This window comes from Ureibacillus endophyticus, from assembly GCF_003628435.1.
In the GTDB taxonomy this organism is placed as follows: domain Bacteria; phylum Bacillota; class Bacilli; order Bacillales_A; family Planococcaceae; genus Ureibacillus; species Ureibacillus endophyticus.
The window spans coordinates 1-57,671 of the sequence record NZ_RBZN01000002.1 but is presented as its reverse complement, the minus strand read 5'-3'; the positions used below and the strand labels follow the sequence as shown (position 1 = coordinate 57,671).

Here is a 57,671-nt window from a genome sequence, read left to right as displayed (position 1 = left end):
ACAATTTCAAGATCCAAATCTTCTGGAATTACTTCTAGAGGTTCTGGTTCCGGCACATCAATTTCGACTATGTCGCCTTCTTTTACTTTATATTTTGCTTTTGGCACTTCTCCATTAACTTTTACAATACCATCAGCTATCCAACTTGCAATTTGAGAACGAGACCACTCTTCGTTAATTACAGATAACGCCTTGTCTATACGTTCCCCTGCATTTTCTGTTTCAATTGTAATTGTTACAACTGTCATTTTTTCACCTTTTTCTTTCCTTCACGATCTTCTTTTAGTATGACTAAAATTAACATAACTACTGAAATTGTTAGTGCAGCATCTGCAATGTTAAAAATCGGAAAATCATAATTAATTATCGGAATTAGCACATCGATAAAATCTACTACTTCTCCACGGAAAATACGATCAATAAAATTCCCTAGAGCTCCCCCTAGTAAAACCATTAAACTACTGGCAAAGAACGGTTTTCCCTTTGCTTCTTTATGGAAGTAGTAAATGATTCCACCAATTACAACAAGTGTAACGATGGTGAAAATCCACATTTGTCCTTGTAACATACCCCAAGCCGCACCACGATTCCGATGAGAAAGGATGGCAAACCAAGGATCCAAAACGGTAATCCGATCACCAATTTCCATATTTTTAACAATCAACCATTTAGTCCATTGATCAATTAACAAAACAATTGCTGCTAAACCATAATACTTATACACAGTATTCCCCCGTTTGTTATAATCTCTCCCATTCTACCATTAGAAAAACACGAATTGCATTAATTAAGGTAAATTAGGTAATCAAGAAGTAATAAAAACATTCAAGTACACCAAAAAAAGGTAATAGGTAAAAATGAAGTGTCTGAATACTTGTTTTTAGACACTTCATTTATAAAACATATAACGCGGATTGTGGAAATTTATTTCAAATATCGCACGAAAAATGCATTACTTTAAATTTTAACTATCATAAGAAGAAGGCTGTTCAGTAAAGTTCTATCTTACTGGACAGCCCCATTCTTTTCATTTATTTAAACATAGTGTTTTTCTATTACTTCTGCACAACGGCTACAAATTGTTGGATGATTTTCATTTTGCCCTACTGATTCTGAGTAAGACCAGCAGCGTTCACATTTTTCACCATCTGCTTTTTCGATTAAAATAGCAGTTTTTTCTAGAACAAGCGCATCGCTAGGGGCACTATCTTTTGAACCAGCAATAACTAATTGAGAAACGATACAGCTTTGTGCAAATTGTTTTGCATCTTCATTTAGTAAATCTAAAACATCTTGATCTGCATAAATTGTTACCTTAGCTTCAAGAGATTTACCAATTGTTTTTGCGTTACGAGCTTCTTCTAACGCTTTTAATACTTCGTCACGAACTTCAATTAAACGTTCCCATTTCGCACGTAATTGTGGGAAGTTTTCACGTTCATCTACTTCAGGGAAGTCTGTTAATTGAACAGAAACTGCTTCTTCGTTTAAGTAAGACCATAGTTCATCTGTAGTATGCGGTAAAATTGGTGTTAACACTTTTAATAATGTTTGCAGAGTATCATACATCACTGTTTGCATAGCACGGCGATTTTTGCTGTCTACTGCTTCAATATAAACAACGTCCTTCGCAACGTCTAAGTATAATGCAGATAATTCAACTGCAACAAAGTTATTAATTGTGTGATATACAGATGCAAACTCATATCGATCGTAAGCATTACGCACTGCTTTTAATACATCTTGCAAGCGCATGTACATATATTGATCCATTTCGTTTAAATCTTCATAAGCTACACGATCCGTTGCTGGGTTAAAGTCAGAAACGTTACCGTGTAAGAAACGAAGCGTATTTCGGATTTTACGATATACTTCTGAAATTTGTTTTAACATATCCATACTAATTCGCACGTCACCTGTATAATCCACAGATGCTACCCATAAGCGTAAAATGTCAGCACCGTATTGGTTCATTACTTTTTCAGGAATGATAACATTTCCTAAAGATTTACTCATTTTACGTCCTTCACCATCAAGTACGAATCCGTGTGTTAATAATCCTTTATAAGGAGCATAACCATTAATCGCCACAGAAGTAATTAATGATGAGTTAAACCATCCACGATGTTGGTCAGAACCTTCAAGGTAAAGGTCTGCTGGATATTTCATACCACGTTCAACCAGTACACCTTGGTGAGATGAACCTGAGTCGAACCAAACGTCCATAATGTCATTTTCTTTTGTGAATTTGCCATTTGGACTACCTGGATGAGTAAATCCTTCAGGTAATAAATCTTTTGCTTCACGTTGGAACCAGATATTTGAACCATGTTCGCGGAATAATTGAGACACATGTGCAATTGTTTCAGGTGTAATAATTTCTTCACCATTCTCAGCATAGAATACTGGAATTGGTACACCCCATGCACGTTGTCTTGAAATACACCAATCACCACGGTCACGAATCATATTGTAAAGACGAGTTTCACCCCATGCTGGAGTAAATGTTGTATTTTCCACCGCTTCTAATAATTGATCGCGGAATGCCTCAACAGAACAGAACCATTGTGGCGTTGCACGATAAATTACTGGCTTTTTCGTACGCCAGTCATGTGGATATGAGTGCGTAAAGAATGATAATTTTTCTAATGCGCCTACTTCTTTTAATTTTTCAGTGATGACTTTATTTGCATCATCATAGAAAATACCTTCAAATCCTGGTGCTTCATGTGTGTAGCAACCTTGGTCATTTACTGGGCTAAGAACTTCAAGACCATATCTTTTACCTACCATGAAGTCATCTTCCCCGTGACCTGGTGCCGTATGAACACATCCTGTACCAGCTTCTGTTGTTACATGATCACCAACCATCACTAAAGAATCACGATCATAAATAGGGTGTTTTGCAACAACATATTCTAACTCTTGACCTTGAACTTCTTGAATTACCTCTGGGTTTTCCCACTCTAGCGTCTCAGAAACAGATTTTAATAAATCTTTAGCAATAATGAATTTTTTATCGCCAACAGCTACGACTACATACGTAATTTCAGGATTTAAAGAAATCCCTAAGTTTGCTGGAATTGTCCATGGTGTTGTCGTCCAAATAATAAACTTTGCATCTTCTGGTACGACACCTTTTGCATCTTTAATTTCAAAACTTACATAAATAGACGGAGATTTAATATCTTTATATTCGATTTCAGCTTCTGCTAATGCAGATTCAGAAGATGGAGACCAATAAACTGGTTTTAAACCTTTGTAAATATAGCCTTTTTCCGCCATTTTCCCAAATACTTCAATTTGGCGTGATTCAAACTCAGGTTTTAACGTAATATATGGATTTTCCCAATCTCCACGTACACCTAAACGTTTGAATTGAGCCATTTGATTTTCAATTTGTTCGTAAGCATACTTTTCACAAAGCTCACGAAATTCAGCAATCGTTAATTCTTTACGCTTAACACCTTTATTAGTTAATGCTTGCTCAATCGGTAAACCATGAGTATCCCAGCCTGGAATATATGGTACATGGTAACCTGTCATTGAACGATGACGGTTAATCATATCTTTAATTACTTTATTTAATGCGTGACCAATATGGATATCTCCATTTGCATATGGAGGGCCATCATGTAAAACAAAATGAGGACGATCTTTTGTACGTTCATTTACAAGTTTATTGATGTCCATTGCATCCCATTTTTCTTGCATTTTTGGTTCATTTGCTGGTAAATTTCCGCGCATTGGGAAATCTGTTTTTGGCATTAATAACGTATCTTTATACTCTACCATTAAAAAATCCTCCTAAATGTATAAGTGTTCAGGTTGAAAAACATAATGTGGTAATTTAAGAGAAATAAAAAAAGTTTCTCATCCCTCAAAGGGACGAGAAACTTTTACTCGTGGTACCACCCTAATTTACAAGTTAAAAAAATTAACTTGCCTCTTAGACACTGTAACGTCGTGAAATACGAAATCGCTTACTTAAACTGATTCATCACTTTTTCAGCGATTTAGCTCCGGAGTGATTTTCCTTTTTGATAGTTTCGTTCGAGCTTGCACCATCCTCGAATCGCTTAGTCCACCTTCAATAAGTACTGTCTCCGTCAATGCTAATTAAATATACAAATTTTTATACTCGTGTATCAGTATATGGAAATAGATAAAATGAGTCAAGTAAAAAAGAAAATGAGGCGGTTTGTTAAACTCTCCCTTTTTCTTATTTCACACGAAACTTCAACATACAAGAATTAATTATAAAAGATTATCTAATTCTTCTTTCGATAGTTCAACATTGCCCTGATCGTTTCGTACATGATTTTGAATGTCCGTTAAACCGATATCATATTCCATTAAGTGCTCCCAATCATCTGTATTTAATAAATCTAATTGGGCTTCTACTAACATTTTGAAGCGGTTACGGAATACTTTTGATTGTTTCTTTAATTCATCTATCTCTATGGCAATTTTACGTGCTTTACCCAATGCATCATTAACAATTCGATCAGCATTTTTTTCGGCTTCTTTTATGATTAATTTTGCTTCTTGTTGTGAATTACGACGAACTTCTTCTGCAGCCTCTTGAGCAACAATAATTGATTTTTGTAGTGTTTCCTCTAAAATGTTGTAGCGATTCATTTGCTCCGTCATTGACTTTACTTTTTCTTCAAGTTCCTTTTTTTCACGCAAAATGATCTCATAATCTTTTATAATCTGATCCAAAAATTCATTTACTTCATCTTCCGCATAACCGCGAAAACCCCGAGTAAACTCCTTATTATGTATATCAAGAGGTGATAATGGCATTGGTCAACACTCCTTCTCTCTTTTAAATATATAAAACTATTATAACTCGCTAACTGTTCCTTGACATCAAGTTTTCGTAAGTTTTCACTGTAATCTGCTATTTTTGCTCTAAACGACCTATTTGAAGTCGAATTTTATCCTTTTTCGTCCTACCTTCTGTCATAAGGATTTTTACTCTTCCTAAACCTCGGACTGATACGATATCCCCTTCTTGAAGTTCAAATGAAGTATCATCAATTATTGTCCAATTAACCTTTACTTTGTCAGCATTAATTAGATTCTGGGATTTTTGTCTTGAAACATTAAAAATTGATGCAAGAACAGTATCTAATCTCATCGACGAAATAGTATATGATTTACTTACCCATTCTTGAACCATTTTAATTAATTTCGACTCTTCATCTACTTTTTCTAGTTGTACTTTTGCCTTACCGATACTCGTTAAATTCATCGCGACATATTCTTCTATTTCTTGTGCTACTGAAATCTGGATGGTATCACCATCAATATGGATATCCCCGAATTTCCCACGATTTAAACCTATTGATAATAATGCACCTAAGATATCAGGATGTTTTAAATTAACAAATTTTGAAGGATAGTTCACAGAAAAAATGGAGATTTGAAAATCCTCTTTTGTTGGTTCAAAGTAATTAGGAGCGATTAACATACGTTGTCTTTCAGCATCAAGAAAACCACCATCTGCTACGATTTTTATTTCATTACTTTGCCCTATAACCGAGTTAACAATGAAGCGCTCGCGGGGATCTAAATAATCTGTTAATTTTGGTGCAAAACGATCTTCTACTTCTCTTTGCCAGCCAATTACTTTTTCAATAAAGGGTTGTTCATCTTTTCGAAAATGTTGGATTAAATGTTCCATTAATTCACTCCACCTTATAAACAATAGTATGTTCAGTTGAAAAAATAATAAAAGAAAATCCCCACAACAAAATTAGTAGGGATTTGAACGAAAACCTATGCAAACATAAAATATACTTTCTCAACTACAATTAATAAGCCCATTTGTATATAACGTAGTAATAAAAGGGCTACAATTGGTGAAATATCAATCATACCAATAGGTGGAATAAATTTTCTAAAAATTCCTAAATAAGGTTCAACAAGTTTTCCTAAATACTCTCCAACTGTTGAATTTCGAATATTTGGAACCCATGACATAAAGATATAGATAATTATCATAAATTGATAAATTGTAAATGCTGCCGCAATGAAATTTATTATGGAATAATAAAGCATTAAATTGTTAACCTCGCTAATCTATTGTATATCGTCGTACAGATAGTTCGAAACCTCACCGGATACCTCAACATTATCTGGAGTACATAGGAAAATATCCGTACCAATTCGTTGAATATCTCCTCCTAAGGCATAAACAGTACCACTTAAAAAATCTATAATACGCACACCTGCTTCACGATCGATTCTTTGTAAATTAACGATAGTAGCACGCTTATTTTTTAAATGGTCAGATATGTCTTGAGCTTCTGCATACACTCTAGGCTCAACGATAACAACCTTTGATTGTTTTATAGAATTTGCAGTTTGTAAACTAACAACATTTAAGTGAGAATTCTGTTCCACTTCAATAAGTTTACGTTCTTTTTTAGGGCGTGATTTTACAATAGGTTGCTCTTTGGTGATACTTACTGGTTTACTTGATGTTGCAATTTCTTGCACTTCTTCATCTTCTTCTTCAAGGTAAAAGAAATTTTTTATTTTGTTTTTCATACTCATCTAGTATCCCCTCTTTTCTATCCAACAAGAGCTGTTCCAATTCTTACAAACGTCGCACCTTCTTCTACCGCAATTTCATAGTCATTTGACATCCCCATTGAAAGTTCTTTACAAGGAGCATAGTCTAACCCTAATTCTATTACTTGTGTCTGTAAGTTTTTCAAATCACGAAATACTTTTCTTATAACGGCTTCATCTTCAGTATTAGGTGCCATTGTCATAAGGCCCACAACATGAATTTTATCGTACTGAGCTAACGATTGTATAAATGGAATTACTTCTTCTGTACTCAACCCATGTTTTGACTCTTCCCCTGAGACATTTGCTTGAACGAAACAGTTTATTGGTTTTTCCGCTCGTTTATTAATTTCTTCAGCTAAACTCATACGATCTAGTGAATGAAGATAATCAATTTCATTAATTACTTGTTTTACTTTTCTAGTTTGTAAAGAACCAATATAATGCCAAATGGCTTTATTATTAATTTCGCCCTTTTTAGTCAATAATCCTTCTGGACGATTTTCACCTAAATGAAGTAGTCCAGCTTCTAGGGCTTCAGTTGTTCTTGCAACTGTAACTTGCTTTGTTACCGCAATTATCTCTACATCCTGAGTCATTTGAGCTTTCTTTTTTGCAGTTTCTATTTTATTTTGAATAATTTCTAAATTATCACTTATCTTTGTCACTTTAAACCCAACTTTACATCAATAGTTTCCTTAATTGTATCAAGCTGTATAGTAATTTTCAATGAATAGCATGACCTATTAAGAAATCTCTTTTACTAATATTACATCTTTGCCTATTACCAGTATATCACTAATCAGGACTTTTCTCACATGTTCATCATTTTGTAAGAATGACATAAACTTTTTTGGTTCAGCAACGAGAAAAGCAGTGATAGAACCTGTATTTTCGTCCACCTCTGCATCGATAATATATCCAACAAATCGGCCATTACCAGCCTCAATAATTTCTTTTTGTTGTACAGCAGAAAATCGCAAATTAATCTCCCTTCTTTTTATAATTAGGTCGATAATCTATTATGTTTTTAAAGTAATTAGTTCGATTCGTTTTCAATAAATTGTTCCTTCTTAAAAATATATTAATTTTTTTATGAAATATTGCTTTTATTTTTTAAAAATAAATAAAAGCGCACCTTTTATAGTGCGCTACAATACTTAACCTAACTTATAATCTTTTTGCATAGTCTCAATGGCATTTTTCTCTAGCCTTGAAATTTGAGCTTGAGAAATACCGAGTGATTTTGCAATTTCAGTTTGTGTTTCACCGTAATAGAATCGTTTGGAAAGAATCATTTGTTGTCTTTCATCAAGTTTTTGCATACTTTCCTTCACACTAACGTATGCAACCCATTGATCTTCTGACACATCATCATCTTTTAATTGGTCCATAATATATACGGCATCTCCACCATCAGAATAGATTGGCTCTTGCAATGAAAGAGGATCTTGGATTGCATCAAGTGCATATAATACATCTTCCTTTTTCATCTCAATAGCTTCTGCCAACTGTTCAATGGTTGGTTCATATAAATTTTCTGAGATAAACTTTTCCTTTGCTTGCATTGCTTTGTAAGCAATGTCTCGTAAGGATCTAGAGACACGTAAAGCATGATGGTCTCGTAAATGCCTTCTAATCTCACCTATAATCATTGGAACAGCATATGTTGAAAATCGAACATTATGCTTTAAATCAAAGTGGTCAATAGCCTTTAATAATCCAATACAACCAACTTGGAATAAATCATCGGCTTGTTCACCTCGGTAAGAAAATCTACCGACAATACTTAATACTAGACGTAAGTTGCAAATGACTAGTTCATCTCTTACCCACTCTTCTCCAGATTGTAGGCGAATGAACAGCTCTCTCATCTCTTCATGTTTTAGAACTGGCAAAGAAGCAGTATCTACACCACAAAGTTCTACTTTAGTACGAACCATCTTCTTTTCCTCCGAACTAGTTTTTTATCTCTGAACTGTTTTTTCAGTTTGTCCGGAAAAAAGAAGAATATGCACGTTTTACTCGTCCAATTTCATCCAGTAACTTATGAAATAGGTTGATTTAAATGCTCACGTAAATCTAAAATAATTTTCTTTTCAAGTCGGGAAATATATGATTGCGAGATACCTAAATGGTCTGCTACTTCTTTTTGTGTCATTTCTTGTTTACCATTTAGACCAAATCGGCATTCCATTATATATCGTTCACGTTCACTTAAGCCGTTAATTGCATTAAACATTGTAGCTCTTTCAATTTTCTTTTCTACATCATTCATAATAATTTGCTCTTCTGTACCTAGAATATCAGAAAGTAAAAGTTCGTTACCATCCGGATCAGAGTTCAACGGCTCGTCTAATGAAACTTCGCCTTTCATACGACTTGTTTTACGTAAATGCATTAAAATCTCATTTTCGATACAACGTGAAGCATAAGTGGCAAGTTTAATATTTTTTTCTGTATTAAATGTTTCAATAGCTTTAATAAGTCCGATTGATCCAATGCTAATTAAATCTTCAATTGGTGTTCCAGTATTATCAAAACGTCTTGCAATATATACAACTAGACGTAAATTTCTTTCAATTAATGTATCCCTAGCTCTCAAATCACCATTCATAAAGGCTTCAATAACTGTCATTTCTTCTTCTCGTGTCAATGGTACTGGCAATGAATCGTGCCCTCCTATATAGTATGTTCCTTTAGTACGAAACTTACTCCAGATTTTTCTAAATAGGTCGATTAATTTATTAAACAATCATTTTCCCCCTTTATGCTCGAATTTCACAACGCTAAAACGTGAAGAATCATCTGTGCATTTTGTGGATATCTCGCATCATGCCTAGTCAAAACAACATATTGTTCAAAAATTTCTTTATCCGTAGTTCCTTTTATCTTTAGTCGATCAAAACGAAAAGCCAACACTGTCGACCTCTCTTTTTGAACCGTAGATAAAGATAATATTCGAATTTTCGGATAAATGAACGAAGGAAACATTGTTAACTGGTAAGGGTTATTTTCATCCCAAGCTAATAGCGCTTCATTAATTTCTTTTGGTATTTCATTTGCTATTGCATTATATGAGAGAAAATGTACCGGCTTCCCACTTAAAGGTTCTATACACTCATTCCCAGTATCAATGAAACCTTTTAAGCAATATTTTTGTTTAAAAATTTCAAGCTCACAATCCACTACAAATGAATGCTGAATTTTTGCTTGCATCATTTTTCTCCATTTGGAGTGTATCGTTGTTAAACTAAGAAAAGCGACTGCAGTTGAAAGAACAAAAAATGTTAGTTTGGATTGATTGAGTAAAAAGGGTAATATGCTTGTTAAAACGCCGCCGAGGAAAAACGTAGTGATAAAAAGAACAGTTCCTTGCTTTAACAACGATTGGATGCGAAAAGAAAACGCGAGCCCAATTAATACAATAAAACTAAGCAAAGCACCTAATAATGACTTATAAAAAATCGATGCTATTAATCCACTACAAAACGCACTTAGAAGCAATCTACTCCTCTTTACATACAATCCCGTTATTTCTTGCGTAAACTTTAATAAAAAATAATTAAACAACGTATTGTATAGTACGAGTAATTCTCCAATCATTTTGGCGTCCTCCTATTAAAAGATTAACACTAGCATCACGAGGAAAATGTCAAACCATTGTAGTTATACTAAAAATAATTTTGACACTATTTTCTGCAAATCTAACTTTTTTGACATATAGTTACAAACTAATAGAAAGAAATAACTTGTATAGAAAACATTTAATCGAAATAAACAGGAATGAATATACTCTTTACTTGTTAACATTTAAAGTTCTAGACATTGAGATTCGATTAAGATTAATATCTACTAAATTTTAACAATAAAAAAAGCCATCCCATCTTTTTCGATGAGATGCCTCTTTTTGTCGAATACTTTTTATCCACGATTACGTCTATTGCGTAAAAATGTAGGAATATCTAATAAATCATCTTGCTGTTGCTGTACTTGACGAGTTGGTTCTGGTTGTTGTTGTACAGGTTCTTGTACTCTTTCACGAATAGATGATTGTGGTTGCTGTGGCGCTGCTTGTTGGCCACCACGAAGACCACCACCTATTGGGCGTGAAGATTGTTGACGTTGTTGTTGTGAAATGATATCGTCTGAGAAACCAGTAGCAATTACTGTTACAATAATTTCATCATTTAAATTCTCATTGATAACAGAACCGAAAATCATATTCACTTCTTCATCTGATGCAGATGCAACGATGTCTGCTGCTTCCTGTACTTCAAATAAACTTAAGTTTGAACCACCTGTAATATTCATAATTACGCCTTTTGCTCCATCAATTGAAGTTTCAAGAAGTGGACTTGAAATCGCTTTTTTGGCAGCTTCAGTAGCTCGATTTTCACCTGTAGCAATACCGATACCCATTAAGGCTGAACCTTTGTCAGACATAATTGTTTTCACGTCTGCAAAGTCTAAGTTTATTAATCCAGGAGTTGCGATTAAGTCGGAAATACCTTGAACCCCTTGGCGTAATACGTTATCTGCTTCACGGAATGCTTCAAGCATAGGTGTACTTTTATCAACGATTTGAAGTAATTTATCATTTGGTATAACAATTAGTGTGTCAACAGACTCTTTCATCGCCGAGATACCACCAATTGCTTGTGTTTGGCGTTTACGTCCTTCAAAAGAGAATGGGCGTGTTACAACACCAACTGTTAACGCGCCTAAGTCACGTGCAATTGAAGCGATGACTGGTGCTGCACCTGTACCAGTTCCACCACCCATACCAGCAGTTACGAACACCATGTCTGCACCACGTAAAACTTCTTCAATTTGCTCACGACTTTCTTCTGCAGCTTTTTTACCTACTTCAGGGTTTGCACCTGCACCAAGTCCACGTGTTAATTTATTACCAATCTGTAATTTATATTCTGCTTTTGATAGATTTAAAGCTTGGGCATCAGTATTAACTGCGATAAAATCTACTCCTTGAACGCCGTGTTCAATCATTCTATTTACCGCATTATTACCGCCACCGCCAACACCAATTACTTTGATATTGGCCATCTGATCTATACTCGTATCGAATTCTAACATAGTTTCTCCTCCTGCTACACTAGTCTTTCAAATAGTTATTCAAAAAACTTATCAAATAGTTTTTTCGCTCTGTTTATTACACTTGGTTTATTAGGATTGTTTTCTTTTTCAGAAGTATTCGTTTGTTTCTTAGGAGGAGTGGAACCTGCTCCAATTGATGCATAAACAGGTGTTTGTTTCGGGCTTCTACCGTAAAATTCATCCTCAGAATGTGCATATCTTATTAAGCCAACTGCAGTTGTAAATGCTGGTTCACGTACACCGATATAATCAGGAGTATAAATTCTTACACGTGTTTGCATAACTTGACGTGCAAGTTGTGCGATACCTTCTAACTGTGCAACCCCACCTGTAAGTACTACTCCACCTGGTAAATCACGTACCCCTAATCTAGCAAGTTCGTCTAATACAAGTTCAAACATTTCTTCCAATCGAACACCAATTATTTCTGAAATGAACTTCTGACTATATTGTTCTGTCACATCTGTTCCAGAAACAGGGACTTCAAAGATTTCATCATCTGAAGCCTCATCATAAAAAGCATGTCCAAATTGTTTTTTTATTGATTCTGCTTGTTCAGTAGGGGTTTTTAATACTATTGATAAATCCTTAGTTATATGTTCTCCACCAACAGGGATAACTCCTGTTCGTGTTAATAATCCATCTTCAAAAACTGCAATAGTTGTGGAACCGCCACCTAAATCAATAAATGCTGTACCTTGATTTTTTTCATCTTCAGTCAAGGCAAAGAAACCTGCAGCTAATGGTTGTAAATAAATTTCTCTTATTTGTAAGCCAGCACGTTCTACACAACGCAACACATTATGAACTAATGTTTTAGACGTTGTAATCATTGTAGCATCCATTTCTAGGCGAATCCCAATCATACCACGAGGATCTTTAATTTCGTCTAAGTTATCAACGATAAATTGGCGTGGGATTAAATTTACTAATTCGCGTTCTGGTGGAATCGACATAACTTGTGCGGATTCAATAACTCTTTCTAAATCTTCATCAGTAATTTCTCTGTTCTCACTATTTACAGCGACAACACCCTTAACTGGTTGAAGAGTAGTTTGATTTGCGGGTATACCAAGTATAACCTCATCTATTTTAATACCTGTCATTCGTTCTGCTTGATCGACAGCTTTTCTAATAGCTTGCACTGTTGCATCGATATCGACAATAGCACCTTTACGTATGCCATTAGACTTTACGTTACCAACGCCGATTACATGTAGTTGATTATTTGTAATATCTCCTATCAGAACTTTAATAGAAGATGAACCAATATCTAGAGAAATATAAATATCTTGATGATTCACCTACCGCACCTCCTTCGATTGCTCCTATTTTTTATTCTATTGTAATTCCTAGCTATTGTCTAAGTAAATTCATGTATACTATATAATTTTATAGCTATTATACTGTATTTTCACCCTTTTTTATATGTCTCTCTTCCCATTTTGTTATCAAAATTCGTCGAATAACTGCAATATTTTGAAATAATCGTACACCAAATGCAAAAATTGCAGCTAAATAAAGGTCAACTCCGAGATGTACACCTAAAAAGGCTAAACCCGCAGCTAATGCAATGTTGAAGAAAAATCCTGAAAGAAAAACTTTATCATCATATACTTGTTGCAAATTCGCTCTAATTCCACCAAAAATTGTATCAAGAGCAGCTAACACAGCAATGGATAGATAATTTTCATATACTACAGGAATTTGAATATCCGTAAGTAAGCCTAACGCTAGTCCTAAAAGTAAACCTAAAAATGGTAACCACATTTTTATTCCCCTTTATTGTTTTCAACCAAAAATGTATTTGATAATTTTCCGTCATACTCTTGAATTGTTAATTTTGTAACTGGTTTGTTAATTATTAAATGTAAGTTATCAAGATAAAAATCATCGCTAAATGTAGAAGCATATAAATAACCATAAAGTTTTTCTGCTTTTTCATAGCTTTCAGTAATGACGCGAATTTCTACATTTGATTTGTTAATGGCAAATCCGTTTATAGTAGTCTTACCATTAATATCCCGAATAGCAGATGTATGAACAAGTCTTTGCCCATCAATTTCAATGTAAATACCGTGGTATCGATAAATTTCATTAACTAATCGAATTAATAAATCAGGCGGAATAGACTCTACTTCTAATCCTAACGCAACTAATTCCATTGCTGGTTCAATTTTTAAAATTACTCCTGGACCCGATACAGCTTCAAGACCTGCTCGAATTTTTAAGTCCTCTACTGTATTCTTTAATATTTGCGCCTGGTTGTCTTTGTCATCATTTTCGTATTCATTAACAATAGATTTTAAAGAAACTATTTCTGATAATAATTCTGAATGCCGTTTTTTTTCTTCCGATAGTTCCTGACGTATTTCCCAAAGGTCTCTTGTATCTCTTTCTGCTGGATTTTGAATCGTATTATATTGAACTGCAATCATTAGCCCTACAATAAATGATACAATTGTTATTCTAATAACTATTCTTTTATTCAATTACAAATCCCTCCTATATCTGTTATTTTATGGGTTTGTCCGTTGAATAAAGGAGGTGTTCTACTCATCATTTATTGAAGGCATTTGAATATAATCATTCTCTTCAATTGTTACAACAATTCGATCGTTCAGTAATTGGTCAAAAACTCCACCAGTAATTTTTAGAGCAGAAATTAACGTTTCTTGATCGCCAACTGCTTCAATAATAAATGGAGCAGGATATTGTTTACCATCTATTGTAATAACGGGTCCATTACATCTGATGTATGAATTCGATTTAAGTCTTTGTCCATTAATTGAAATTGCTTCTGCTCCGGATACTTTTAATTCATTTATGACGTTGAAAACATGACTTTCATGAACGATATATTCATTGGGATTTGTTGAATTTGGATTATATTCTCCATCTTTTAAAGTGACACGTATTCCTTCACCATGCGCAGGAATTTCTCCTAGTAATAAGCGTAAATTTTCAGCCTCTTTAAGCAAATGTTCATATTCTTCTTCATTTTCTGCAAAGTCTTTTTCATATTCTCTTCTCTTCGTTTGTAAAGCAATAAGTTCTTCCGTAAGTTCTTTATTTCTTTCTTGCTGGGAAATTAACTCTTCTCTATAGGATTCTTCTTGCTCAAGGTAATTCGAATTCATTTTCACTTCATCTTTTGCAAGATTATAGGAATAACCAATCATAAATCCTGTGCTTATACATACAATTAGTACGATGAACTGTTTTTTCGTAAATTTGCTATTGTAATTGCGCTTCTTCATCGACTAACACTTCCTGTTCTTGTGCATCCATTTCTTCAAAATTAATATCCAGTTGTGTATATTCATCGTTAAATGTTTTATAGTAAGAACCTACCTCGATATCAATAATGCCTTTACTATAATCTGATGAATTTTCGATTTGAGCAACGATTGATGGGTAAAAGTTTAACTTCTCTGCTAAAGTTGTTATTTCGGCACGTACTTCGTAACCATCATTCATGTATAGTGTGATTGAATACGGATCTGCACTAGATGGAGTAGAATTAATTTGAGATATTAAGGCAAGAACAGTGGAATCTAATTTTGCCAATTCCTTCAATAGCCTTTTCCTTAATTTTTCATCGTCAAATTGTAAAAATAATGGTGCATCGATGGGTTCCAATGTATTCGATTCTTTGAATACATCACCATTTTCTAACATTGGATAGAATTCATTATCAAGAGAAATATAAGCAACCTTTTGCCATTCATTAACTTTTATTTCTACAGTGGTTAACCATTTTCTTTTTACTTCCACATCTTTAACCCAATATTGTTTCGCTATTCTTTCTTCAACATCACCAACATTAAACCCCCACATTGAGTCTCCAATTTGTAGTTGAGATTGTTTTATATAGTCTTTGTCTTCAACAAGATTGGACCCAGTAATTTTAATTTTATTTATTTCACTGTATGGAGATTGGAAATAAAGGAGTAAAAATAAAGTGAGGAAAAACAGAATGATTAATATCATAAATTTAAAGTTTGTTCTTTTTCTTCTCTTTTCTCTTAATGTTGGTATGCGATCTTCAATATCAATTACTTTATCCATATTTTTACTCCCCCTTCCTTTTATACAGAATTGGTTCGATTAGCAAATCCAACAACAATCGCTACCACAAACCATATAATCATCAAAGATGTTCCACCGTAGCTAATAAATGGTAGTGTTACTCCGGTTACAGGTATTAATCCAATTACTACGCCAATATTTAAACAAGCTTGGAACCCGACCATGCCCACTAAAGCAGATATCGCATAAAAATCTGAACTTTTTAATGATTGCAGTGCAAGTCCACAACCAGAATAAATAAATAAACCAAAAAGCACTAATACAACACAACCACCTAAAAAACCAATTTCCTCTAAAATAATGGAAAAAATAAAGTCGTTCTGTGGTTCTGGTAGATACAGGAATTTTTGGCGGCTCTCTTGAAACCCATGGCCAAGTAATCCAGCAGGACCTATCGCAAGTAATGATTGTACTGCTTGGAAACCACTTCCTAACGGATCTTCCCATGGATTGATAAAAGCTTCAATACGTTTTAATCGATAAGGAGCAGAAGCAATTAAAGCAATTAAGCCAATTACTCCCATCACAATAAACCCGACATATAGCTTAATTGGGTATCTAGCAATAAACAATAAGATAAATGCCGAAACAACTAAAATGAATACTGAACCAAAGTCAGGTTGTAACATAATTAATGCACATGGAAGAATGATGATTAAAAAATGTTTTATTTGTACAACTCGTTCGTCATTTTTTACCTTGCCTAATAGAAAACTTAAATACATCAATGTTGTTATTTTAGCTAATTCTGCTGGTTGAATGGTTAATGGACCTAACCCAATCCAACTTTGAGAACCATTACGCACCAAACCAATACCAGGTACAAGTACTAAAACCAATAAAATTAACGAAAATACATATAGAGTAATCCAAGTCTTTTCCATTGTAAATGTAGGCATATTGGCAACTGTAAGAAATACTGCAATGGCTAAAATTAAATAAATTAGTTGCTTCAAATAGAACGGCATTTGTCCTTCATAATGAATTGAACTCCAATATGTACCCGCTGAATAAATAAAGAGAATTCCCATTAGTGACAAAAGAAATGCTGATATAATAAAAAGCCTTTTATAGGTAAACTTCAGTGAAGGCATCCTTTCGTAAGAACTTTTCATATAGCTATATTTGTGCTTAGATACAATTGAACATTGTACTAAGCACAAATCTTAAAGATTCATAACCGCATTAATAAACAAATCTCCGCGAACTTCAAAACTTTTATATTGGTCCCAACTTGCACATGCAGGTGATAATAATATCACTTCTCCACTTTCTGAAAGTGGAACTGCTTTTACAACAGCATCTTCAACATCTTGGGCAAGGATTGTTTGTTCAATACCACAAGACTTTGCAAATTCAATAAAACGTTCCCCTGTTTGCCCATATGCCACAACAGCCTTTACATATTGCATAGAATCTCGGAGCTCTTCAAAGGAATGGCCACGATCAAGTCCTCCAGCAATTAAAATAATTGGCTGTTGGAAAGCATTTAATGCCACCTTTGTCGCCAAACAGTTCGTAGCTTTTGAATCATTATAAAATTTACGTCCATTCCATTCACGAACAAATTGTGTACGGTGTCGAACACCTGTAAATGTTTTTAATACTTCTTCAATCGCCGATTTATCACAACCATATAGGATACAAGCGGCTATTGCTGCTAAAGCATTTTCTAAGTTATGTTTCCCTGGTAAAGCAATGTTCAAACGACTTAAGTATGGTTTTCCCATCCAATAAATTGTTTCTTCATCTGCACTAATACCCTCTTCAGTACGACCATTTGAGTTAAATGGAACTTTCTGAGCCTTTGATCGATCAGCAAATTTCTTTACGACTTCCTGACTTGCATTATAAATGAGCCAATCGTTTTCATCCTGATTTTTTGTAATATTAAATTTCGCTTCTGCATATTCCTCGAAAGTACCATGGTAGTCCAAATGCGCATCATATAAATTTGTTAAAATTGCGATATTTGGTTTAAACTCAATTGTTCCCATTAACTGGAATGAAGAGAGCTCCGTAACAATGACATTTTCTTTTTTCGCTTCTGCAGCGACTCCACATGCAACTGTTCCAATATTACCAGCGATTAAGGGTTGTTTTTGACCGTTATTTAACATTTCAAAAATTAAAGTTGTCGTAGTCGTTTTTCCATTTGTTCCTGTTATTCCAATAATTGGCGCTTCACTTATTAAATAAGCAAGTTCCACTTCAGTAATTACAGGTAATCCTCGATTGATTGCATCCACAATAATCGGATTTGAATAAGGAATCCCTGGATTTTTTACAATTAATTCAAATCCTTCATCTAATAAATCTTCTGGATGTCTACCACAAATAACAGTTATCCCCTTTTTCAGGAGTTCCTGTGCTTGAGGATTTTCATCAAATGGCTTTGAATCATTCACCGTAACGAAAGCTCCTAACTGATGTAGGAGCTCTGATGCAGCAACACCACTTTTTGCTAATCCGAGTACTAAAACTTTTTTATGTTGGAAATTTGAAATTTGAATCATATTAAGGCCTCCGTTAATACTGCAATTAATGCGACAACTAATGCTGTGGACCAAAATACTCCAACTACTTTACGTTCGGACCACCCAGATAACTCAAAATGGTGATGTATCGGACTCATTTTGAATATGCGTTTTTTACGCAATTTATAACTGCCTACTTGTAAAATAACCGAAAGTGTTTCAATCACAAAAACTAACCCAATCAATAAAAGTAATAATTCTTCTTTCACTATTACAGATACAAGTGCCAGGGATCCCCCTAAAGCAAGGGACCCTGTATCACCCATAAATACTTTTGCAGGGTTCGCATTGAAAATTAAGAAACCTAATAATGCACCTGTTACTGCAAAAGTAAATAGTGCAACGTCATGCTGTTCATTAAATAACGCGATGACCCCAAATGCGGTAAATGCAATAGATGCAGTACCAGCAACTAAGCCATCTAATCCATCCGTTAAGTTGACAGCATTAGAAAAACCAACTAACCAGAAAATTAAAAAACCTACATATAAAATCCCAAAATCAATAGAGATATCTGTAAAAGGGATACTTATTGATGTATCAAATGTCCCTAAACGTAATAATAGGAAAGCAGCAATTGAAATAATAATTTGACCAATTAACTTTTGGATAGAAGTTAACCCAAGATTACGTTTAAAAATAACTTTGATTCCATCGTCTAAAAACCCGATTAACCCAAAGCCTGCTAATACAAGTATCATTACAACTGACTGAGTTGTAAACAAGTTATAAATATTCCCAACAATTACCGTCGTAGCAATGATAGATATTAGAAAGATAATACCACCCATCGTTGGTGTTCCAGCTTTTTTCATATGCGACTGCGGGCCTTCTTCGCGGATACTCTGTCCAAACTTCAATCTACGTAGAATTGGAATTGCTATTGGTGCTAAAACCACAGAAGCGATAAAAGATATTGCTAGAATGGTTATTGTTGTTAAAATTGTCATGTTAAATCTCCTTTAAAGTCTTGTTCTTAATAAATCATCATAAGTAATTTACTATTAATTAAGAACTAAATGAACTAGTTATTATCTAAATACAAATGAATTGTACCATCTTGTTCAAGGATGTTTTCAGGCTCAGGTAACTGGGCAGTAACGACATTTCCATCACCATGTATCTCAATTTTAAATGGATATTGTAATTTCATAATGTCCTTTTTTTCATATCCAATTAAATTTGGTACTCGTTCAGTTATCGGATCTCCCCATCGATATTGTTTTTCAAGTTGACCTTCCCGATTTACTTCTAACCCAATTTTAGGAGCAATATCTTCAATAATTTGTCCAACAATTGGAGCTGCAATCGTACTACCAAAAATTAAAGATCCTTTAGGGTTATCAACAGCAACATAAACGACTACTTCCGGATTATCGGCAGGTGCAAATCCAATAAAGGATACAATGTAATCACCATCTTTGTAGCGGCCGTTTTCTACTTTTTGTGCAGTACCTGTCTTACCACCAATTCGTAAACCATCACGGAAAGCAGCACGTCCAGAACCATTCGCTACAACGGATTCCAATGCTTCTCGTACCTTTTTAGAAGTTTCCTCGCTAATTACAGTACGCTTTAGTTCCGGTTTATTCTCCACTAAAACTTTACCAGTTTCCGAATCATAAACTTTTGAAACAACATATGGAGTATATAATTTCCCACCATTTACAGCCGCAGCGACTGCCTGTACTTGCTGTATTGGTGTTACAGAAATCCCTTGACCAAAGGATGTGGTTGCATGTTCAACAGGGCCGTATGCTTCTTTTGAGAATAAAATCCCCGAAGCTTCTCCAGCAATATTTGATCCTGTTGGTTCACCAAATCCAAAGTTTCTAATATATTGTTGAAGCTTTGTTGGTCCTACACGTTGACCTAATTCAATAAATCCTGGGTTACATGAATTCTCTACAACTTGTAAAAACGTTTCAGTACCATGACCTTCTCGTTTCCAACAACGAAGTCTTGCTCCTTCTACAATTGTGTACCCTTTATCATGGAATGTATCCTTTTCTAAATCCACTACCCCTTCTTCAAGAGCTGCACTTAATGTGATGATCTTAAAGGTAGACCCCGGCTCATATGTCATCCATACTGGTAAGTTTCGATTGTAAATTGAAGAATCTACATCTTCAAAATTCGAAGGGTCATATGTAGGGTAAGAAGATAATGCTAATATTTCTCCAGTATTGACATTCATAGCAATTGCTAATGCTTGATCAGCATCATATTTTTCCATGGCCAGAGCTAATTCCCGTTCTACCACCTGTTGAACATCTAAATCAATCGTCAATTCTACCGTTGCACCTTGATCTCCTTCTCGCCATTCATCGTCCACATGTGGAAGTGAATTACCCTTTGCATCCGTGAAAAGACGAATAGCAGCATCTTTAGAAGTTAGTAATTTATCGTATTGGTACTCAATACCAGCTAGTCCCTGTGTATCGTAACCTGTAAAACCAATAAATCTTGATAATAAGTTGCCGTAGGGATAATGTCGAACATAATCTACTCCTGTATATAGGCCATCTATTTTCAATCCTTGAATTTGGACGGCTTGTTCATACGTAATATTTTTTGCTTCAGGTGCCAATTTCACAAGATAATCCCTTGTATTCATTTTTTCGAAAAGTTTTTTTTCATCAATTTTTAACACTGAAGCAATCTGTTTTGCAGCAAGTTCAATATTATCATTTTGTGCAGGCATAAAATAGAGGGTTGGAGCAAGTTTATTTGTTACCAATACATTCCCATTCCTATCTACAATTTCACCACGTTCAGCTGCAAATGGAATTTCACGATCCCAATTTTCTTTCGCTAATTCTGTTAATTTATCGTGCTGAATCACCTGTACATAAAATAGCCTTATGACAACTGCAATCCCAAAAAGAATAAACCCATAAATAATTAATTTCAAGCGACTTTTTGAAATGGTAGAAATCCACTTCATTTTATCTTCACACCTCGTTTTTAACAAAGTATGATTTGAAGTGGACATCTATTCTATTTCCTTATTAATCTTGTGGTATTATCTCGCCTTCTTCTTCAGTCTCTTCTGTTTCTTTTTCTGGAACTGTATACATTTCTTTTGGTGTTTTAAGTTTAACTACAATCGGAGAAGAATCGTAAACAACCGTATTTGCCGATACGCTTTGACTTTCTACATAACCATCCCCAACAATTTCAATTGGTAACCCTGACATCATTTTATATACTAGTACATTTCGTAATGACCAGTTTTCAAATGATGGTAAGGATATCTCACCATCTGTCTTTAAAAATATTAAACTACCTTTAGTAATCGCTAGATTTTTGTCAGGATACTGGTCTGTTATCGTACCACCTTCACCGATAATTATTGGCGTTAATCCTTCATTCTGTAATTCAACTTGAATACTATCTGAATTTTTCCCAATATAGTCACCCATCGCTACTGTTTGAACTTTTGCAGCATCTTCCGGTTTAATATTTAAATATTTCAAGCTATTTTGTACTACAGATGTAAAGATTGCCGCTACTGGTTCAGATCCAACTTCTGTTGGTGCTAATTTTGGGCGCTTTACTGCTACATAAACAATTAGTTGAGGATCATCTATTGGCGCTAGTCCTAAGAAAGAATATAAATAATTATTTTTTCCATAGTAATAACCGCCACCTGGTTTAGCAATTTGTGCAGTACCAGTTTTTCCTCCAACCTCATAGCCCTCTACTTTAAATCTTTGAGCAGTACCGACTTCAGAAGTAATCGTTGAAGCTAATATTTCACGAACTTGCTTAGCGGTTGCTGCTGAAATTGGCTGACCTTTCGTTTTTGGTTCATGTTTCTTTATTGTTTTTTCATTTTCAGAATCTACTATTCTATCAATTACATATGGCTGCATCATCTTGCCATCGTTTGCTACAGCTGTCATAGCTTGTACTAGTTGAATCGGTGTTACCGTAGACCCTTGACCAAAGGAAGTGGTTACACGATTGATTGGGTACGTTGTTAATAATGTTCCCGTTGCTTCTCCAGGTAAATCAATGCCTGTTTTTTCACCGAAACCAAACTTTTTCATATAATTGATAAAAGTTTCATCGCCAATCATTTGTAATAAATGTGCCATCGCTGTATTAGCTGATCGCTGGAAACCTTGTAAATAACTAATTCTCCCCCAACCGACATTATTATGATCTCGAATTGTTCTATCTAAGATTGTGTAGCTCCCTGATTGGAATTCAGCATTCGGATGCCAGTTTCCGGTTTCAATAGCTGTAGCCAATGTAAAGGTCTTCATTGTAGAACCTGGCTCAATCACATCTTCAATTACATCATTTAACCAGTTATTTTCTAAACCTTCACGTGTGTCCGGATCAAAGGTTGGTCGTTGAGACATTGCTAATATTTCTCCGGTTTTTGGATTTGCTACAACAGCTACCATGGACTCGGGAGAATATTGTTTATAAACCTTAGACATTGATTCTTCTAAAAAATTTTGAATTGTTTTATCTAAAGTTAAATAGATATTACTTCCATCTACAGCAGGCTGAATCATTTTTTCGCTATTCGGTAATAGATATCCAAAAATATCACTCTCGTATTTCATTTTTCCATCTGTACCTGTAAGTTCTTTATTATAAATTGATTCTAGCCCCATTTTCCCCACAGTTTTATAAGAACCATCTTCTTGTTCTTCTTTTTGTGCAAAACCAACTAAGTGAGAAGCAAATGCACCGTTTGGATAATAACGTTTTTTATCACTAGCAAATATAATTCCAGGAAGCTTCTCTTTATCAATTTCATTCATCAGTTCATGACTAATACTACGACCCGCCACTCCAAATTCAACCTGGTACGGCTGCCTTCCATCACTTAATTTTCTAGTTAAAATTTTATAGATTTCAGATTCATCCATTGCAATGTATTTAGATAGCACTTTTGCCGTATAATCTGGATCTTGTACGTGTTTTGGATCCTCAGGATTAGTTGTGGCTTTTGGGTTTACAACTGCTATTAATCGATAACTTAGTGTGTCTTCCGCAATAATATTTCCATTACGGTCAAGAATCTTTCCACGTTCTGCCGATAATACCGCTTCTTTCTCATAAAGAGCCGCAGCTTTCACCTCTAATTTTTGACCATCTACTACACCTGTTGCCTGAATGAAAAAAATACGAATAAATAATGCAAAAAAGAGCCCTCCATAAAGTAATAACATTAGAAAGGCTCCCCATTGGAATCGAAATTTCTTTTTACTCATTCTCCCGGCACTACCTTTACATTGTTCTCGTTAAGAGTTAAACCGAGTGCTTTTGCTTTTTCCCAAATTCGCTCATACGTTGATAATTCACTAACTTGAACTTTTAAATCAACATTTTGTTTCTCTATCTCAGCAATTTGTTTTTCAATTTTTTGTATGTCATATGTTGTTTGTTGAATTGTGCTTTGTTTGTGTAAAATTGAAACCGCTAGAAAAGCAACAACTACGACAAAAGCAATATATAAAAGTCTTTCTTTTAGTGTAATTATTTTTTTGGATTTTTGAACTTTTTGTTTCTTAGAGGGCTGCTGCTGTGGTGGTGCGACAGGCTGCTGGATATATGAATGTTGTCTAACACGAACTGCCATTTACCCACGTCCTTTATCAAATATTTTCTCAGCAATTCTAAGTTTTGCTGATCTTGAACGATTATTTAATGTAAGTTCCTCTTCTGAAGGGAGAATCGGTTTTTTCGATACAAGCTTTAAAACCGGTTTAAATTCATCAGGAACTACTGGTAAACCAGGTGGTAAATCTGGAAGAGAGGATGCCTCTTTAAAAATTGTCTTCGTTAAACGATCCTCTAATGAATGGAAAGTAATAACGCTTATGCGTCCTCCAACTTTTAACATTTCGATTGCATCCACTAATGAATCCTCAGCAGCACCAAGTTCATCATTAACGGCAATGCGTATTGCTTGGAAAATTCTTTTTGCTGGGTGCCCCCCTTTACGTCTTGCGGGTGCGGGAATTCCTTCTTTAATTAGTTCAACAAGTTGTCCAGTCGTTTCAATAGGAGCATGTTTTCTTGCTTCTTCAATTTTTCTTGCAACTTGTTTTGAGAATTTTTCTTCACCGTAGCGGAAAAAGATACGAACTAAATCTTCATAGGACCATTCATTTACAACATGATAAGCAGTTAAGTCTGCTGTTTGATCCATACGCATATCTAGAGGTGCATCATGGTGGTAACTAAATCCGCGCTCTGGGGTATCCAGTTGTGGTGAAGAAACACCTAGGTCATAGAGAATGCCATCGATTTTTGGGATATTTAATTGCTGCAATTCTTGCTTTATATATCGGAAGTTTGAATGTACGAACGTTACTTTGTCTAAGTATGGTTGTAGGCGTATTTTTGCATTGTTTATAGCTGTCATATCCTGGTCGAAACAAATTAAACGACCTTCTGAGGATAATTGTTGAACTAAATATTCACTATGTCCTGCCCCGCCTAAAGTACAATCAACATAAATTCCTTTTGGATTGATGTTCAATCCATCAACAGTTTCTTTCAGTAATACGGTTGTATGATCGAACATAAACCTTGCTCCTTTTGCGTTTTCTAGAAGTCAAATCCAATTAAATTTTCTGCAATTTCATTAAATGATTCTTCAGCTTCGTTGAAATAAGATTCCCAAGCACTTTTAGCCCAAATTTCAATTTTATTCGAAACACCTAACACCACACATTCCTTTTCAAGCTTTGCGTAAGATGCCAGGCTAGCTGGGATATTAATTCGCCCTTGTTTATCTATTTCAACCTCTGTTGCCCCTGAAAAGAAAAACCTCGCAAATGCACGAGCATCCTTTTTCGTCATAGGCAGTTCTTTTAATTTTTCTTCGAGTTTTCGCCATTCATCCATAGGATAGCCAAAAAGACAGTTATCAAGTCCACGAGTTATTACGAATGTACTTCCTAATGATTCTCGGAACTTTGAAGGTATAATGAGACGTCCTTTTGTATCAACGGAATGTTGATATTCCCCCATGAACATGCTACTCACCCCACTTTAATAAATAATGTACCACATTCCCCCACTTTCCTCCACACTTTTAAATAGATTGTAATTAAACTTTTATAATTTGTGTAAATAGTACTTTTTTAAGTTTTTACTCCTAAGTTAATAGACACAAAAAAAGAGTTATCTCATTTGAGATAACTCGAAAATGATAAAAATTATATTACAAATATACTACAAAATGGTTGTTCGAAATCGACATTGGTAATCCACATAGTTCTTTAATTAATGTAGGACCATAAATATTTATATATTGGAATGGGTTATATACTCGTTCTTGCAATGTTTCATTCGGATAAATTTCAGCATTAATGGTATTAAATTGACGAAGTGTTTTATCATGTTTTATTAAAACTTCTTGGTCTATCTTTTTACCTAAATATTGTAACTGCATTTGGTGATATTGTTTATTCTTTTCTATGATGACATCTAAGTTAATTGATTGTGAACTTAAATACGAACCCAGTTCTTTATATTGAGCATCTAGTATCTCATATATTTTTGCAATCTGTTCTTTTGCATCAATATCTTGAACATGCTCTATAAATTGTTCTTTCATTTCAGTTACTTTTCCATTGATTATTTGAGGAATAGTTAAATTGTTGTTTAACAATAATTGCTCTACTTTTCTTGTTACAATGGTGATATTTAACCTCGGTGCTAAAATTGGCATTTGTAAGTCAAGGCAATGAAAAGCATCTTTTAACGTTGCCCAGTATGCAAGCTCACCTGGACCACCGACAAATGCTAAAACAGGGATTGTCATTTCTTGCATTAATGGCCTAGTCACTACGTTATTACTTAAAAATTCAGGTGAAGTTGATGCAATATCTAACAAATGATTTTCTGTAAATTTATATAATCCATTTGCATCTTGATATTGCCCATTCTTTCTCTCTAATAAAAATCGTTCACCCTCATGGACATAAAAAAGGTTAGCATTATCAATACCTGCATTAATAGGCTTACCATATCCAGCAGCATTTAATAGTGCCTCTTTTTCAACCACTAGCTTTGCAATTTCTTCATTGTGATTGATGATTTTCTCAAAAAATGATGATTCATATTTACGAAACGGTGTAAACGCAGCATCAATCATTAATAACCCTTCGTTTTTAAACAATTCATTCATTGTATATGTAAAGAATTGCGTAAACGTTGAGCTTTGTTCCACATGTTTTTGAAGCATATTCAACAAATCATTTGTATACTCTGTTTCACCATAATGTTCAAAAATTATTTCAATTAACTCTTTTAATTGTTCTTTTTGTATAACTGTCGCAGATGCCATTGTTTTTTTACGAGATCTTACGTCATACACTTTTTTCTTTGGAGTTTCGTTCACAATTGTGTACGTATGATTAATTTCCTCAATATCATGATCTTCTCCAGCAATCCAGAAAAGTGGGACAACTTTTTCTCCTAATTTTTCACTCTGTTGTTTTGCTAACAAGATAACAGATATCGCCTTGTGAACAGAATATAATGGACCCGTTAAAATTCCCGCTTGTTGGCCACCTACTATTGCAACTGCACCATTATGTAAACTTTGTAAATTTCCTTCTTGTTTTTGTGAAATACCATAAGGCTCCATATACGATCGAATAACATTACTTAATTCCACACTGTTGTAATGTCTATTTTTTAAATACTCGTATCGACTCTTAAAGGAATAATCGTTATATTCGTATTGAAAAAAGGAGTTAAGCTTTTCCCAATGTGACCAATAATCATTTAATAATTGATTGGTAACTGGTATTTCAATTTGTTCCAGTTTCATAAAAAATCTCCTCTACTTTTATAAACAGTTCACAAAAGATGTTCTATTTAAAAAATATTTTTATATACACTTCATTTATTGTAATGCTTAAAAAGCTTTCTTCAAAAGAAAATGCTTATTAATTGACATAGTTAATAATACTTTGAACTAGCCCTACAATCCAGACAATAAAATAACAAAGAGTTAAAAGGATAAAGAATAAGCGCCATACCTTTTTAAATAACGGCAATACTTCTATTTCCTTTTTTGTTCTCCAATCTATGTATGTAAATATAATTGCAATTATTATAGCAATACTAATAATAAGTATACTCAAATTCACTTCCCATAGACTTTTAATTGACAGTGGGACTGAAAAAAAGAGTACAAAAGTTGTTACATCTGACGAATAGCCAAATGATTTTGATTTACTCTTTTTTCTTTTTCGGCAAATAAAAAATGATATAAAAAATAGAATAATTGGGAATAGAATGATGGTACTAATTACGTATTGGAATAATATTTTCACATTTTCTCACCGCTCTCCTCCACCGCAAGTAATAGATGATATAGTGTTGATAATATTGGTAAAGATTTTCCCCTAACCTGCGCCTTTTTAATAACTGCACCAACAATTGTTTTCACTTCAGTCTGACGATTATGTATTCGATCTGCTAACATAGAAGAGGTATTTGATGCGGTTTGGATACATAGTTTTTTTACATCTGCAAACTGAAAACGTTCCCTTTCTTCTGGGAAGGCATCCATTAATTCGTTATAAAGATCCTCTAGTAATTTTAATGAGTGAACATTCTCTACCAATTCCCCATTCTTCACCATTAATAATGTGGTTAATGGATTAATAAAGCAATTCAGTAATGCCTTTTCAAATAACATTTGCTCTGCATTCTCTATATATTCAGTAGGGAAATTTTGTATTTTCAATTCAGAAAGGGTATGTAATATTTTTTCTTTCCCTCTTCCCATCGCAAGTTTTAACACACCAATTCCTCGATGAGCTACCGTATATTGATTGATTTTTTCCGCTCCAAATTGACAAGAACCAAAGAGAATCGTTTCTTGCGGTAAACATAATGCTTCCTCGTAATGAGCCAAACCATTTTGTAAAAATAAAATTGGAATGTTTTTATGTTGTGTTTCTAGTATTTTATAAATATTTTGTAATTGGTTATACTTTACCGCCACAATAATTAACGTATCTTCTGATAGTGGTGTAAGATGAGATTTGATATTAACTTTAGTCTTACTAATTGTTCCATCCAAGTTTTCCCGAACTAAACCATGTTCATGTAGTGCTATTGTTTGTTCATTTGATCGAACAATAAGTGATATATCATGAAAAGACTCCGATAGAAAACTAGCAACTAACATTCCAACAGAACCTGCTCCAATAATTGTAATCTTCATATAATCACCCACTTATTTTATACATGAAAGTAAAGGGAGTGTCTGAAACTTATTTTGAGACACTCCCTTAATAACGAGGATAGTGATAATTTATTCTACTACCGCAAGAGCCAAGCTTTGTCTTTAATATTTACTGTATGAGAAGAAGGCTGTTCAGTAAAGTTCCACTTACTGGACAGCCCCTGTTTTTAACTTCTTTATATTATACTGGAAATACCGGATGTTTTCGATAAGTGAATGTAATTTGTTTGCTTGAGTAATAATGTAACCGATCTGTTAAGGTTTCACGAAGTTCGGACGGTGCAATAATATCATCTATCACCATTTCTGAAGCTAGCTTATATATATCAATCTCTTCTTTATACTCATCAATTTTTTCTTTTACAAATTTCATTCTTTCTTTTACATCTTTTATTTCCTCTATTTTTTTAGAATAGACTGCATTTACTGCTGCTTCTGGACCCATAACAGCAATTTGAGCTGTTGGTAACGCAATACATACATCTGGTTCAAATGCAGGACCACACATCGCGTATAACCCTGCACCATATGCTTTTCTGACGATGACAGAAATTTTCGGGACCGTTGCACTGCTCATAGCTGATATAAATTTCGCACCATGTCGAATAATGCCCGCTCGTTCTACTTTTGTTCCAATCATAAAACCAGGAACATCCGCTAAAAACAATAAAGGGATGGAGTAAGCATCACATAATTGAATAAATTTTGCGGCTTTATCTGCGGAGTCAACGAATAATACTCCACCTTTTACTTTCGGTTGATTGGCAATTATGCCTACTGTTCTTCCAGATATTCTTGCAAGTCCTGTTATTAATTCTGGGGCAAATAATTTTTTTATTTCAAAAAAACTATCCTCATCAATCAATTGATCGATTAATTCATACATATCAAAAGGTACATTTTGATTTTCCGGAATGATTTCTTCCAAAGTACGCCCTGCAACAGGTGGTTTACTTTCTATTATCTTTGGCTTTTCACTAAAGTTCGCACCAAAATAGGATAAGTATTTTCTAGCACTTTCTATTGCTTGTTGCTCTGTTTGTACTAAAAGATCTCCACATCCACTAATTGTACAATGCATTTTTGCGCCGCCCATTTCCTCTAACGATACTTTTTCGCCAATTACTTTCTCAGCCATACGAGGCGACCCTAAATACATCGATGCATTGTTTTCAACCATTATGACGATATCACAAAACGCTGGTATATATGCTCCCCCTGCCGCGGATGGGCCAAATAATAAACAAATTTGTGGAATCATTCCACTTAATTTTACTTGATTATGGAATATTCGACCTGCACCACGTCTTCCAGGAAACATTTCTAGTTGATCTGTAATACGTGCACCTGCAGAATCGACTAAGTACAATAGTGGAACTTGTAGTTTTTCAGCGGTTTCTTGGATACGAATAATTTTTTCAACCGTTCTTTTTCCCCAAGACCCTGCTTTGATAGTCGAATCATTTGCCATAACACACACTGTTTGACCTTCAATTTTCCCAATCGCACAAACTACACCATCTGCTGGCAAATCCTTCTCTACACAATTTGCAAAACGACCATCTTCTTCATATTCACCATCATCAAAAAGGAGATTTAATCTATCTCGAACAAATAATTTATTTTTCTCCTTTAATTGATTGTGATATTTCTCCGATCCACCAGCTAATATTTTTTCGATATTTTCCGATAATTTTTCGTTATAGAGTTTCATGCCATACTCTCCTCTTTGTATTGGCTATGTCCATTATGAAAAAGTGATTAAAACATCATCTTCGTTTACGAAATCTCCTTCAGCAACATGTACTTTCGTTACAACACCATCGTCTTCTGCTTCAAAAGGAATTTCCATTTTCATAGATTCAATAATAATAACCGTTTGGCCCTTACTTACTTGTTGACCTTCTTTTACTAATACTTCAAATACTGTACCGGCCATTTGGGATCGTAATTCTGCCATCTATGACTCCCCTTTAAAAAATTAATTTCTTAGTATTTTTGTTTATTTTTGGTGTTCAAAAAAACTTGACCCTTGTTGTAGCCATTTTAAGATTTTTTCATGTTCTGTTTGTAACTCTCTATATTTAATTTCTAACTCATTGTAAGCTTCTGTTAATTCATCAAAGCTATTTAATGCTAGTTTTAAATGACTTCTCATTAATTGCTTTGGACGTTTCCTAACACTATTTAACATTTGGCCATATTGCTGACGCAAAGTTTTATTCCAACGAAAACCACATGCTTGTTTAGTACGATTTAATACGGTTGCCGCTTCTGCAAAAGCTTCTAATTGGGTTTTTCCATTTTGAACAGCTTGAATAACGATTTCTGCTAATTTTTCATCGTCTTCGGCTGTCCATTGATCTTTACGTCTTTTTCCATCCATGATTATCACCTCACATTTTTTACTACTATATGCTGTCAAATAGAATAAATAGAAGCATTCAATAGAAAAAGTAAGTTGTGACTAATAAAGTTCTTTCTAGCTTTAAAAAAATAAAAGTAATTTTCACAAATAACTATAAAAATTAGTATCATTACAAAGTAAAACAGCAAACAAGAAGCATTCGTTAGATTTATAAGTAAATCTTTTACAGAACTCTACTAATAAAAAAAACGCCTCATATAGAGACGTTAATCAGTTCAAATTATTTAGAATTGGATTTATTTAAGAAAGCTTGTACAGCTTCGTTATGTGCATCGCTTTCCCATAGTTTTGCACATAGTCTTATTTCTTCCATTACACGATCATAGATATTTCTTTCTTTCCATTTACGTAATTCAATTTCTTTATATGCTTGATGAACAGATGGATGAATTTTTCTCATATTAGCAATAAATTCTTCTAGAGCTTGTTCTTTAGAGCCTTCAAAAACGCGCATAGCCCAACCAATTTCATGTAAAAGTTGTGCATCATATACTTTTGCATCAACTAACATTTTTAATGCACGGTCGTGTCGTAAACCTCTTTCAAAAAGATAAGTTCCTCCGCCCCAGCCACTTGTTATAGCTAAAGTACCTTGAATAAAACCACATTTAGCATGAGATGCCACTAATCTAAAATCACAAGCTGTAGCAATTTCGCAACCACCACCAACTGCTGCTCCATTAATTAAAGCAATTGTTGGTACACGAAGCGTTGCTAAATCATATAGAATGTTTCCCATCTTACTCAACATGCCAAATGCTTGTTCTTCCGTATGTAAACTATGAAACTCTGATAAATCCCCACCTGAACAAAAAGCTTTTTCACCTGCACCTGTAACAACTAAAAAACGTACATTTTCATGCTCTTTTATGTAAGTAATAACTTCTTTTAAGCCTTCCATTACCTCGTCATTTACAGCATTTCTTTTTTCTTCCCGATCAATTGTAAATGTAAGTACCCCATCTTTATTAGAAATTTTATAAGCCAATCTAAACATCCCCTTTATGATTGCTATTTTAACATAATGAACTATCTTGATTTAAATAGTAAAGGACTTATTTATATTTGACAAGTGACCTGAAAAAATTTTCCTTTAAAAAATAATAAAAGGCTATTAGAGAGCCATGGCCTCTCTAATAGCCTCAACTAGTAAATACTGAATTATTTACTAACTACTTCTTTACCTTTGTAGTGTCCACATGCTTTACATACGTGGTGAGCTAAAGTTGCTTCTCCACAGTTTGGGCAAGCTACCATACCAGGTACAGATAATTTGAAATGCGTACGACGCTTTCTTTTTGCAGTTTTAGAAGTTCTTCTAAATGGTACAGCCATTATTGGCACCTCCTTACAGATTATCTATTCATCTGTTTGATCAAAATACTTTGCTAAAGCAGCAAGTCTTGGATCCACTTTTGGTTCGTCATTTTCGTTTTGACGTGCAACATCTTCTTCTGTTGAATAACTCCAGCCTTTTCCACCTTGTACTTGTCCTTCAGTATTTTCTTTAAATACTTGCATCGGAATTTCTAAAAGCACAAGCTCTTCTAAAACTGGTTTTAAGTCGATTACTTCTCCATCAATATAATGAATATCTTCTTCATCGTCATTACCACGAAGTTCAGGATCTATCCAGCTGAAAATTTCAACTGCATCGACTTTAATTGGATATTCAACATCTTCCCATGTGCGGGCACAAGGAAGTGTTAATGTTGCCGTCAGCGTAAACTGACAAGTCATTTGTGATGCACCGAAAGTACAGTGTCCTTTAACATGAACAGGTGAAATATGACGAATATCTTTATTTCGTTTCTTTACATCATCCAATTGTACTTCTGCATCTATCGGCATCCCATTTTGGCGATACTTCGATAATTGATGAATTGACCACTTCATTCATTAATCACCTCGAGACAACAATGTTGATTATATAATGTGTATTTTTAGATGTCAAGATATTTTCTTGTCACTATACTAATTAAACATTATAATTTTTATAAATAGAACATCTTTTGAGCAAAAATTTCACCGATACGATTCACTTTGAAATGTGACAGTATAAGTATTGTGTTACAAAACATATGGGTAGATTATGCTATAATTTCGTTACCCAATAAAGATATCAAAAATAACATTTAAACCTATGGGGTGTATCAATGAAAGCAGTTGGTGTAATCGTAGAATATAATCCATTTCACAATGGACATCATTACCATATTACTGAATCAAAAAATGAGACAGGTGCAGACATTGCTATTGCCGTAATGAGTGGACAATTTTTACAACGCGGAGAACCCGCATTAGTTGATAAATGGCACCGCGCTAAAATGGCACTCTCTAGTGGAATTGACATCGTTATTGAACTTCCATACGTTTTTTCAACGGGAAACGCTACTCACTTTGCAGAGGGAGCTACACAACTTTTAGACGCCATACAATGTGAATCCTTTGCATTTGGCAGTGAGCAAGGGACTATTCAGCCTTTCTTAAATACCCATTCATTATTAAAAAAACAAAACGAGGAATATAACGCCCTTATCAAACAATTTGTATCAACTGGGCTTAGTTATCCCCAAAGTTTATATATGGCATACGAAAAACTAAAAAAGCTAGAAGAGAACGACTATATTGACTTGGCACAACCGAATAATATACTGGGTTATCATTATATTGAAGCAGCTGATCGATTGAACTTAACTATAAAACCTGTAACGATACAACGAATACAAGCAGGTTATCATGATTTAATTAATACTGATTTATCCATCGCTAGCGCTACAGGTATACGAAAATCACTATTTGAAACTTTAAATTTAGATGAAATAAAAAAATTCGTACCAACAACCACGTTTACTCAATTAAATGCATGGTGTAAAACACATAATCAATTTATTAATTGGGATACATTATGGCCTTTATTACGATATGCCATTTTACGAAATACTCCTGAACAGCTTACTCAATATGCAGATGTTACAGAAGGTATCGAACATGCGCTAATTAAAGCGGCTAGAAAGAGTACTTCATTCTCTCAATTCATGACAAACTTAAAATCAAAGCGTTATACATGGACAAGGCTACAACGCATGATTACACATATTTATACTGGTATTACAAAAGAGACCTTACACCAATTTTCAAAACCATCTTATATTCGCTTATTAGGTATGACCAGTGCTGGCCAAAAATATTTATCTGAAAACAAAAAGAGCTTTAAATTACCTTTAATAAGTCGAGTTGCCTCAACAAAAGACCCTATGTTACAATTGGACCTCCGCGCAACAGAAATGTACGCACAAGGTTTAAGTTTAATTAGTCAGCATGAACCTAATGGAGATTACCAAACACCGCCTATTCGCTTATAGATAAGGCTCCTATTAGATATAAACTAAAAGCGAGTTAGTGAACTAAATTCTGTTCACTAGCTCGCTTTTTTGAAGCTTATTTTGTTTCTTTTGGTGATAAGTTTCGTAAATAGTTAAGAGCATCATCAATATTTTTTACAGGGACAATTTGCATATCCGTTTTTATTTTTTTGGCCGTTTCAACAGCAGCCTCATAGTTTGTTTTTATATTTGGATTCAACTTTTTCATATTCTCTGTTATTTCATCATCTGGGGCAAAAAAGATTTCCATTCCATCTTCATGGGCAGCGACTACTTTCTTTTCAATCCCGCCAATTCTACCAACCGTTCCATCTTCATGCATCTCTCCTGTGCCTGCAATGTTATATCCTTTAGATAAATCTTCATCAAGTAATTGATTTAAAATTTCTAGTGTAAACATTAAGCCAGCTGATGGGCCACCAATATTTTCTGCATTCACATTCACTAAAGGGTCTGTTTTAATAGACTTACTTTCTGAATATGTAATCCCAATTCCAACCCGGTTGTGTTCTTCTCCCGGTATTTCTTTTAAAGTAAGTGTTTTATCTAATAATTCTTCATTTCGATTTATGACTAGTTTTACTTCTTCATTAAGGGTTTTCTTACTTAAGATTTTAGTTAATTCTTCAGCTCGATTAATTAATTTGCCATCTATCTCTACAATTTCATCACCAGGTCGTAACTTACCATCTGCTGCCCCACCTGATAGTACGTTTAATATTGTGATTCCATTGTATTCAATTGTATAAGGTAAATTCGCTTTCTTAAACGCAACGAAAAGAGCATTAAATTGGGAATCGGTCATGAGCTTAAATTGTCTAACACTATATTCTTCTTCATCTTCTTCTTCTTGACGAACTTCTTCCATTTCCATTATTTCTTCAAACTCTCGAAAATACGCAATCACAAAGGTAAGAGGTGTTGCTGGAGCCATTGCAACTGTCATGAGGCTAAGAGATCCGCTGTCGTCTTGATCTCCTCCATCAACGGTTACAAACTGGCTAACATCATAGGCACTACCAGGTTTCATAATATAATAGTCGAGTTTATAAAAAGCTAAGAAAAATACAATCAATAACGGAATCACTACAGTGAATAGTGCCTTTTTCAATATTTATTGCACCTCCAGATGTAACAAATTAATAGACTAAAAATTTAAATTATCGCATATATTAGTTTAGCATTAGAGGATTTGGAAAACAAAAATTTGAAAAGAGATGATGCTTATTCCACTAGTATATTTATTAATTTGTATCACTTTAATTTGTTTATTGTTGCTATTCCCTGGAGTAGCCCATCAAGGTACAGATTTGGGCATTGATTTATTTATGGAGGCATTATTTCCATATTTATTGCCTTATTTAATTCTGACCCAATGGTTTATACGTTTAACACCTAATACGAACAACTCTTTATCACGATTTCAATTATATTTAAAAACATATGGAATTAGCGCATTAGGAGGCTTTCCTACAGGAGCAGCTACTATTACGTATTTGAAAAAAAGCAAACAAATCTCCTTAAAAGAAGCGAACATCCTCTTAAGTATTTGTCATAGTCCAAGCCCTCTATTCGTACTTGGATTTGTTGGAAATGATTTATTAAATGATACGACATTTAGTTGGCAGTATTTAATCCTATACCATGTTTTTTCACTAATCATCCTTGGATGTTTTTATTTTTATTTTGGACAAGGACAGAATGAATCGCTAACCTTTACAGAAGTCAAATCTACTAAACAACCAAACCCATTTACTAGTAGCATTAAAGATAGCATCCCTACTGTTTTAGTTGTGGGATCGACAATTATTTTCTTTACAACAATTTATACAGTTGTCATTCATTCATTGAAAAGCTTTTTTCCAGAAATACATAATGGGATTATGCTCACAATAGCAGCAATGCTTGAAATGACAAACGGCTTAAAAATTGGTAATGAATTATTTATTGGACAACCATCACTATTACCAGTTATCCTAGCCCTCTTCTTAACAACTCAAAGTTTAAGTATTCATATGCAAGTTGCTGTTATTGCAAAAAGTGAACAACTTTCGCTAAAGCCGTACACAATAATGCGATTATTTTACGCCTTGCTAATTCCATTATTATACTATTTAATTTTCATTTAAAAAAATGGACAAAATCACATTTTATGATTTTGTCCATTTTTTTATTTATTCATAAATTTTTTTTGAAGCGCTTCTTCGACTAAGGTTGGAACAAGGCCAGTGACAGCTCCACCGTATCGGGCTACTTCTTTCACAATACTTGAACTTAAGAATGAATGTTGATTTTTTGTCATAATAAAGAACGTTTCGATAGATTCATCTAAAAAACGGTTCATGGAAGTAATTTGCATCTCATATTCAAAGTCAGAAATCGCTCTTAACCCACGAACAATCGCTTTCGCATTTTTAGAACGAGCATAATCAATAAGTAAACCTGAAGAACTTTCAATACGAAGATTTGGAATATCCTTCGTTACACTTTGAATTAACTCTATTCTTTCGTCTATTGAAAATAGTGGTGTTTTTGAAGAATTATTAAGAACAGCTACATAGACAATATCAAATACATCTGCAGCTCTTTTAATAATATCTAAATGACCGTTAGTGATTGGATCAAAACTCCCTGGTACTACTGCAATTTTGTCTGACAAAAGTTTCTCCCTCTTCCTTTATCCATATATTTTGCGATATATAGAGATAATTGTTCCCCCGTAATTTTCTTGTCTAGTTAAAGTAAATTCACCGTATTCTTTAGGTAAGTCAACTTCTTTCGCATGTTCACAAACGATAATAGCATCATCTGTTAACTTATTCGCCTCTATTAAAGTTAAAATGAGGTCGTAATATTCAACTTTGGCGTATGGCGGATCCATAAACAAGTAATTAATTTGTATATCTCTTTTAAGTAAGCCTTTAACAGCTCGGTTGGCATCGGTTTTATACGTTTCAACAATCTCTTCATAACGGCATTTTTTAATATTTTCCAATAAAGTTTGGTATGCACGTCCATCCTTTTCAACAAAAATTCCGCGACTTGCACCTCTACTTAATGTTTCAATCCCTAATCCACCGCTACCAGCAAAAAGGTCTAATACAATTCCACCTTCAAAAAAAGGACCAATTATGTTAAATATCGATTCTTTTACTTTATCTGTTGTTGGTCTTGTAGTAGTACCAGTGATTGCTTTTAAAGGCATACCTTTTCTTTCACCTGCTACAACTCTCATGTCATCACCAAACCTTCTATTGTTGTGTTGTAGTAGTTTTTATTGTTATTGAATCATCTTTTTTCATTATTTCTACTGTAAATAATTTTTGCAACCATGTTTCTTCTATGTAGTTAATTCCTGCAACTCGAACGATAGGATTGGATACTGTATTGTATCTTCTTTCGTTATAAACATAGAAACCATGATTTTCAGGGAATCGGAAATTACGTTCTTTGCTATGAACATAATAACCATTCTCGCCGTTACTTGCCTCGTAACCTAAATGTTTTAATAAAGCATCAGCAGAATACAAAATCTGACCATCTTTAAAAATCACATTAATATCTTTTTGCAAATGTGAATTTACTAAAATTTCTCGATTATCATTAAATAAGAATGGAAAAACTTCATTCGTAGATTCGTTCATACTTAGATAATTAGTATGGATACCAAATACTTCAGATAACGCTTCATCTAATATTTTTGTGGATATTTCTTTACCTTTTAAATCGTTTAATCTTTGAAGCCAGTTTGCTAATTGTGTGTCTGTCATTTGATGTGTTAGTGTATTTACAATTTCTGTCGATTTCTCTCCACCTATTGTAGTACCAGCTAAAAATGACGCCACCGTTTCATATAACCAAATTGGGCTTTCATTAAATTTAAATTGCGCTTTTACTTGTGAAAGAATTACTTGACGATATAAAACATTCGTTGTAAAATTCTTCAAAAATAAAATTCGTTTACCTTGAAGTTTTGAAACATTCTCCCCTTCCACAAGCACAATATGGTTCTCGTTTAAAAAATTCAATTCCTTTAACTTAGTAGTAAAATCTTTAGTTAGTGGTTTTTTAGAGTAAATTGAAACATTATCAATTGGATCCTGTTGAATTAAATTATTTGCATTATAATACAATTCAGAAACAGGGCCTTTTCCACCGAACATTGAATAGTTTACAAGGGATAATGTTTGTTGACCAACTTCAGGTAAACCAGTTATCCATTGTCCTTTAACATCTTTTTCCGTTGAAATATGTACAGTTGAATAAGAAACTTCGCCAAGTTTTAAGGAAACAAATATATCCTTTAATAATTGGTTAGATTTTATACCATTATTTAATGGTATGATATAAGACAACGACTGACTATGGTTGTCTCCGATTTCAAACTTAGTTTTATCCTCGCTTAAGCGTTTACAAGTATTTTCTGCTTCTATAAAACAATCAGGATTTACTGCTAGTTTTGGCCACTGAATATCAATCACTTGATTTGGCAAATTTTTAAAATGGTGACGAATGTCTAAGCTATCATTTCGATATGTAATTTCGATTTCTTGTGTATAAGTGAAATGATCCTCACGCGTCTCGACTTTATCTGAATATACTTGATATTGGAAAAAGAGCATGCCACTTATGACTAAAATAAGTACTGTAAAGAAACTTAAAGCATATTTCATGTGCCTTACCTCCTGCATCATGATACTATTGTGTAGAAAGGATGTGTGAAATTTTGATACAACAATTTATAGAACTTGGACAAGGTTATGGAGATGTTTTTGAACTTTGTGAGCTCGTCAAAACAAACGAAAAAAGATTCCATAATGCATTTATTTTCATTTCGAATATAGGGGATAAACAAGTAGCTTCAATTGCCGTTACGTTTAAAGCAGCAGGGGAAGGTAAGTTTATGCCTATTTACATATGTCGTGAAGGTATTCCTTATAATCCAGAAAAACCTTCCCAAAGACTTACGATTTTTGAAAATGCATTACAAGAGATTGGTAAAAAAGCTATTCCAATGGAAGTTAAACATTCTTCTTTCTATTCCGAAACAACTTTATATTATCAACATTTAATCGGAATCTTACGAATGAATCACTTTATTCCACCAAAACAATAATTTCAACTTCTTATAAACCTATTTTATAATCATACTCTTTTGCCTTATCTGGTTTTGCATTTTCAAATTCAGTTTTTAAGAACGGGCGATACGATTCAACAACGTCTTTCACAAAAGGAAGGCGTTGTATTTTATTTATTGTTGACTCTATTTCATCCCGATTACAATAAATTAAAACATATTTTAATTTTCGTGAAATATAATGTACATGTCCGTATTTTCTTAAACTTTTAGCATGTTTTAATTGGTGGACGTAAACAATAATTCCTTGTCGTTCCTGCATTTGTATTCCCTCATTTCTTACATAAAAGCATACCATAGAGTTATTTTTGATAGCAACAGAGTTTAGCTGACATGAGGTAAGATTTTCCGTTATAATCATTATTATAGATTATGGTGAATAAATTTATTAATTGTGATGAAATGAGAAATGCCGTTTAGACATAGTTACGTTCCATATAAGGAGGATCAAAATGGGTAAAAAAACAAAAGTAGCGCTTGCAATCGCTGCTGCTAGCGCCGCAGCATGGGCTGGTAGTAAAGCAGTATCAAAGCCACAAAGACGTGATGATAAAGAAGTATTACAAACGAATCAACCGATTGTTTTAGCACACCGTGGTGGTTCTCATTTAGCACCTGAACATACAATGCCTGCATTTGAAAAATCTTTTTCTTTAGGCGTTGACGGATTTGAAGTAGACATCCGTTTAACAAAGGATGAAGAAATCATTGTATTTCATGACGAAACAGTTGACCGAACAAGTGATGGAGTAGGTTTTGTAAGAGAATTAAATTTAGATGAATTAAAACAATTAAATTTTGGGTATAACTTTCAAGATTTAGAAGGTAATTTTCCTTATAAAGAAGAAAAAGTTGAAGTCGTAACTTTAAGAGAACTCCTTGAAACATATCCAAATACTTATATAAATATCGATATAAAAGATGGACCAGATACGTATGAAGGAAGCTTAATGCCTTCTAAATTATGGAGATTAATTGAAGAATATAACGCTGAAAATCGAATTGTCGTAACAAGCTTCTTTAGTGAACAAGTGGACCGCTTTAATTTGTATGCACAAAACCGAGTAGCATTAGGCGCTGGAGAAAATGATGTACGAAAAGCGTTTACTGCTTTCACGAGTCAATTTGGACATTTGTACCATCCGAAAGTGGATGTTTTCCAAATTCCAATAAAACATGGCGTAGTCTCATTAGATTCAGCAAGATTCATTGCCTTTTTAGGGAAGTTGAATATCCCAGTTCATTACTGGACAATAAATGATGTGAATACAATACATCATTTACTTGAAATTGGTGCAAAAGGTATCGTTACAGACCGCCCAGATATTGCAATCGAATGTATACAAGAATATATGGAACAAAAAAAATAAAGGCGAAAGTGGGAAAAACCCATTTTCGCCTTCTTTTATGCTGAACATGAGCAACTGCCGCCACTACCACAACCAGAACCACAAGATGAACCCGATGAGAAAAATGGATTACTCACAGGTACTTTTACTGCTTCAGACACCGACTTACCGATTATTAAACTAACTTCATCTAGTAAATCTTGATATTCGTTTTCAGCAATTTTAAAATTTGCGATTCGCTCATTTAAGTCTAAAGCTCGTTTTTGCTCACGTATTTTTTTCATTATTGTATGATAATCAGGATGGTACTTCCCAAATCGTTGTACATCTTCATACTGTTCTTTCATTTTTGTGAAGGCATTAATCTGTTGTACTAACTCCTCATCACCATATACTTCTCTATAAGCATCTCGGTACTTTTGTGCTTGCTCAGAAGAAAGGATCATTGCACTTAATTGATCAGCTTCATCTATAATGAAGGCCCATTCTGATGTCATTATCATCATTACTTCCTCCAATCTAATAACATCATAGCAGAAATTACGCAATGTTTGTATTGGGAATACTTGAGTGATTGCTCTTAATCTATTCTACACGGTCGATTGCGATCTGTTCTAAAATTAATCGTACACATTCAAAATCAGAAAACTCGTATTGCTTTGTTCCAATCGTTTGAGTTTTTTCATGCCCTTTACCAGCGATTAAAATTGTGTCTCCTTCTTTTGCCGAACGGATTGCAGTTTCAATTGCTTTTGCTCGGTCAAGAATTACTTCATATTGTTGATTTGGAGTAAACCCTGATGCAATTTGTTCATTAATCACTTCTGGATCCTCACTTCTTGGATTATCCATCGTTAAATAAATGAGATTTGCATATCTTGAGGCAACAGCACCCATTTTCTTTCGCTTATGCTTATCACGATCTCCACCACAACTAAAAACAGTGATAAGATCACCTTTAACTGTTTTCTTTAAAGTTTGTAAAACAGCTCTTAAAGCGGCTTCTGTATGTGCATAATCGATATAAATTGATAAACCGAGGTCATTTTTCACCTCTTCTAATCTACCTTTTGGTAAATATAACTTTTCTACCGCATCACAAATTGCTTCGATTGGAAAACCAAGTTCACTAACAGTACTTATTGCTGCAATCGTATTTTGTAAATGATGATCCCCAACAAATGGTACAGTAAATACTTTTTGACCTTTATTACTTTGCAAACAACAAGTTGTAATATTTTGCCCTTCTGCTAACATTTGTAATTGGTAGTCAACTCGATTTCCTAAACCAAAATAAGCCTTTTTCTTTTTTGCCTGTAATCCTACAGTACGGCAGAAAGAATCATCCCCGTTTAAAACGAGTTGACTCGACAATGAAGATAGTAATTGTTTAGCAGACTTATACTTTTCATAAGAACCATGATCTTCTATATGGTCCTCTGCTAAGTTTAAAAATACTCCAACATCGATTGAACAATCATCTAGACGGTGTTTTGCTAATCCCATCGATGAGGCTTCTAACACAGCATATTGCACTCCACGATTAATAGCAATTTTTAATATTTTGTGTAAATGCTTTGGTTGTAAAGTTGTTAAATTTTCATAATCTAATTTAACTTCCATACCATTAATGTAAATGCCATTCGTTCCAATAACAATTACGTTTTTATGTAGTGCATGTAGTAGTTGACCAATAAAGTGACTTACTGTTGTTTTTCCATTTGTCCCTGTTATCGCAATAATCTGCATCGCATCTGCAGGGAAATGATTCAATTTCGCCGCAGCGAAAGACATAAATTTTAAACTGTTCGGAACCCAGATAACTGGCACTGATAATTTTAACGAATCAAGCAACTTTTCATCTTCAATGACTACACCAACAGCTCCATTTTCAATTGCTATATCGATATATTTTAATCCATCTGAATTTTTACCTTTTCGAATTACAAATAAATCACCTTTTTTTACTCCTTGCGCATAGTCTTCTATTCCGAGCACTTCTACTCGTATTGAACCACCCTTCACAGTACACGGCCAATCTTTTAATAGTTCTGCTAGTTGCAAGTTGTCACTCCTTTTCCCTATATTATGCCTAGGCTCCATTCGTGACACTAAAACGTGCCGGCTTTTTTAAAAAGTTTTATAGGGAAAAATAAATAGTTTTTATACAAATGTTTGATCCTATTGCTTAAGAACTCTTTTTTCAACATTTGGAGGAAAATGCAAAAATAAAAACACCTTGGACAAGTCCAAAGTGTTATCAATGAATCTTCTATTCAATTATTTCCTCATCAGGTTTTTGCAAAAAAATTTGCGTATAATAATTTATAAATACACCCGAACCTACATGAGTAAATCGATCATCTAACATATACTCACGATGGTTACTTGAATTTAACCATCCATGTGCCGCTTCAATCGAATCAAAATAAGCCGTTGCAATATTTTCTTCCGTCTCTTTATATATAATATTCGCTTCATCTAAGCGATCCTTCAACGAACCTTTTGTTGGCGAGTCATGGGATAAATAATTTTGAGTATACATATCTTCACTATGTTGCATTGCTAATTCTGAAACTTGTACATCCTGTTCAATTGGCGATATATTATTTTGAACTCGAAAAACGTTTAACAAATCAAACAACTGTTTTGCACCTGACAAATTACTTTCTTCTATTAAAAATGAAGTTGGATTGGGTGGTGAGAGAAGTTCTCCGACAAAAGACATTTCATAAGGACGATGCATGACTAATGTTTTACTATCTGTAAACCGAATTCCACTTAAAACTCCTCTTTCACTATCAATATATAATTGAGCAAATATATTATCAAATTTTGTTAGTATTCGCGTATTCATATCTTCCTCGCTTAAAGTAAACGTATAAATACTATCTTCAATATTTGCTACAACTTCAGAATTTACTATTGTCATTCTATAAATATCAGCTAAAGTTTGTCCTATTTTATATGGCGATACATCGACATCCTCCCCACTGGTATAAACCTGTGTAATTAAATTATTATTCACACCAAACATGACAAACTGTTCTGGAATACTATTATATATCCACCAATCATAACCATATGGCGATGAATCATATCTGCTAGGTTCCCCATACTTTTCTACTAGTATATTACTTTTTTTTCCTATTAAAGTAGATAGCCCTACATCAGGTCTTGGCAAAGCATCTTGAAGAACTTTTAAGTCGTCACTTTTCGTTTTTGGAATAATTTGCGAAGAGGAATTTGGTCCCTCTAACGGTTCATAATCACTGGAATTTGATGAATAATGGAAAATAATTGCTAGAAATGAAAGGACAATTAATATTCGAAACAGAGTTTTCATGTCATTTCTATCCTTTCGTTTTTATGGTAATTATATCTTATTATATATTTGTTGACACAATGTTGCCATTGCAACTAAGGTTATTTTGCTCTATTATAAACATTGAGCCTATACTTTAAGTACGATTTTTCTAAAGGAGGATATATAAATGTATTTCGATAACAAAACTCTTGAAAATATAACTGCTCCACAAGAAGTTCTTGTAAGCGTTATGGAAAAAAACGGTTTAGAATGCCACGGTGCATGGGACTACGATCGCATGACTTTCGATAAACGTTTCGATTTAAAAGAAGGTCGCTATTATTTACGCGTATTCTGCAGCGCTATCTCTGGTGATGTTGGTAATAAAAGTGCAGTTTTAACAATTGGTAAACCTGCTATTGGTAAATACTATTATCCACACGGAGTAGAATACGAGGATGAAGTATTCCCTAAACATTTAGTTAAAGAATGTGAACAAATTTTAGCAAGCGCTAAAAAACAATTCGCAGATTTAGGATTTACAGCAGAAGAAGCTTCAAAGAAAACAGTAAAAGCATAATAGGCTTATTGAATACTAGATTGATAGAGTATTACATAGATATACTCATTGAATGTAGATAAACGTTATTTTTAACTTTATCTACATTCTTTTTTATTATTTAATACCTTTTCTCCTACAATATCTAGTTTACAAAAAAATGGAGCTGCGCTGCTTTTAAAATGTTTCTGCAGTCACCATCTTTGTCACAGAAGATGTGCTTCTGCGATATTTTCCATCATCCTCGTCACAGAAAATGTCTCCTGTGGTGGTTTTCACCATCCTCGTTACAGAAGTTGTGCTCCTGCGGTGGTTATCGCCATCCTCGTCGCAGAAAATGTGCTCCTGCGGTGGTTTTCACCATCCTTGTCGCAGAAAATGTGCTCCTGCGGTGGTTTTCACCATCCTCGTCGCAATATTAAAGGAGCGTCTCATTCGAGACGCTCCTTTAATATTGCTGACTTTGTTTTCTTGCTTGGAATTCTTTTAATGCATTCTCTGTAATTGTATCTTCGTTTGACTTTTCTTCTCTCCACCAACGAATAAATACTTTATATAATACTACAGCAAAAATTATTTCCTGGATAATTTTCATTAGTACGCCACCCATTTGTTGGTCACGGATTGGGCTCAAACTGTTAAAAATTTCTGGACCAGATAATGTTAACCCGGATAACGTTGAGATTGGTACACAAAGTTCCATTGCTTTTAACCATGTTTCCCCGTCTGTATAAGTTGCATACATTGGGTCAGGATTAAAAATAATTAACGCACAAGCTGGCGTAATTACGATAGCATTTGCAATAATATAACCGATTTTATATAGCCCTTTCATCTGTGGTTGCCCTTTAACATCATGAATTAACGGCCAGTTCATAAAGAAAGCTGAAAGGAATAAAACAAATGTAAATAATCCATGTAATGTTTCATCTAGTTTAATCGTATCAAATACAAGTGGTATATGATAAATAGAGAACATTAAAGCAAATACAAAAATCGCAACTACTGGTTTTGCAAAAATTTTAAATACATTTCGAACAACCGGTGCTTCAACTACAACCTTCCAAACCCACCAAGGAATCCCTTTAATAAGTAGCATAGGGATTAATAGCAGTAGAAAAGCCATTTGTACCATATGGTATGTGAACATAATATGAGACATTAAATCGATTGGCGATCCTTTAATAACGTAGATTAATATCATTGCGAGTACAAAATAAATTGCCTCACTTCGCTTTAAAGGTTCACTAACTTTAAAATCTTTTCTCCAAACTACAGTAACTAAAAAATAAACGACAGTTAAAAAAATGATTACCCCAATTAAATAAGGGCTCCATAGTGCTTGAAAACCAAATATACTTAACGGCATCGTCTAGCGCTCCTTTATTTCATTAGTCTCATTATAGAACGCTTACATATTAACATCAATGGACGATCTATGACAATTAAAACAAATTTTCATGATATAACATTGCTCGTTCTGTTTCATAAAAAAACACGCTTCTGAAAACAATCAGAAGCGTGCTCGAGCAATTCTTACCACCAAATTATAGTAACAAATGCTAAGAATACTGGGAAAATAATCATTGCACCTGACCATACGTAAGTAGAAATTACTCCGATATGGTGACCATTTTTGTCATCCATGTGCATGAAAGAATAAAGTTGTAGTACAACTTGAATACCAGCTAGTAACAGAATAAATGGTTTAATTAAATATGGAGAAAAATCTGCTACTACTACTGCAAATGCTAGAAATGTTAAGAAAATCATGATAGCAAAATTAACAACTTGCTTTTTCATATGTACCGCATTGTGATGACGGTCATATTCATATTGAGCTTGTGACTTTGCTTGTACCTCATTATGATGTCCCATATTATCCTAACACCCCCATTAAGTATACTACAGTGAAGATGAATACCCAAACTACGTCGATAAAGTGCCAATAAATTGACGCTGCGTAGAATTTTGGAGCATTGTATAAGCTTAATCCACGTTTAGCATTACGGAAGATTAAACATGTAATCCATACTAAACCAATGATAACGTGCAATCCGTGCGTACCAACTAAAGTAAAGAACGCAGATGAGAATGCAGATTGAGTATAACCAAAACCAATGTGTACATAGTGTCTGAACTCATAAATTTCAAGACCAAGGAAGCCAAGACCTAATAATACAGTAATTGCCATCCATGTAATTACGCCTTTAGCATTATAGTTCTTCATATGATACATTGCATAAACAGAAGTTAATGATGATGTTAAAAGTAACATCGTCATAACAAATGCTAGTGGTAATTCAAATAATGATTGAGTTGAGAATTCCATACCAGCTGGACCTTGGTTACGTAAAGAAAGGTAAGTTGCAAATACGCTGGCAAATAAAACAATATCGCTACAGATGAAAATCCAAATACCAACGAATTTATTTTTCCCTTCAGCTGTTGCTTGCTCAGCATGATTTGGCCAAGTTTGTGGGGTGAATTTAGTTTCTTCCATTATTTATTACCCCCTTTTCCATAAAGATGCTCTTCAGTAGCAATTACCTCTTCAACATGTACATGGAAACCATGATCGTCTTTTACAGAACGTGTAATCATAGCTAATACTGTAATACCTAAACCAATAACAATTACAGGTACTGACCAAGAAACACCGTCTGGATGATAAAGTGCACCGAATGCTGCAATGAATAAACCAATTGACATAATTAAAGGTAAGATTGAGTTGTTTGGCATATGAATGTCACCAAGTGGCTCAGCATATGTCATCATTTCTTTGTTACCTTCTTGTTTTTCTAACCAGCAAGGGTCAAATCCACGTACAAGTGGAGTTTGTTTAAAGTTATAGAATGGTACTGGTAATTGGATAGACCATTCTAGAGAACGTCCATCGCCCCAGTAATCTCTTCTGTTAACTGGTGGAGTTTTAACAGATAGTAATACGTTAATTACTAATAAAACAACACCGATAGCCATCATAATCGCACCGATAGATGAGATATAGTTAAATAAATCCCAACCTTGGTCTGCTTGGAAAGTGAATACGCGACGTGGCATACCCATTAAACCTAAGAAATGTTGTAAGAAGAATGTTAAATGGAATCCAATAAAGAATACCCAGAAAGTAACAAATCCTAACTTCTCATTTAAAGTACGGTTGAACATGATTGGCCAATAGTAATGCATTGACGCAAAGATAGCTGTTACGATACCACCAACGATTACGTAGTGGAAGTGAGCTACGATAAAGTAAGAATCGTGTAATTGATAGTCAAGTGGTGCAGTTGCCATCATTACCCCAGTTACCCCACCAGCTACGAATGATGGAATGAAACCAAGAGCGTAAATCATTGGCACTGTAACTTTAATAGATCCACCCCAAATAGTTAGGATCCAGTTAAATACTTTCATACCAGTTGGTACAGCAATTGCCATTGTAGCAATCGCGAAAATTGCGTTAGCAGTTGGTCCCATACCTACAGTAAACATGTGGTGAGCCCAAACCATGAAACCTAAAAAACCGATTAAAATTGTAGCGAATACCATTGAAGAGTATCCGAATAAACGTTTACGAGCAAATACCGGGATAATTTCAGAGAATAATCCGAATGCAGGTAATACTAAGATATAAACTTCTGGGTGTCCGAAGATCCAGAATAAGTGTTCCCAAATAATTGTGTTACCACCCATTGTATGGTCGAAGAAGTTTGCTCCGAACATACGGTCAACTAACATGAAGAATAAACCTACAGTTAGTGGAGGGAATGCGAATAAAATTAATGAACTTGAAATTAAAGTAGTCCAAGTAAATAATGGCATACGCATGAACGTCATACCAGGTGCACGCATTGTAATAATCGTTACAATGAAGTTAATACCAGAGATTAATGTACCAGCACCAGAAATTTGTAAACCTAATACATAGAAGTCAATACCATGACCAGGTGAATATAAAGATAATGATGCATAAGAAGTCCAACCTGCATCAGGTGCTCCACCCATAAAGAATGATAAGTGTAAAAATAAAGCACCTAGGAAGAACAACCAAAATCCTAATGAGTTTAGGAATGGGAATGCAACGTCACGTGCACCAATTTGTAATGGTACAATCGCGTTCATAAATCCAAATAGCAATGGCGTCGCTGCTAAGAATAGCATTGTTGTACCATGCATTGTTAATAATTCATTAAAAAGGCCAGCAGAAATAAAATCATTGTTTGGAACCATTAATTGAATACGCATTAAAAGCGCTTCAAAACCAGCGATAGCAAAGAATAAAACCCCTGCGAATAAATACATAACGCCTAGTTTTTTATGGTCAACAGTTGTTAAATAATCCCATAAAACTGCTCCAAAGCCCTTTTTCTTTGAGACTGCGACAGAGCTCACAACTTTAACCTCCTTCAAGTGTTTCTAAAGTTCAAATTATTTTTCGACAGATAAACTCATAATATAGTCTGCAACTGCACTGATCTCTTCAGGAGATAATTCAGAGTACTTACCAGTCATTAAGTTTCCTGGTTTGATTGCTTCAGGATCTGAAATCCAGTTTTCTAAACTTTCTTTGCTATGTTCTAAAACACCAGCTACACGGTTACGATCTCCAAATGTTGTTAAGTTTGGACCCATTGCACCAGTAGTACCTACACCAGAAACAGCGTGACATCCTAAACAACTTTGAGCAAATGTAGCTTCACCTAAATCAGTTGAATCAACAGATGCAGTTTGTCCTTCAGTAGCTTGCATAGCTGCAACCCATTGGTCAAATGCTGCACGATCAACAGTTTTAACTTTGAAGTCCATTAATGCGTGAGAAGGTCCACATAACTCAGCACATTTACCATAGAATACGCCATCTTTTAATCCTTCAGATTCTTTACCAAACTCTAACCAGAATTTGTTAACGTTTTCTACGTTGTTATCCATTTTACCGCCGACTGCTGGAATCCAGAATGAGTGCTTAACATCAGCAGCTTTTAAGTTAAAGTAAACTTTTTCATTTGTAGGAACAACAAGTTCTTGTGCAGTTACAATTCCTTGCTCTGGATATTCAAATTCCCACCAATATAATTTTGCCGTAACATTAACTGTTAAAGCAGTTTTGTTTCCTTCTTCATCAACTTCATCCATTGCTTTTACGTCAGCAAATTTATAAGTAGAAAGGATTGTTGGTACTGCTAAAATTAATAATAAGATGATTGGAATCACTGCCCAAATTACTTCTAGAGTGTGACTTCCTTCTACTTGTTTTGGGATGTGTTTGTCGCCTAATTTTGAACGGCGGAACTTAGTAAAAGCGTATAAATAAAGGAATGAAACTACTACTACAACTAACGTCATAATTGAAATAGAGAAAATAAGTAAATCATACTGGTCTTCTCCGACTTCACCTGCTGGTTTTAGTGTAGATATATAATCTTCACCTGTGCAGGCAGAAAGGAATACTGTTAATACCGCTAATAGCGAAAACAGACGCCATTTTTTTAGCCCTTTCATCATAGCTTAATAAAACCCCTCTTTCTTTGTTGTATTTACATGTGTAACTAGGACTTCTTCGTGTAAGTTCAATGTGTTTTCTCATTTGTAAGAGAATTCCACATCTAACACATTAATAGTACCATCTTTTAATACTGAACTTTGTGTTAAAATTATGAACTTCAATTAGTAACTTTCCTACATTCAATACAGAAAAAAATTTGATCATATACCAGTTCGATATTTAGATAGTTATCATCTCTAGAAGACCTAATCTGTAAATACATCTTATTTAATCAAACTTTTTTATACAAGTAGTAGCATTGGTAATTTTAGTCCACGATATTCTATGTATTATTAAATAGCAAAAGCTTTTTGAATATTGTGGTTGCTATCAAATAACAATACAAAGAAAACTCACTACTAATAAAAATAGTTAAAGATGCAAAAGAATTCCGGCTAATAATTACTAACTTCTTTTTAAACCGTATTGAATATAGAATTTTATTACCTATTGTAAAGTCCTCACATGCTGGCAATTAATGTTGCCGTAAAAAAACAAAATTTCACTTACAATGTTGTAAAAGAGAATTTCCAATGGTACGTAGCTTAACCATTCGTAATATTATCAGCATACTTCATTTGATTATTAATTTTGATCAATATCTTGATCGATGTTACTCATTGCACCAGATTCACCGATAATGAACGCTGCACCGAGCAATGTACTAATTATCAAATCGAGTTATTGTAAAATAAAAATCAAACCGTTTATCAACATTTTAAGTCTGTTGCAAAGGCAGTAAATAATTTCAAATTTACAATCCCAATCTTTATAAGTGCATGAAAGTCTTTCGAAGTATTAAGATAGCTGACAATATTATGCGATTTTATAGCTCGACCATTTATTACTCGTCCCTTTCATTTTTGTAAGCATATTCCGCTAACAATAACTATATCGAAATTTGTCCATGATTTCTAGACATATAAGTAAAATTTCGATGAAGTTTGCTGAAATTGCACACTGTTAGCTAATTATAGAAGAACATATATATAGTAAAGCATTTTCCAAAAAGATTTGTGAAAGTAAAAGTACGAATTTATGAACAATTTGTGAAAAACTAAAGGCACTTGGAACCCTTATCCTGTTTGAAGTTGTCTTTTAACTTTTTATTCGCTATCATAATAAAAGCTAGAACAGATAATACGTTCTATACATAAAAAGTAGGTGGCTAACATTATGCAACAAAAGCAAAGTATACTATTAAAATTAATTGCTTTAGCTACAACCTTAGGGATGTTATTTATACTTTTAGGAGGAGCTCTCGTTACAAAAACCGACAGTGGTATGGGATGTGGTCGTAACTGGCCAGATTGTAATGGTTCTCTGATTCCAAAAGAAATTACAACTGAGGTATTAATTGAATTTTCACATCGTTTTGTAACTGGGTCAGTTTCTATACTAGTTTTAATTTTAGTGATTTGGACATGGCGTACTCTAGGACATATGCGCGAAGTGAAATTTCTAGGCTTTTTAGCAATCTTCTTCTTAATTGCACAAGCATTAATTGGTGCTGCACAAGTATTATGGGGTCAAGGTGACTTTATCCTTGCACTACATTTCGGTATTTCGTTAATCTCCTTTGCATCAGTTTTATTATTATCAATGATTGTATTTGAAGTTGATAGAAAATTTGATGCTGATAAGGTTTTTGTTGGTAATAAGTTAAAATGGCATACTGTTGGTGTAACGCTATATTCTTACATAGTTGTTTATTCAGGTGCTTTAGTAAGACATACGCAATCAAGTTTAGTTTGCCCTGATTGGCCGCTCTGTAACTTTGAAAAAGCATCTGCACTACCAAGCAATATGTACGAATGGGTTCAAATGGGACATCGTTTTGCTGTTCTTTTAATATTTGTATGGATTACATACATTATGATTCATGCAATCAAACATTATAAGAATCAACGTGTCATCTATTGGGGATGGATTATCTCCTTCATTATTATCATTTTACAATCGCTAACAGGTATGTTAAGTATCTTTACTAAACTTAATCTATTTGTTTCTCTATTACACTCATTATTCATTACTTTATTATTTGGTTTATTCTGTTACATGATTATGCTGAATTATCGTAGTGGATTAAATCAAAAAAAACGACTTAAATAATTAAAAGGGAAGTGGTTTTTACCACTTCCCTTTTTTATTACTCTAACTCTATTAATAAATCACCAGTTGAAATAGCATCGCCTGCCGAAGCATAAACTTCTTTAACCACGCCATCTTTTGGAGCTTGTACAGTTGTTTCCATTTTCATTGCTTCCGTAATTAATAAGTAATCTCCACGTTTTACTGGACTACCTTTTGAAACGACCACTTTTAATACAGTACCTGGCATTGTTGCACCTATTTGATTTGGATTACTTGGATCTGCTTTTAAGGCAATGTTTCCGTCAACTTCTACTGTTAAATCTTGAATAACGATTTCACGAGATTGACCATTAAATTCGAAGTAGATGACACGTGTACCGTCATGTTGAGGTTCTCCGATAGACACGAGCTTCACAATTAATGTTTTTCCTTTTTCAATCTCCACTTCGATTTCTTCGCCAAGTTTTAATCCATATAAGAATGTCGGTGTATCTAAAACTGAAATGTCCCCGAAAGATTCAGTAGCTTGCATATATTCTTCAACTACTTTTGGATATAGTGCATAAGCAAGGACATCTTGTTTTGACACTGGTCGTCCAAATTTTTCTTGTAATGTTTGTTCTAGTTCTTCAAAATTCACTGGTTCTAGTAATTCACCAGGGCGAACCGTAATCGCTTCACGATCTTTTAAGATAACTTTTTGTAGCTCTTGTGGAAATCCACCAGGAATTTGACCTAAGTAACCTTGGAATAATTCAACGACTGAATCAGGGAAGTCAATGTTTTGTCCACGTGTGTAAATATTTTCTTCATTTAGGTCATTTTGCACCATGAATAATGCCATGTCCCCTACTACTTTAGAAGATGGAGTTACTTTAACAATATCTCCAAATAACATATTTACCGTAGAGTACATTTTCTTCACTTCATCCCAGCGATCTCCTAAACCAACCGCTTTTGCTTGTTGTTGAAGGTTACTATATTGTCCTCCTGGCATTTCGTGAACATAAATTTCAGAATGTGGACTCTTCATGCCACTTTCAAAGTCACTATAGAATTTACGAACATCTTCCCAGTAGTATGATAGCTGCTCTAGCGCATCAATATCCGCTCTTACTTGTCGTTTATTGCCACTCATTGCGTAATATAATGAGTTTGCACTTGGCTGTGATGTTAAACCTGACATTGATCCTAACGCAGTATCAATAATATCAACACCTGCTTCAATTGCTTTGGCATACGTATATATTCCGTTGCCACTTGTATCATGTGTATGCAAATGAATCGGTAGATTTGTTGCTTCTTTTAATTCTGAAACAAGTCTGTACGCAGCTTCTGGTTTTAAAAGACCTGCCATATCTTTTATCGCTAAAATATGCGCACCACTTGCTTCTAACTCTTTTGCCATATCTTTGTAGTATTGAACAGTATATTTCGCGCGGGAATCATCTAAAATATCACCTGTATAACAGATTGCCGCTTCTGCGATTTTTCCTGTATGGCGAACTTCATCAATGGCAACTTCCATACCTTTAATCCAGTTCAAACTATCGAAAATTCTGAACACATCGATTCCAGATTGTGCAGATTCTTTAATAAACTCACGGATTAAATTATCCGGATAGTTTTTATATCCCACTGCATTGGCACCACGTAATAACATTTGGAACAATACATTTGGCATTTGTTCACGTAGTTTCTCAAGTCTTGCCCAAGGGTCTTCTTTTAAGAATCGGTACGCTACATCAAATGTTGCCCCACCCCATAACTCAAAAGAGAAGAAATCATGTAACATTCTTGCATTGTAATCTGCAATTTGGAACATATCTTGAGAACGAACACGAGTTGCCAGTAATGATTGATGCGCATCACGGAACGTTGTATCTGTTAATAACACATCGTCTTGTGCCTTAATCCATTCAACTAAACCATCTGCTCCACGCGCATCTAAAATTTGTTTTGTACCAGCTGGAATTTCAGTATTTAAATCAAATTTCGGTTTATTTGGTTGAACTAGAATTGGTTTTACTCTCTTTTCAACGCCTGGGAAGCCATTTAATGTGACATTACCAATATAGTTTAATAGTTTTGTTCCTCTGTCTTTACGTACAGGGAAATTAAATAGTTCTGGTGTTGAATCAATGAAGCTTGTATCAAAATCACCTTTAATAAATTTCTCATGTAATACTACGTTTTCTAAAAACGGGATGTTCGTTTTTACACCACGAATACGGAATTCACGTAAGTTTCGATCCATTTTTGCTGCCGCTTCACGGAACGTCATCCCCCATGTTGAAATTTTTACCAGTAATGAATCATAGTGAGGTGTCACAACAGCCCCTTGGAAACCATTTCCTGCATCTAGACGGACACCAAATCCGCCACTAGAACGGTATACCATAAGTTTCCCTGTATCTGGCATAAAGTTATTTGCTGGGTCTTCTGTCGTCACACGGGATTGAATGGCATACCCAAATAAAGGAATCTTACTTTGTTCTGGAATGCCTACTTCTTCGGAGTGAAGTTCGTGACCTTCTGCAATTTTAATTTGTGCATGAACAATATCAATTCCTGTAATCATTTCTGTAATTGTATGTTCTACCTGAATTCTCGGATTTACTTCGATAAAGTAGAATTCATTACCAGATACTAAAAATTCTACTGTTCCAGCATTTACATAACTTACATTTTGCATCAGTTGTACAGCAGCTTGACAAATGCGATTGCGCAAATCTTCTGAAATCGAATTCGATGGTGCGATTTCAACTACCTTTTGATGTCTTCTTTGAATCGAGCAATCACGTTCATAAAGGTGAACGATATTACCTGAAGCATCCCCTAAAATTTGTACTTCAATATGTTTTGGTTTAATAATTGCTTTTTCTACGTAAACTTCATCGGAGCCAAATGCCGCTTTTGCCTCAGATTTAGCACGCTCATAAGCTGAAGCTAACTCTTCTTCAGAATGGACAAGTCTCATGCCACGACCGCCACCACCAAGAGCCGCTTTGATCATTAGAGGATAGCCAACTTTTTCACCAAATTGAGCCACTTCTTCTAAAGATGCAACAGGCCCGTCACTACCAGGAATAACTGGTATATTCGCTGCAATTGCTTGTTCACGGGCTTTTACTTTATCCCCAAACATATCTAAATGTGCTGAATTTGGTCCGATAAAGATAATGCCTTCTTCTTCACAACGTCGAGCAAATTCAACGTTTTCAGATAAGAACCCGTAACCTGGGTGAATTGCATCTACTTTTGCTTGTTTCGCAATCTGAATAATTCCCTCAATATCTAAATAGGCATCGATTGGTTTTTTACCAACACCTACGATATAGGCTTCATCAGCTTTGTAGCGATGGAAAGATGCTTGATCTTCCCTTGAATAAATCGCTACAGTTTGAAGCTTCAATTCATTACATGCGCGGAAAAGACGAATCGCAATTTCACCGCGGTTTGCCACTAAAATCTTACGAATCTTTCTCAACACTAGTCCCCCTTGATTTTCCTCTGCTCTAGTTTTACATACATAGAAATATTGATTAATATTCCCATAGCAATGGATAAAAATAATATAGATGTTCCGCCATAACTAATAAAAGGAAGCGTAACACCGGTTAACGGGATAAGTCCCGATAATCCCCCTATGTTTACAAACGTTTGAATTGCAATCCAACTAGCAATTCCTGAAGCTAGCATTCTAGCAAGAGGATCCTTTGTTTTAAGAGCAATCATTAATCCTCTAAAAACAATAAATCCTAAGCCACCTAAAACAATTATGACACCCAATATACCTAATTCCTCAGCAATGATTGCCATAATAAAGTCATTTTGAGGTTCTGGTAAATAGCCCAACTTTTGGATGGATTGTCCTAAACCTACACCTTCAAGTCCACCTGATCCAATTGCAATATAACCATTAACAATTTGGTAACTTGAACCAGTCTCATATTCGAAAGGATTTAAAAATGCCTTAATCCTACCAATTCGGTTTGGTGTTAAAAAATCATCACCCTTAATCAATATCGCAGCTCCTATGATTGCTGCTCCAAAAAAAACAAGTACTGTTAGAAACTTCATAAATTTTTTAATGTGTATACCACTCGCCGCAATAACTGCAACCGCAATTCCAGAAATAATAATCATTGCTCCCAAATCGGTTTCTGTAGCGACAAATGAGACAATTATTAGCCAAACGATTATTGGATATACAATGTTATTTGGTTCTAGGTTTTCCATTGGATTATTTAAACTTTTACGGTAAAAGGCACCTGCAAAATAGATAATAATGAAAAGTTTAGCAAATTCAGAAGGCTGAAACATTGTGATACCAAACACATTAATCCAACTTCTAGCACCACCTGCTTCGTAACCATCAATCAATAACCAAATGAATAAGAACAAGGTAACAAAGAGTAGAGTTTTCATTAAATTTTTACTACTGAAATGTTTATATGGGAAAAATGCACCCGCAATAAAGAAAATAGAAGCTACTATTAAATTTGTTAATTGTTTTCGGAAGTAATAGTCTGCAGTACCATCTTCATTAAAACTAACGATTATACTCGCACTATAAATCATTACTAATCCAAAAATACATAAAAATACATAAGTGAAAAATAACGGGTAATCAAAATTTCTTACATAATAGGCTAAATATTTTCTCATTTTAAAAACTCCATTTTAGAAAAAAAACTCAAATCGCCATACGCGTTTGAGTTTTTTATTATTTGTTTGTGTATGCTTCATGTAACAAAGAAAGTTCTTTCTCTAACGTATCAAGAATCTCTTTCCCACGTTCACGGTCAAGTAAACCTAATTTTACAGCAAAATCGATTTCCCGTGACAAGCCAAACATTTGAGTATCTAATACTTCTTCATATAAAGGACAAGATGGCATTGTTAAATGATCCATTTGTACTTTTATTAAACGTGCAATTTTATCTGCATCCGATAACAGTAACTCTAAAGCCTTTTCCTGGTAGGAAGCTTGATTTTTCGTATCCATGAGGACGCCCCCATCATTTGAATTTCTTCTATTCTATCTTAGTAAAGTTTATCTTTTAGTGATTAAAATTGCAAGTCTATACATTTGAAAACACCAAACTTGATTATATTTCTTTATTAAATATAACAATAAGCGGTATACTATATTTTGTATATAGATGGTAGTGTCAAAACTTCTATGAAAAATTGAAAAACACAAGGTATTGGGCGATAAGTACTCTCCGAACGAGGGGACAATCGCTCTTGACAAACATTCCGAAAAGGTTGCGCCCATATTTTTG

General features: G+C 34.3%; 57 protein-coding genes and 1 other annotated feature (1 of these 58 running past the window's edge). Of the genes, 6 read left to right on the top strand and 51 right to left on the bottom strand.

The genetic code is table 11. From position 1 onward, the window contains the following. From D8M03_RS01520 to D8M03_RS01350, 35 genes are all read right to left on the bottom strand, one after another. Window positions 1-248 carry the 5' portion of an RluA family pseudouridine synthase gene (locus D8M03_RS01520; protein ID WP_121212914.1) on the bottom strand. 667 nt of this gene lie to the left of the window's left edge, so only the first 248 of its 915 coding nucleotides appear in the window; its start codon is at window positions 246-248; its stop codon lies beyond the left edge, outside the window. Continuing rightward, a complete protein-coding gene (gene lspA, locus D8M03_RS01515; protein WP_121212913.1) occupies window positions 245-724 on the bottom strand; it encodes a signal peptidase II in 480 nt (159 codons plus the stop codon). The genes D8M03_RS01520 and lspA overlap by 4 nt, the downstream gene beginning before the upstream one ends. A gap of 311 nt (window positions 725-1,035) precedes the next feature. Continuing rightward, window positions 1,036-3,795 carry an isoleucine--tRNA ligase gene (ileS, locus tag D8M03_RS01510; RefSeq protein WP_121212912.1) on the bottom strand — a complete coding sequence of 920 codons (2,760 nt, stop codon included), beginning with the start codon at window positions 3,793-3,795 and terminating at the stop codon, window positions 1,036-1,038. Window positions 3,796-3,881: 86 nt separating this feature from the next. Beyond that, window positions 3,882-4,122 (bottom strand) — a binding site (T-box leader). A 135-nt stretch (window positions 4,123-4,257) separates the two neighbouring features. Continuing rightward, the gene (locus tag D8M03_RS01505) at window positions 4,258-4,809 is read right to left on the bottom strand and encodes a DivIVA domain-containing protein (RefSeq protein WP_121212911.1); all 552 of its coding nucleotides are present in this window, start codon (window positions 4,807-4,809) and stop codon (window positions 4,258-4,260) included. A 97-nt stretch (window positions 4,810-4,906) separates the two neighbouring features. After that, complete coding sequence (locus D8M03_RS01500; protein ID WP_121212910.1) at window positions 4,907-5,692, bottom strand: YlmH family RNA-binding protein; 786 nt, start codon at window positions 5,690-5,692, stop codon at window positions 4,907-4,909. 95 nt (window positions 5,693-5,787) lie between these two features. Continuing rightward, window positions 5,788-6,069: a YggT family protein gene (locus tag D8M03_RS01495; RefSeq protein ID WP_121212909.1), complete on the bottom strand. Its 282-nt coding sequence runs from the start codon at window positions 6,067-6,069 to the stop codon at window positions 5,788-5,790. Window positions 6,070-6,090: 21 nt separating this feature from the next. Beyond that, complete coding sequence (locus D8M03_RS01490) at window positions 6,091-6,567, bottom strand: cell division protein SepF (protein ID WP_121212908.1); 477 nt, start codon at window positions 6,565-6,567, stop codon at window positions 6,091-6,093. Window positions 6,568-6,584: 17 nt separating this feature from the next. Next, complete coding sequence (locus D8M03_RS01485; protein WP_121212907.1) at window positions 6,585-7,253, bottom strand: YggS family pyridoxal phosphate-dependent enzyme; 669 nt, start codon at window positions 7,251-7,253, stop codon at window positions 6,585-6,587. Between the two features lie 78 nt (window positions 7,254-7,331). After that, window positions 7,332-7,568 carry a PRC-barrel domain-containing protein gene (locus D8M03_RS01480; protein WP_121212906.1) on the bottom strand — a complete coding sequence of 79 codons (237 nt, stop codon included), beginning with the start codon at window positions 7,566-7,568 and terminating at the stop codon, window positions 7,332-7,334. 177 nt (window positions 7,569-7,745) lie between these two features. Continuing rightward, window positions 7,746-8,528 (bottom strand): RNA polymerase sporulation sigma factor SigG, encoded by a 783-nt coding sequence (sigG, locus tag D8M03_RS01475; RefSeq protein ID WP_121212905.1) that lies wholly within the window; start codon window positions 8,526-8,528, stop codon window positions 7,746-7,748. Window positions 8,529-8,632: 104 nt separating this feature from the next. After that, entirely contained in the window at window positions 8,633-9,340 is a 708-nt protein-coding gene (gene sigE / locus D8M03_RS01470) for an RNA polymerase sporulation sigma factor SigE (protein ID WP_097072056.1), read from the bottom strand. A gap of 26 nt (window positions 9,341-9,366) precedes the next feature. Continuing rightward, window positions 9,367-10,191: a sigma-E processing peptidase SpoIIGA gene (locus D8M03_RS01465; RefSeq protein WP_121212904.1), complete on the bottom strand. Its 825-nt coding sequence runs from the start codon at window positions 10,189-10,191 to the stop codon at window positions 9,367-9,369. Window positions 10,192-10,509: 318 nt separating this feature from the next. Next, a complete protein-coding gene (gene ftsZ / locus D8M03_RS01460) occupies window positions 10,510-11,682 on the bottom strand; it encodes a cell division protein FtsZ (protein ID WP_121212903.1) in 1,173 nt (390 codons plus the stop codon). A 35-nt stretch (window positions 11,683-11,717) separates the two neighbouring features. Further along, on the bottom strand, window positions 11,718-13,007 hold the full coding sequence (gene ftsA, locus D8M03_RS01455; protein ID WP_121212902.1) for a cell division protein FtsA: 1,290 nt from the start codon (window positions 13,005-13,007) through the stop codon (window positions 11,718-11,720). Window positions 13,008-13,104: 97 nt separating this feature from the next. Continuing rightward, the gene (locus D8M03_RS01450; RefSeq protein ID WP_121212901.1) at window positions 13,105-13,473 is read right to left on the bottom strand and encodes a small basic family protein; all 369 of its coding nucleotides are present in this window, start codon (window positions 13,471-13,473) and stop codon (window positions 13,105-13,107) included. A gap of 2 nt (window positions 13,474-13,475) precedes the next feature. Next, window positions 13,476-14,195 (bottom strand): DUF881 domain-containing protein, encoded by a 720-nt coding sequence (locus tag D8M03_RS01445; protein ID WP_245987401.1) that lies wholly within the window; start codon window positions 14,193-14,195, stop codon window positions 13,476-13,478. 60 nt (window positions 14,196-14,255) lie between these two features. Continuing rightward, window positions 14,256-14,963 carry a DUF881 domain-containing protein gene (locus tag D8M03_RS01440; protein WP_121212900.1) on the bottom strand — a complete coding sequence of 236 codons (708 nt, stop codon included), beginning with the start codon at window positions 14,961-14,963 and terminating at the stop codon, window positions 14,256-14,258. Beyond that, window positions 14,941-15,774, bottom strand: coding sequence for a cell division protein FtsQ/DivIB (locus D8M03_RS01435; RefSeq protein ID WP_121212899.1), 834 nt, complete (start codon window positions 15,772-15,774; stop codon window positions 14,941-14,943). Before D8M03_RS01435 ends, D8M03_RS01440 begins: the two co-directional genes overlap by 23 nt. A 20-nt stretch (window positions 15,775-15,794) precedes the next feature. Next, window positions 15,795-16,889 carry an FtsW/RodA/SpoVE family cell cycle protein gene (locus D8M03_RS01430; RefSeq protein ID WP_121212898.1) on the bottom strand — a complete coding sequence of 365 codons (1,095 nt, stop codon included), beginning with the start codon at window positions 16,887-16,889 and terminating at the stop codon, window positions 15,795-15,797. A 72-nt stretch (window positions 16,890-16,961) separates the two neighbouring features. Beyond that, the gene (murD, locus tag D8M03_RS01425; protein WP_121212897.1) at window positions 16,962-18,311 is read right to left on the bottom strand and encodes a UDP-N-acetylmuramoyl-L-alanine--D-glutamate ligase; all 1,350 of its coding nucleotides are present in this window, start codon (window positions 18,309-18,311) and stop codon (window positions 16,962-16,964) included. Further along, window positions 18,308-19,282: a phospho-N-acetylmuramoyl-pentapeptide-transferase gene (mraY, locus tag D8M03_RS01420; protein ID WP_121212896.1), complete on the bottom strand. Its 975-nt coding sequence runs from the start codon at window positions 19,280-19,282 to the stop codon at window positions 18,308-18,310. The genes murD and mraY overlap by 4 nt, the downstream gene beginning before the upstream one ends. A gap of 74 nt (window positions 19,283-19,356) precedes the next feature. Beyond that, a complete protein-coding gene (locus tag D8M03_RS01415) occupies window positions 19,357-21,279 on the bottom strand; it encodes a stage V sporulation protein D (protein ID WP_121212895.1) in 1,923 nt (640 codons plus the stop codon). A gap of 64 nt (window positions 21,280-21,343) precedes the next feature. Further along, window positions 21,344-23,569 carry a penicillin-binding protein gene (locus D8M03_RS01410; RefSeq protein WP_211330846.1) on the bottom strand — a complete coding sequence of 742 codons (2,226 nt, stop codon included), beginning with the start codon at window positions 23,567-23,569 and terminating at the stop codon, window positions 21,344-21,346. Further along, entirely contained in the window at window positions 23,566-23,937 is a 372-nt protein-coding gene (gene ftsL / locus D8M03_RS01405) for a cell division protein FtsL (protein ID WP_121212894.1), read from the bottom strand. Before ftsL ends, D8M03_RS01410 begins: the two co-directional genes overlap by 4 nt. Then, complete coding sequence (gene rsmH, locus D8M03_RS01400) at window positions 23,938-24,888, bottom strand: 16S rRNA (cytosine(1402)-N(4))-methyltransferase RsmH (protein ID WP_121212893.1); 951 nt, start codon at window positions 24,886-24,888, stop codon at window positions 23,938-23,940. Window positions 24,889-24,911: 23 nt separating this feature from the next. Next, window positions 24,912-25,343: a division/cell wall cluster transcriptional repressor MraZ gene (gene mraZ / locus D8M03_RS01395; RefSeq protein ID WP_121212892.1), complete on the bottom strand. Its 432-nt coding sequence runs from the start codon at window positions 25,341-25,343 to the stop codon at window positions 24,912-24,914. A 187-nt stretch (window positions 25,344-25,530) separates the two neighbouring features. Next, window positions 25,531-27,147, bottom strand: a complete 1,617-nt coding sequence (bshC, locus tag D8M03_RS01390; RefSeq protein WP_121212891.1) for a bacillithiol biosynthesis cysteine-adding enzyme BshC — start codon at window positions 27,145-27,147, stop codon at window positions 25,531-25,533. Between the two features lie 118 nt (window positions 27,148-27,265). Further along, window positions 27,266-27,655 carry a DUF3397 family protein gene (locus tag D8M03_RS01385; protein ID WP_121212890.1) on the bottom strand — a complete coding sequence of 130 codons (390 nt, stop codon included), beginning with the start codon at window positions 27,653-27,655 and terminating at the stop codon, window positions 27,266-27,268. After that, window positions 27,652-28,554: a ketopantoate reductase family protein gene (locus D8M03_RS01380; protein ID WP_121212889.1), complete on the bottom strand. Its 903-nt coding sequence runs from the start codon at window positions 28,552-28,554 to the stop codon at window positions 27,652-27,654. The genes D8M03_RS01385 and D8M03_RS01380 overlap by 4 nt, the downstream gene beginning before the upstream one ends. Before the next feature lie 202 nt (window positions 28,555-28,756). Beyond that, on the bottom strand, window positions 28,757-30,289 hold the full coding sequence (locus tag D8M03_RS01375) for an acyl-CoA carboxylase subunit beta (RefSeq protein ID WP_121212888.1): 1,533 nt from the start codon (window positions 30,287-30,289) through the stop codon (window positions 28,757-28,759). 33 nt (window positions 30,290-30,322) lie between these two features. Beyond that, window positions 30,323-30,535, bottom strand: a complete 213-nt coding sequence (locus D8M03_RS01370; RefSeq protein WP_121212887.1) for an acetyl-CoA carboxylase biotin carboxyl carrier protein subunit — start codon at window positions 30,533-30,535, stop codon at window positions 30,323-30,325. Between the two features lie 42 nt (window positions 30,536-30,577). After that, on the bottom strand, window positions 30,578-30,961 hold the full coding sequence (locus tag D8M03_RS01365) for a transcriptional regulator (RefSeq protein WP_121212886.1): 384 nt from the start codon (window positions 30,959-30,961) through the stop codon (window positions 30,578-30,580). A 262-nt stretch (window positions 30,962-31,223) separates the two neighbouring features. Beyond that, window positions 31,224-31,991 carry an enoyl-CoA hydratase/isomerase family protein gene (locus tag D8M03_RS01360; RefSeq protein WP_121212885.1) on the bottom strand — a complete coding sequence of 256 codons (768 nt, stop codon included), beginning with the start codon at window positions 31,989-31,991 and terminating at the stop codon, window positions 31,224-31,226. 173 nt (window positions 31,992-32,164) lie between these two features. Next, on the bottom strand, window positions 32,165-32,338 hold the full coding sequence (rpmF, locus tag D8M03_RS01355) for a 50S ribosomal protein L32 (RefSeq protein ID WP_036202717.1): 174 nt from the start codon (window positions 32,336-32,338) through the stop codon (window positions 32,165-32,167). A gap of 24 nt (window positions 32,339-32,362) precedes the next feature. Further along, window positions 32,363-32,899, bottom strand: coding sequence for a YceD family protein (locus D8M03_RS01350; protein ID WP_121212884.1), 537 nt, complete (start codon window positions 32,897-32,899; stop codon window positions 32,363-32,365). Window positions 32,900-33,159: 260 nt separating this feature from the next. Between D8M03_RS01350 and D8M03_RS01345 the strand changes: the two genes are divergently transcribed. Then, the gene (locus D8M03_RS01345; protein ID WP_121212883.1) at window positions 33,160-34,368 is read left to right on the top strand and encodes a nucleotidyltransferase; all 1,209 of its coding nucleotides are present in this window, start codon (window positions 33,160-33,162) and stop codon (window positions 34,366-34,368) included. A gap of 76 nt (window positions 34,369-34,444) precedes the next feature. Here D8M03_RS01345 and D8M03_RS01340 read toward each other — a convergent pair whose 3' ends face one another. Beyond that, on the bottom strand, window positions 34,445-35,500 hold the full coding sequence (locus D8M03_RS01340) for a SepM family pheromone-processing serine protease (protein ID WP_245987397.1): 1,056 nt from the start codon (window positions 35,498-35,500) through the stop codon (window positions 34,445-34,447). A 109-nt stretch (window positions 35,501-35,609) separates the two neighbouring features. On the opposite strand from D8M03_RS01340, the gene D8M03_RS01335 reads away from it, so the two are divergent. Further along, on the top strand, window positions 35,610-36,518 hold the full coding sequence (locus tag D8M03_RS01335) for a hypothetical protein (RefSeq protein WP_245987395.1): 909 nt from the start codon (window positions 35,610-35,612) through the stop codon (window positions 36,516-36,518). A gap of 41 nt (window positions 36,519-36,559) precedes the next feature. Here D8M03_RS01335 and coaD read toward each other — a convergent pair whose 3' ends face one another. From coaD to D8M03_RS01320, 3 genes are read right to left on the bottom strand one after another with little or no spacing between them, the layout of a single operon-like run. Continuing rightward, window positions 36,560-37,048 carry a pantetheine-phosphate adenylyltransferase gene (gene coaD, locus D8M03_RS01330; RefSeq protein ID WP_121212882.1) on the bottom strand — a complete coding sequence of 163 codons (489 nt, stop codon included), beginning with the start codon at window positions 37,046-37,048 and terminating at the stop codon, window positions 36,560-36,562. Window positions 37,049-37,066: 18 nt separating this feature from the next. Next, window positions 37,067-37,624, bottom strand: coding sequence for a 16S rRNA (guanine(966)-N(2))-methyltransferase RsmD (gene rsmD, locus D8M03_RS01325; protein ID WP_121212881.1), 558 nt, complete (start codon window positions 37,622-37,624; stop codon window positions 37,067-37,069). A 16-nt stretch (window positions 37,625-37,640) separates the two neighbouring features. Beyond that, a complete protein-coding gene (locus D8M03_RS01320; protein WP_121212880.1) occupies window positions 37,641-39,062 on the bottom strand; it encodes an RNA polymerase II in 1,422 nt (473 codons plus the stop codon). 53 nt (window positions 39,063-39,115) lie between these two features. Here D8M03_RS01320 and D8M03_RS01315 point away from each other — a divergent pair, with 53 nt between their 5' ends. Further along, complete coding sequence (locus D8M03_RS01315; protein WP_121212879.1) at window positions 39,116-39,505, top strand: DUF7147 family protein; 390 nt, start codon at window positions 39,116-39,118, stop codon at window positions 39,503-39,505. A 10-nt stretch (window positions 39,506-39,515) separates the two neighbouring features. On the opposite strand, the gene D8M03_RS01310 is transcribed toward D8M03_RS01315, so the two are convergent. After that, window positions 39,516-39,788 (bottom strand): YlbG family protein, encoded by a 273-nt coding sequence (locus D8M03_RS01310; RefSeq protein WP_121212878.1) that lies wholly within the window; start codon window positions 39,786-39,788, stop codon window positions 39,516-39,518. Window positions 39,789-39,978: 190 nt separating this feature from the next. Between D8M03_RS01310 and D8M03_RS01305 the strand changes: the two genes are divergently transcribed. Further along, window positions 39,979-40,896 carry a glycerophosphodiester phosphodiesterase family protein gene (locus D8M03_RS01305; RefSeq protein WP_121212877.1) on the top strand — a complete coding sequence of 306 codons (918 nt, stop codon included), beginning with the start codon at window positions 39,979-39,981 and terminating at the stop codon, window positions 40,894-40,896. A gap of 35 nt (window positions 40,897-40,931) precedes the next feature. Here the strand turns inward: D8M03_RS01305 and D8M03_RS01300 are convergent, their stop codons facing one another. The 3 genes from D8M03_RS01300 to D8M03_RS01290 form a co-directional block, all read right to left on the bottom strand. After that, entirely contained in the window at window positions 40,932-41,378 is a 447-nt protein-coding gene (locus tag D8M03_RS01300; RefSeq protein ID WP_121212876.1) for a YlbF/YmcA family competence regulator, read from the bottom strand. 82 nt (window positions 41,379-41,460) lie between these two features. Beyond that, a complete protein-coding gene (locus D8M03_RS01295) occupies window positions 41,461-42,939 on the bottom strand; it encodes a UDP-N-acetylmuramoyl-L-alanyl-D-glutamate--2,6-diaminopimelate ligase (RefSeq protein WP_121212875.1) in 1,479 nt (492 codons plus the stop codon). Window positions 42,940-43,147: 208 nt separating this feature from the next. Beyond that, entirely contained in the window at window positions 43,148-44,221 is a 1,074-nt protein-coding gene (locus D8M03_RS01290) for a CAP domain-containing protein (RefSeq protein WP_121212874.1), read from the bottom strand. Window positions 44,222-44,369: 148 nt separating this feature from the next. Here D8M03_RS01290 and D8M03_RS01285 point away from each other — a divergent pair, with 148 nt between their 5' ends. Then, on the top strand, window positions 44,370-44,762 hold the full coding sequence (locus D8M03_RS01285) for a YugN family protein (protein WP_121212873.1): 393 nt from the start codon (window positions 44,370-44,372) through the stop codon (window positions 44,760-44,762). Window positions 44,763-45,189: 427 nt separating this feature from the next. Here D8M03_RS01285 and ctaG read toward each other — a convergent pair whose 3' ends face one another. From ctaG to coxB, 5 genes are all read right to left on the bottom strand, one after another. Beyond that, window positions 45,190-46,110: a cytochrome c oxidase assembly factor CtaG gene (gene ctaG, locus D8M03_RS01280; RefSeq protein WP_121212872.1), complete on the bottom strand. Its 921-nt coding sequence runs from the start codon at window positions 46,108-46,110 to the stop codon at window positions 45,190-45,192. 167 nt (window positions 46,111-46,277) lie between these two features. Continuing rightward, window positions 46,278-46,619: a cytochrome C oxidase subunit IV family protein gene (locus D8M03_RS01275; protein ID WP_121212871.1), complete on the bottom strand. Its 342-nt coding sequence runs from the start codon at window positions 46,617-46,619 to the stop codon at window positions 46,278-46,280. Window position 46,620: 1 nt separating this feature from the next. Continuing rightward, window positions 46,621-47,244, bottom strand: coding sequence for a cytochrome (ubi)quinol oxidase subunit III (locus D8M03_RS01270; protein ID WP_121212870.1), 624 nt, complete (start codon window positions 47,242-47,244; stop codon window positions 46,621-46,623). Further along, a complete protein-coding gene (locus D8M03_RS01265) occupies window positions 47,244-49,136 on the bottom strand; it encodes a cbb3-type cytochrome c oxidase subunit I (protein ID WP_121212869.1) in 1,893 nt (630 codons plus the stop codon). The genes D8M03_RS01270 and D8M03_RS01265 overlap by 1 nt, the downstream gene beginning before the upstream one ends. 36 nt (window positions 49,137-49,172) lie before the next feature. Continuing rightward, a complete protein-coding gene (gene coxB, locus D8M03_RS01260; RefSeq protein WP_121212868.1) occupies window positions 49,173-50,246 on the bottom strand; it encodes a cytochrome c oxidase subunit II in 1,074 nt (357 codons plus the stop codon). Window positions 50,247-51,462: 1,216 nt separating this feature from the next. On the opposite strand from coxB, the gene D8M03_RS01255 reads away from it, so the two are divergent. After that, window positions 51,463-52,398, top strand: coding sequence for a COX15/CtaA family protein (locus D8M03_RS01255; protein ID WP_121212867.1), 936 nt, complete (start codon window positions 51,463-51,465; stop codon window positions 52,396-52,398). Window positions 52,399-52,435: 37 nt separating this feature from the next. Here D8M03_RS01255 and pyc read toward each other — a convergent pair whose 3' ends face one another. Genes pyc through D8M03_RS01240 form a run of 3 tightly spaced genes read right to left on the bottom strand, consistent with a single transcriptional unit; the run spans window position 52,436 to window position 57,391 of the window. Further along, window positions 52,436-55,870, bottom strand: coding sequence for a pyruvate carboxylase (gene pyc, locus D8M03_RS01250; protein ID WP_121212866.1), 3,435 nt, complete (start codon window positions 55,868-55,870; stop codon window positions 52,436-52,438). A 2-nt stretch (window positions 55,871-55,872) separates the two neighbouring features. Then, entirely contained in the window at window positions 55,873-57,051 is a 1,179-nt protein-coding gene (locus tag D8M03_RS01245; RefSeq protein WP_121212865.1) for an FtsW/RodA/SpoVE family cell cycle protein, read from the bottom strand. A gap of 58 nt (window positions 57,052-57,109) precedes the next feature. Further along, window positions 57,110-57,391, bottom strand: coding sequence for an Fpa/YlaN family protein (locus tag D8M03_RS01240; RefSeq protein ID WP_121212864.1), 282 nt, complete (start codon window positions 57,389-57,391; stop codon window positions 57,110-57,112). Window positions 57,392-57,671: the final 280 nt, after the last annotated feature.

Bases quoted from the DNA above. Each gene is read 5' to 3' on its own strand.
- D8M03_RS01310 (WP_121212878.1), bottom strand. From the start codon at position 39,788: ATGCAGGAACGACAAGGAATTATTGTTTACGTCCACCAATTAAAACAT.
- ileS (WP_121212912.1), bottom strand. From the start codon at position 3,795: ATGGTAGAGTATAAAGATACGTTATTAATGCCAAAAACAGATTTCCCA.
- D8M03_RS01240 (WP_121212864.1), bottom strand. From the start codon at position 57,391: ATGGATACGAAAAATCAAGCTTCCTACCAGGAAAAGGCTTTAGAGTTA.
- rsmH (WP_121212893.1), bottom strand. From the start codon at position 24,888: ATGTTCGATCATACAACCGTATTACTGAAAGAAACTGTTGATGGATTG.
- D8M03_RS01270 (WP_121212870.1), bottom strand. From the start codon at position 47,244: ATGGAAGAAACTAAATTCACCCCACAAACTTGGCCAAATCATGCTGAG.
- D8M03_RS01495 (WP_121212909.1), bottom strand. From the start codon at position 6,069: ATGCTTTATTATTCCATAATAAATTTCATTGCGGCAGCATTTACAATT.
- rpmF (WP_036202717.1), bottom strand. From the start codon at position 32,338: ATGGCTGTACCATTTAGAAGAACTTCTAAAACTGCAAAAAGAAAGCGT.
- coxB (WP_121212868.1), bottom strand. From the start codon at position 50,246: ATGATGAAAGGGCTAAAAAAATGGCGTCTGTTTTCGCTATTAGCGGTA.
- mraY (WP_121212896.1), bottom strand. From the start codon at position 19,282: ATGACAATTTTAACAACAATAACCATTCTAGCAATATCTTTTATCGCT.
- D8M03_RS01300 (WP_121212876.1), bottom strand. From the start codon at position 41,378: ATGATAATGACATCAGAATGGGCCTTCATTATAGATGAAGCTGATCAA.
- D8M03_RS01465 (WP_121212904.1), bottom strand. From the start codon at position 10,191: ATGATTGGAGAATTACTCGTACTATACAATACGTTGTTTAATTATTTT.
- murD (WP_121212897.1), bottom strand. From the start codon at position 18,311: ATGATTCAAATTTCAAATTTCCAACATAAAAAAGTTTTAGTACTCGGA.
- D8M03_RS01435 (WP_121212899.1), bottom strand. From the start codon at position 15,774: ATGGATAAAGTAATTGATATTGAAGATCGCATACCAACATTAAGAGAA.
- D8M03_RS01345 (WP_121212883.1), top strand. From the start codon at position 33,160: ATGAAAGCAGTTGGTGTAATCGTAGAATATAATCCATTTCACAATGGA.
- D8M03_RS01335 (WP_245987395.1), top strand. From the start codon at position 35,610: ATGCTTATTCCACTAGTATATTTATTAATTTGTATCACTTTAATTTGT.
- D8M03_RS01255 (WP_121212867.1), top strand. From the start codon at position 51,463: ATGCAACAAAAGCAAAGTATACTATTAAAATTAATTGCTTTAGCTACA.
- D8M03_RS01370 (WP_121212887.1), bottom strand. From the start codon at position 30,535: ATGGCAGAATTACGATCCCAAATGGCCGGTACAGTATTTGAAGTATTA.
- ftsZ (WP_121212903.1), bottom strand. From the start codon at position 11,682: ATGTTAGAATTCGATACGAGTATAGATCAGATGGCCAATATCAAAGTA.
- D8M03_RS01505 (WP_121212911.1), bottom strand. From the start codon at position 4,809: ATGCCATTATCACCTCTTGATATACATAATAAGGAGTTTACTCGGGGT.
- mraZ (WP_121212892.1), bottom strand. From the start codon at position 25,343: ATGTTCATGGGGGAATATCAACATTCCGTTGATACAAAAGGACGTCTC.
- D8M03_RS01380 (WP_121212889.1), bottom strand. From the start codon at position 28,554: ATGAAGATTACAATTATTGGAGCAGGTTCTGTTGGAATGTTAGTTGCT.
- D8M03_RS01415 (WP_121212895.1), bottom strand. From the start codon at position 21,279: ATGAAGTGGATTTCTACCATTTCAAAAAGTCGCTTGAAATTAATTATT.
- D8M03_RS01320 (WP_121212880.1), bottom strand. From the start codon at position 39,062: ATGAAATATGCTTTAAGTTTCTTTACAGTACTTATTTTAGTCATAAGT.
- D8M03_RS01450 (WP_121212901.1), bottom strand. From the start codon at position 13,473: ATGTGGTTACCATTTTTAGGTTTACTTTTAGGACTAGCGTTAGGCTTA.
- sigG (WP_121212905.1), bottom strand. From the start codon at position 8,528: ATGGTTCGTACTAAAGTAGAACTTTGTGGTGTAGATACTGCTTCTTTG.
- D8M03_RS01290 (WP_121212874.1), bottom strand. From the start codon at position 44,221: ATGAAAACTCTGTTTCGAATATTAATTGTCCTTTCATTTCTAGCAATT.
- D8M03_RS01500 (WP_121212910.1), bottom strand. From the start codon at position 5,692: ATGGAACATTTAATCCAACATTTTCGAAAAGATGAACAACCCTTTATT.
- ftsL (WP_121212894.1), bottom strand. From the start codon at position 23,937: ATGGCAGTTCGTGTTAGACAACATTCATATATCCAGCAGCCTGTCGCA.
- D8M03_RS01365 (WP_121212886.1), bottom strand. From the start codon at position 30,961: ATGGATGGAAAAAGACGTAAAGATCAATGGACAGCCGAAGACGATGAA.
- rsmD (WP_121212881.1), bottom strand. From the start codon at position 37,624: ATGAGAGTTGTAGCAGGTGAAAGAAAAGGTATGCCTTTAAAAGCAATC.
- D8M03_RS01375 (WP_121212888.1), bottom strand. From the start codon at position 30,289: ATGAAACTCTATAACGAAAAATTATCGGAAAATATCGAAAAAATATTA.
- ctaG (WP_121212872.1), bottom strand. From the start codon at position 46,110: ATGCCGTTAAGTATATTTGGTTTTCAAGCACTATGGAGCCCTTATTTA.
- bshC (WP_121212891.1), bottom strand. From the start codon at position 27,147: ATGAAACTGGAACAAATTGAAATACCAGTTACCAATCAATTATTAAAT.
- D8M03_RS01490 (WP_121212908.1), bottom strand. From the start codon at position 6,567: ATGAGTATGAAAAACAAAATAAAAAATTTCTTTTACCTTGAAGAAGAA.
- D8M03_RS01245 (WP_121212865.1), bottom strand. From the start codon at position 57,051: ATGAGAAAATATTTAGCCTATTATGTAAGAAATTTTGATTACCCGTTA.
- D8M03_RS01305 (WP_121212877.1), top strand. From the start codon at position 39,979: ATGGGTAAAAAAACAAAAGTAGCGCTTGCAATCGCTGCTGCTAGCGCC.
- D8M03_RS01275 (WP_121212871.1), bottom strand. From the start codon at position 46,619: ATGGGACATCATAATGAGGTACAAGCAAAGTCACAAGCTCAATATGAA.
- D8M03_RS01350 (WP_121212884.1), bottom strand. From the start codon at position 32,899: ATGAAGTGGTCAATTCATCAATTATCGAAGTATCGCCAAAATGGGATG.
- D8M03_RS01430 (WP_121212898.1), bottom strand. From the start codon at position 16,889: ATGCCTTCACTGAAGTTTACCTATAAAAGGCTTTTTATTATATCAGCA.
- D8M03_RS01285 (WP_121212873.1), top strand. From the start codon at position 44,370: ATGTATTTCGATAACAAAACTCTTGAAAATATAACTGCTCCACAAGAA.
- D8M03_RS01410 (WP_211330846.1), bottom strand. From the start codon at position 23,569: ATGAGTAAAAAGAAATTTCGATTCCAATGGGGAGCCTTTCTAATGTTA.
- D8M03_RS01440 (WP_121212900.1), bottom strand. From the start codon at position 14,963: ATGAAGAAGCGCAATTACAATAGCAAATTTACGAAAAAACAGTTCATC.